Source organism: Bradyrhizobium nanningense (assembly GCF_004114535.1).
Classification (GTDB): Bacteria; Pseudomonadota; Alphaproteobacteria; order Rhizobiales; family Xanthobacteraceae; genus Bradyrhizobium; species Bradyrhizobium nanningense.
In genome coordinates this window covers 1-56,779 of the sequence record NZ_LBJC01000028.1, presented here as the reverse complement: position 1 = coordinate 56,779, position 56,779 = coordinate 1, and the positions used below count along the sequence as shown (strand labels likewise).

At 61.6% G+C, this 56,779-nt stretch carries 55 protein-coding genes (1 of these 55 cut by a window edge); 26 read left to right on the top strand and 29 right to left on the bottom strand.

Features of this window, described 5'->3' with window-relative positions:
* From XH84_RS23300 to XH84_RS23290, 3 genes are all read left to right on the top strand, one after another.
* Positions 1–56: the final stretch of a DUF7482 domain-containing protein gene (locus XH84_RS23300; RefSeq protein ID WP_128921396.1), read on the top strand. Its footprint begins 1,039 nt before the window's first position; only the last 56 of its 1,095 coding nucleotides appear in the window; its start codon lies beyond the left edge, outside the window; it ends in the stop codon at positions 54–56.
* A gap of 1,043 nt (positions 57–1,099) precedes the next feature.
* Positions 1,100–2,698, top strand: a complete 1,599-nt coding sequence (locus XH84_RS23295) for an MASE4 domain-containing protein (protein WP_245471820.1) — start codon at positions 1,100–1,102, stop codon at positions 2,696–2,698.
* An 835-nt stretch (positions 2,699–3,533) separates the two neighbouring features.
* Positions 3,534–6,368: an ATP-binding protein gene (locus XH84_RS23290; protein WP_164936496.1), complete on the top strand. Its 2,835-nt coding sequence runs from the start codon at positions 3,534–3,536 to the stop codon at positions 6,366–6,368.
* A gap of 116 nt (positions 6,369–6,484) precedes the next feature.
* On the opposite strand, the gene msrA is transcribed toward XH84_RS23290, so the two are convergent.
* Genes msrA through XH84_RS23275 form a run of 3 tightly spaced genes read right to left on the bottom strand, consistent with a single transcriptional unit; the run spans position 6,485 to position 7,769 of the window.
* Entirely contained in the window at positions 6,485–6,997 is a 513-nt protein-coding gene (msrA, locus tag XH84_RS23285) for a peptide-methionine (S)-S-oxide reductase MsrA (RefSeq protein ID WP_128921398.1), read from the bottom strand.
* A 2-nt stretch (positions 6,998–6,999) separates the two neighbouring features.
* The gene (locus XH84_RS23280) at positions 7,000–7,281 is read right to left on the bottom strand and encodes a hypothetical protein (RefSeq protein ID WP_128921399.1); all 282 of its coding nucleotides are present in this window, start codon (positions 7,279–7,281) and stop codon (positions 7,000–7,002) included.
* The gene (locus XH84_RS23275; RefSeq protein ID WP_245471819.1) at positions 7,278–7,769 is read right to left on the bottom strand and encodes a hypothetical protein; all 492 of its coding nucleotides are present in this window, start codon (positions 7,767–7,769) and stop codon (positions 7,278–7,280) included. Before XH84_RS23275 ends, XH84_RS23280 begins: the two co-directional genes overlap by 4 nt.
* A gap of 1,190 nt (positions 7,770–8,959) precedes the next feature.
* Between XH84_RS23275 and XH84_RS23270 the strand changes: the two genes are divergently transcribed.
* The 4 genes from XH84_RS23270 (at position 8,960) to bfr (ending at position 11,315) form a co-directional block, all read left to right on the top strand.
* Positions 8,960–9,319: a hypothetical protein gene (locus tag XH84_RS23270; RefSeq protein ID WP_128921400.1), complete on the top strand. Its 360-nt coding sequence runs from the start codon at positions 8,960–8,962 to the stop codon at positions 9,317–9,319.
* A gap of 252 nt (positions 9,320–9,571) precedes the next feature.
* Entirely contained in the window at positions 9,572–10,285 is a 714-nt protein-coding gene (locus tag XH84_RS23265; RefSeq protein ID WP_164936497.1) for a caspase family protein, read from the top strand.
* Between the two features lie 157 nt (positions 10,286–10,442).
* Complete coding sequence (locus tag XH84_RS23260) at positions 10,443–10,670, top strand: (2Fe-2S)-binding protein (RefSeq protein WP_128921402.1); 228 nt, start codon at positions 10,443–10,445, stop codon at positions 10,668–10,670.
* A 156-nt stretch (positions 10,671–10,826) separates the two neighbouring features.
* On the top strand, positions 10,827–11,315 hold the full coding sequence (gene bfr / locus XH84_RS23255; RefSeq protein ID WP_128921403.1) for a bacterioferritin: 489 nt from the start codon (positions 10,827–10,829) through the stop codon (positions 11,313–11,315).
* A gap of 12 nt (positions 11,316–11,327) precedes the next feature.
* On the opposite strand, the gene XH84_RS39950 is transcribed toward bfr, so the two are convergent.
* Positions 11,328–11,672: a hypothetical protein gene (locus XH84_RS39950; protein WP_164936498.1), complete on the bottom strand. Its 345-nt coding sequence runs from the start codon at positions 11,670–11,672 to the stop codon at positions 11,328–11,330.
* Positions 11,673–11,757: 85 nt separating this feature from the next.
* Between XH84_RS39950 and XH84_RS23245 the strand changes: the two genes are divergently transcribed.
* From XH84_RS23245 to XH84_RS23220, 6 genes are all read left to right on the top strand, one after another.
* A complete protein-coding gene (locus tag XH84_RS23245) occupies positions 11,758–12,735 on the top strand; it encodes an AraC family transcriptional regulator (protein WP_128921404.1) in 978 nt (325 codons plus the stop codon).
* Between the two features lie 92 nt (positions 12,736–12,827).
* Positions 12,828–13,514 carry a nitroreductase family protein gene (locus XH84_RS23240; RefSeq protein ID WP_128921405.1) on the top strand — a complete coding sequence of 229 codons (687 nt, stop codon included), beginning with the start codon at positions 12,828–12,830 and terminating at the stop codon, positions 13,512–13,514.
* A gap of 35 nt (positions 13,515–13,549) precedes the next feature.
* Entirely contained in the window at positions 13,550–14,095 is a 546-nt protein-coding gene (locus tag XH84_RS23235) for a carboxymuconolactone decarboxylase family protein (RefSeq protein ID WP_128921406.1), read from the top strand.
* A gap of 81 nt (positions 14,096–14,176) precedes the next feature.
* Positions 14,177–14,806 carry an FMN-dependent NADH-azoreductase gene (locus tag XH84_RS23230; RefSeq protein ID WP_128921407.1) on the top strand — a complete coding sequence of 210 codons (630 nt, stop codon included), beginning with the start codon at positions 14,177–14,179 and terminating at the stop codon, positions 14,804–14,806.
* 155 nt (positions 14,807–14,961) lie between these two features.
* Positions 14,962–15,420, top strand: a complete 459-nt coding sequence (locus XH84_RS23225) for a DUF3788 domain-containing protein (RefSeq protein WP_128921408.1) — start codon at positions 14,962–14,964, stop codon at positions 15,418–15,420.
* 277 nt (positions 15,421–15,697) lie between these two features.
* Entirely contained in the window at positions 15,698–15,943 is a 246-nt protein-coding gene (locus tag XH84_RS23220) for a helix-turn-helix domain-containing protein (RefSeq protein WP_128921409.1), read from the top strand.
* A 1,127-nt stretch (positions 15,944–17,070) separates the two neighbouring features.
* On the opposite strand, the gene XH84_RS23215 is transcribed toward XH84_RS23220, so the two are convergent.
* From XH84_RS23215 to XH84_RS23205, 3 genes are all read right to left on the bottom strand, one after another.
* Positions 17,071–17,838, bottom strand: coding sequence for a hypothetical protein (locus tag XH84_RS23215; protein ID WP_128921410.1), 768 nt, complete (start codon positions 17,836–17,838; stop codon positions 17,071–17,073).
* A gap of 399 nt (positions 17,839–18,237) precedes the next feature.
* Positions 18,238–20,415, bottom strand: a complete 2,178-nt coding sequence (locus XH84_RS23210) for a recombinase family protein (protein WP_128921411.1) — start codon at positions 20,413–20,415, stop codon at positions 18,238–18,240.
* A gap of 217 nt (positions 20,416–20,632) precedes the next feature.
* Entirely contained in the window at positions 20,633–21,127 is a 495-nt protein-coding gene (locus tag XH84_RS23205) for a recombinase family protein (protein WP_164936499.1), read from the bottom strand.
* 461 nt (positions 21,128–21,588) lie between these two features.
* On the opposite strand from XH84_RS23205, the gene XH84_RS23200 reads away from it, so the two are divergent.
* The gene (locus XH84_RS23200; RefSeq protein WP_128921413.1) at positions 21,589–22,446 is read left to right on the top strand and encodes a hypothetical protein; all 858 of its coding nucleotides are present in this window, start codon (positions 21,589–21,591) and stop codon (positions 22,444–22,446) included.
* A gap of 31 nt (positions 22,447–22,477) precedes the next feature.
* On the opposite strand, the gene XH84_RS23195 is transcribed toward XH84_RS23200, so the two are convergent.
* The 17 genes from XH84_RS23195 to XH84_RS23110 all read right to left on the bottom strand — a co-directional run bounded on the left by XH84_RS23195 (position 22,478) and on the right by XH84_RS23110 (position 34,623).
* On the bottom strand, positions 22,478–22,690 hold the full coding sequence (locus tag XH84_RS23195) for a hypothetical protein (RefSeq protein ID WP_128921414.1): 213 nt from the start codon (positions 22,688–22,690) through the stop codon (positions 22,478–22,480).
* Between the two features lie 120 nt (positions 22,691–22,810).
* Positions 22,811–23,458 carry a DUF7693 family protein gene (locus XH84_RS23190; RefSeq protein ID WP_128921415.1) on the bottom strand — a complete coding sequence of 216 codons (648 nt, stop codon included), beginning with the start codon at positions 23,456–23,458 and terminating at the stop codon, positions 22,811–22,813.
* A 367-nt stretch (positions 23,459–23,825) separates the two neighbouring features.
* Entirely contained in the window at positions 23,826–24,224 is a 399-nt protein-coding gene (locus XH84_RS23185) for a hypothetical protein (protein WP_128921416.1), read from the bottom strand.
* Positions 24,224–24,562 carry a DUF6634 family protein gene (locus tag XH84_RS23180; protein WP_128921417.1) on the bottom strand — a complete coding sequence of 113 codons (339 nt, stop codon included), beginning with the start codon at positions 24,560–24,562 and terminating at the stop codon, positions 24,224–24,226. Before XH84_RS23180 ends, XH84_RS23185 begins: the two co-directional genes overlap by 1 nt.
* Before the next feature lie 369 nt (positions 24,563–24,931).
* Entirely contained in the window at positions 24,932–26,401 is a 1,470-nt protein-coding gene (locus XH84_RS40930) for an AAA family ATPase (protein ID WP_245471818.1), read from the bottom strand.
* A 12-nt stretch (positions 26,402–26,413) separates the two neighbouring features.
* Positions 26,414–27,238 carry a metallophosphoesterase gene (locus XH84_RS23170; RefSeq protein ID WP_128921418.1) on the bottom strand — a complete coding sequence of 275 codons (825 nt, stop codon included), beginning with the start codon at positions 27,236–27,238 and terminating at the stop codon, positions 26,414–26,416.
* Positions 27,239–27,241: 3 nt separating this feature from the next.
* A complete protein-coding gene (locus tag XH84_RS23165; protein WP_128921419.1) occupies positions 27,242–27,445 on the bottom strand; it encodes a hypothetical protein in 204 nt (67 codons plus the stop codon).
* A gap of 99 nt (positions 27,446–27,544) precedes the next feature.
* Positions 27,545–27,973, bottom strand: a complete 429-nt coding sequence (locus XH84_RS23160) for a hypothetical protein (RefSeq protein ID WP_128948502.1) — start codon at positions 27,971–27,973, stop codon at positions 27,545–27,547.
* 66 nt (positions 27,974–28,039) lie between these two features.
* Positions 28,040–28,237 (bottom strand): hypothetical protein, encoded by a 198-nt coding sequence (locus XH84_RS23155; protein WP_128921421.1) that lies wholly within the window; start codon positions 28,235–28,237, stop codon positions 28,040–28,042.
* Between the two features lie 13 nt (positions 28,238–28,250).
* The gene (locus XH84_RS23150; RefSeq protein WP_128921422.1) at positions 28,251–28,811 is read right to left on the bottom strand and encodes a hypothetical protein; all 561 of its coding nucleotides are present in this window, start codon (positions 28,809–28,811) and stop codon (positions 28,251–28,253) included.
* A gap of 1 nt (position 28,812) precedes the next feature.
* Entirely contained in the window at positions 28,813–29,343 is a 531-nt protein-coding gene (locus XH84_RS23145; protein ID WP_128921423.1) for a hypothetical protein, read from the bottom strand.
* Position 29,344: 1 nt separating this feature from the next.
* Positions 29,345–29,884, bottom strand: a complete 540-nt coding sequence (locus XH84_RS23140; protein ID WP_128921424.1) for a TraR/DksA C4-type zinc finger protein — start codon at positions 29,882–29,884, stop codon at positions 29,345–29,347.
* A 118-nt stretch (positions 29,885–30,002) separates the two neighbouring features.
* Entirely contained in the window at positions 30,003–30,593 is a 591-nt protein-coding gene (locus XH84_RS23135; protein ID WP_128921425.1) for a hypothetical protein, read from the bottom strand.
* 502 nt (positions 30,594–31,095) lie between these two features.
* The gene (locus XH84_RS23130; protein ID WP_128921426.1) at positions 31,096–31,581 is read right to left on the bottom strand and encodes a type II toxin-antitoxin system PemK/MazF family toxin; all 486 of its coding nucleotides are present in this window, start codon (positions 31,579–31,581) and stop codon (positions 31,096–31,098) included.
* Positions 31,568–31,783, bottom strand: coding sequence for an AbrB/MazE/SpoVT family DNA-binding domain-containing protein (locus tag XH84_RS23125; protein ID WP_128921427.1), 216 nt, complete (start codon positions 31,781–31,783; stop codon positions 31,568–31,570). Before XH84_RS23125 ends, XH84_RS23130 begins: the two co-directional genes overlap by 14 nt.
* Positions 31,784–31,820: 37 nt before the next feature.
* A complete protein-coding gene (locus XH84_RS23120) occupies positions 31,821–32,096 on the bottom strand; it encodes a helix-turn-helix domain-containing protein (RefSeq protein WP_245471817.1) in 276 nt (91 codons plus the stop codon).
* A gap of 745 nt (positions 32,097–32,841) precedes the next feature.
* The gene (locus XH84_RS23110) at positions 32,842–34,623 is read right to left on the bottom strand and encodes a site-specific integrase (protein WP_128921429.1); all 1,782 of its coding nucleotides are present in this window, start codon (positions 34,621–34,623) and stop codon (positions 32,842–32,844) included.
* A gap of 433 nt (positions 34,624–35,056) precedes the next feature.
* On the opposite strand from XH84_RS23110, the gene XH84_RS23105 reads away from it, so the two are divergent.
* Positions 35,057–35,218, top strand: coding sequence for a DUF2934 domain-containing protein (locus tag XH84_RS23105; RefSeq protein ID WP_080672312.1), 162 nt, complete (start codon positions 35,057–35,059; stop codon positions 35,216–35,218).
* A gap of 389 nt (positions 35,219–35,607) precedes the next feature.
* The gene (locus XH84_RS23095; RefSeq protein WP_128921430.1) at positions 35,608–35,886 is read left to right on the top strand and encodes a DUF2934 domain-containing protein; all 279 of its coding nucleotides are present in this window, start codon (positions 35,608–35,610) and stop codon (positions 35,884–35,886) included.
* A 1,603-nt stretch (positions 35,887–37,489) separates the two neighbouring features.
* Here XH84_RS23095 and XH84_RS23080 read toward each other — a convergent pair.
* Complete coding sequence (locus XH84_RS23080; protein ID WP_128921432.1) at positions 37,490–39,277, bottom strand: peptide ABC transporter substrate-binding protein; 1,788 nt, start codon at positions 39,275–39,277, stop codon at positions 37,490–37,492.
* 583 nt (positions 39,278–39,860) lie between these two features.
* Here XH84_RS23080 and XH84_RS23075 point away from each other — a divergent pair.
* The 8 genes from XH84_RS23075 (at position 39,861) to XH84_RS23040 (ending at position 47,752) form a co-directional block, all read left to right on the top strand.
* The gene (locus XH84_RS23075; RefSeq protein ID WP_128921473.1) at positions 39,861–40,655 is read left to right on the top strand and encodes a MetQ/NlpA family ABC transporter substrate-binding protein; all 795 of its coding nucleotides are present in this window, start codon (positions 39,861–39,863) and stop codon (positions 40,653–40,655) included.
* Positions 40,656–40,796: 141 nt separating this feature from the next.
* Positions 40,797–41,831 carry a putative FMN-dependent luciferase-like monooxygenase gene (locus tag XH84_RS23070; RefSeq protein ID WP_128921433.1) on the top strand — a complete coding sequence of 345 codons (1,035 nt, stop codon included), beginning with the start codon at positions 40,797–40,799 and terminating at the stop codon, positions 41,829–41,831.
* A 37-nt stretch (positions 41,832–41,868) separates the two neighbouring features.
* Positions 41,869–42,468 (top strand): CMD domain protein, encoded by a 600-nt coding sequence (locus XH84_RS23065; RefSeq protein WP_164936504.1) that lies wholly within the window; start codon positions 41,869–41,871, stop codon positions 42,466–42,468.
* A 15-nt stretch (positions 42,469–42,483) separates the two neighbouring features.
* Positions 42,484–43,062: an alkylhydroperoxidase domain protein gene (locus XH84_RS23060; RefSeq protein WP_128921435.1), complete on the top strand. Its 579-nt coding sequence runs from the start codon at positions 42,484–42,486 to the stop codon at positions 43,060–43,062.
* Between the two features lie 72 nt (positions 43,063–43,134).
* The gene (locus XH84_RS23055; RefSeq protein WP_128921436.1) at positions 43,135–44,292 is read left to right on the top strand and encodes an ABC transporter substrate-binding protein; all 1,158 of its coding nucleotides are present in this window, start codon (positions 43,135–43,137) and stop codon (positions 44,290–44,292) included.
* 54 nt (positions 44,293–44,346) lie between these two features.
* Positions 44,347–46,170 (top strand): ABC transporter permease, encoded by a 1,824-nt coding sequence (locus XH84_RS23050; RefSeq protein ID WP_128921437.1) that lies wholly within the window; start codon positions 44,347–44,349, stop codon positions 46,168–46,170.
* Positions 46,170–47,015: an ABC transporter ATP-binding protein gene (locus tag XH84_RS23045; protein WP_164936501.1), complete on the top strand. Its 846-nt coding sequence runs from the start codon at positions 46,170–46,172 to the stop codon at positions 47,013–47,015. The genes XH84_RS23050 and XH84_RS23045 overlap by 1 nt, the downstream gene beginning before the upstream one ends.
* Positions 47,012–47,752, top strand: coding sequence for an ABC transporter ATP-binding protein (locus XH84_RS23040; protein WP_128921439.1), 741 nt, complete (start codon positions 47,012–47,014; stop codon positions 47,750–47,752). The genes XH84_RS23045 and XH84_RS23040 overlap by 4 nt, the downstream gene beginning before the upstream one ends.
* 215 nt (positions 47,753–47,967) lie before the next feature.
* On the opposite strand, the gene XH84_RS23035 is transcribed toward XH84_RS23040, so the two are convergent.
* The 3 genes from XH84_RS23035 to XH84_RS23025 all read right to left on the bottom strand — a co-directional run bounded on the left by XH84_RS23035 (position 47,968) and on the right by XH84_RS23025 (position 51,687).
* Positions 47,968–49,479 (bottom strand): helicase HerA domain-containing protein, encoded by a 1,512-nt coding sequence (locus tag XH84_RS23035; protein WP_128921440.1) that lies wholly within the window; start codon positions 49,477–49,479, stop codon positions 47,968–47,970.
* A gap of 103 nt (positions 49,480–49,582) precedes the next feature.
* A complete protein-coding gene (locus XH84_RS23030; protein WP_128921441.1) occupies positions 49,583–50,401 on the bottom strand; it encodes a YkgJ family cysteine cluster protein in 819 nt (272 codons plus the stop codon).
* A 221-nt stretch (positions 50,402–50,622) separates the two neighbouring features.
* Complete coding sequence (locus tag XH84_RS23025) at positions 50,623–51,687, bottom strand: ketopantoate reductase family protein (RefSeq protein WP_128921442.1); 1,065 nt, start codon at positions 51,685–51,687, stop codon at positions 50,623–50,625.
* An 830-nt stretch (positions 51,688–52,517) separates the two neighbouring features.
* On the opposite strand from XH84_RS23025, the gene XH84_RS23020 reads away from it, so the two are divergent.
* Positions 52,518–53,600 (top strand): alpha/beta hydrolase family protein, encoded by a 1,083-nt coding sequence (locus XH84_RS23020; RefSeq protein ID WP_128921443.1) that lies wholly within the window; start codon positions 52,518–52,520, stop codon positions 53,598–53,600.
* A 92-nt stretch (positions 53,601–53,692) separates the two neighbouring features.
* Here the strand turns inward: XH84_RS23020 and XH84_RS23015 are convergent, their stop codons facing one another.
* Positions 53,693–54,172 carry a MarR family winged helix-turn-helix transcriptional regulator gene (locus XH84_RS23015; protein WP_128921444.1) on the bottom strand — a complete coding sequence of 160 codons (480 nt, stop codon included), beginning with the start codon at positions 54,170–54,172 and terminating at the stop codon, positions 53,693–53,695.
* A gap of 517 nt (positions 54,173–54,689) precedes the next feature.
* On the opposite strand from XH84_RS23015, the gene XH84_RS23010 reads away from it, so the two are divergent.
* On the top strand, positions 54,690–56,261 hold the full coding sequence (locus XH84_RS23010; RefSeq protein WP_128921445.1) for a porin: 1,572 nt from the start codon (positions 54,690–54,692) through the stop codon (positions 56,259–56,261).
* Positions 56,262–56,779: the final 518 nt, after the last annotated feature.

Here is a 56,779-nt window from a genome sequence, read left to right as displayed (position 1 = left end):
TAAAGACGACGGGGAATCTGGTGAATTGCCCGGTCGTTGGCTTCACGAACGAATAATCTCCTGGCGCACATAACTGCGCTTTTCTATTCATACAGGGGAGCGCAATCGAAATTGATCGACCAAGCGGTTGGAGTCTCCTTAAGTGAGCCACCGGTCGCTGTTTTCCAACGTTGTCGAATTCTGAGGCTTGGGAAGGTGGCCCATGTTGGTGAGAGGCGGACATTTGGCCCCGCGCAAGCCGTAGATGAGCCACTTGCGGCCTTATAGTAATTTGCGTCCTATTCGATCACCTCGCTGGCTTCGGCGAGCGGCGACAGTGGCACCGTCAGTCCGAGCGCCTTGCTGTCCTGAGATTGATCAGGAAATCGAATTTGGTCGGCTGCATGACAGGCAGGTCAGCGGGCTTTTCGCCCTTGAGGATCCGGCCGCCGTAGGCTCCGGCGTTCTGGTAGCTCTCTGAAGTTGGGCCCGTAGCTGATCAACCCTGCGGCGACCGCGCACTCGCGGGAATTGATACATCGCCGGCAGGCGCTTCTGCGCTGCAAAGCCGACGATGCGATTGCAGGGGCGGGTGGTTCCTGGCGCAGTATTCCACTGGACCTCCGCTCGGCCAACGGCGGCAGGGACCCCGCCAATTCCCGGACCAGAATAGACGCTCCTGGGCGCAGTAATCGGCCGGAGTGTGTCGGGCATCACACTCTGAACCGATATCCGCATTTGCGGTTGGGCTAGCTAACGACCGCCTAGTCAGCCCGGCTCCGGCGCGAGCGGACCCCGAGTGAAGCTCTCGTCTCCTTTCCCCCGATGGCATCCGGGGCCTCTTCCACTCATAGCCGGGCTGCGCAACTTCCGGCGGTGTTGTATCAGACAGACGTCAATATCGCTCAATTGCACTCGCGTCGCGCCGGCATTGGCGAAGGTGATCGCTGGCGTTAGACTGTGGTCGAGGCGCCCTGCGACTTTGGTCTAGTGAGGGCGGATAACTTTGTCGGGCAAGTGGTGGATAGGAAAGGCACCGCATTCTGGAAGTCTGATTTCGACTTTCAGGCCAGCGAACTCGAAAGTGCCGCCCATCGCGAACTTTCGACGTGAGGCGAACATGTTCATGGAAAGGTCAGTGGCAGGATTACACGGGCAAGAGCTTGTACTCTCGAATCTTTCGCCCAGCGTCGCTCAAAGGCGGTTCGCGCTTGGGGTTGTACTAGTGCTGCTCGTTGTATTTGTCATCGTGGCAGGCCCGCTATCGGGCCTGCCGCTGAGGCGGGTTGACGCCTTCATACCCGCTTACGGCACCGCGATTTTCGTCATCGACTCTATCACCGCAGCCCTGCTCTTCGCGCAGTTTTCCGTCGTACGTTCGTATGCGCTCCTCGCACTGGCGAATGGCTATTTCCTGACGGCGCTCATCGCAATTCCTTGGACGCTCACTTTTCCAGGCGTATTGGCGCCGGAGGGCGGCCTTGGCGGCGGCCTTCAGAGTACGGTGTGGCTCTACGTCCTGTCGCACCTCGGCTTCGCGCTGTTCGCAATCGTCTATACCCTGCTGAAGGATGCCGATCCGATGGAGTGGGTATCGCCACGCTCCATTCGTGCGTGGGTTCTTACGACAGTCGGATTAGTTACTGCGCTCGTCTGTTGCGCGACAGTTTTCGTTACAGCAGGCCATGCGCTCCTCCCGCGCATCATGCTCGACACGGCGGAGGTTTCCTATCTCTGGTACTACGTGATCGGACCGATGGCGGCATTATTCGTCGTCGCACTCGTCTTGCTATGGCTGCGGCACCGCTCGGTGCTCGATCTCTGGCTGATGTTGGTCTTGTTTGCATACATTGTCGAGATCGCCCTCACCGCCTTTCCAATTCCGTACCGCTTTAGCATCGGCTGGTATGCCGGGCGAATTTACGGTGTGCTTTCCGGCAGCTTTGTGCTGCTCATACTGATGAAAGAAGTGACGATGCTTTACGGTGAACTGTTGCGCGCAGTCCTCGCCCAACGCCGCGAGCGCGAGGTGCGTCTGCTGACGGGGGACGCGGTTGCCGCCACCGTTGCGCATGAGATCAAGCAGCCACTGTCAGCGATGATTATGAACGCCAGTACGGGCCTCCGCTGGCTTGATCGCGCGACGCCCAACATCGATGAGGCCAAAGCCGCATTACAGGGAATCGTTAGCAGCGGGCACCGTGCGGACGCGGTGATCGAGAATATTCGGACGCTATTCAAGAGGGATGCGCGAACCCGGACCTCGCTCGACGTCAACAACCTGATCCGCGAAGCTCTGGATCTCGTGCGTGACGACCTGCAGAAGTATCGGGTAGCGGTTCAAACCGACTACAACCCATCGCTCCCACCGATAGAGGGCAACCAGGTTCAGCTGCAGCAGGTGCTCGTGAATTTGATCACAAACGCGATCGATTCAATGGCCACTGAAGATGGGGACCGGATACTTTCCTTAAGGTCTAAAGTATACGACCCCGTCAATCTTTTGGTATCGGTGGAAGACGTGGGGAAGGGCGTCGAGCCGAGCGCTGTCGATCTGATATTCAAACCGCAGTTTACGACCAAGGTGCACGGGATGGGGATGGGGCTGTCAATTTGCCGATCGATCATCGAGGCCCATGGGGGCCGATTGTGGGTGACCGCCAATCTGCCCCAAGGTGCCATTTTTCAATTCACGCTGCCTGTCCACCGGGAGCACTAGCTTGCGCAGTGCTTCTCAGCCGCGTCTGTTTCCGTTCGGCCACAGTCAGCGGCGAAATCGCCGGATTGGGGTTCGCGTGACCTCATGTTCGAGTCACTTCAATGTCTGGCTCAGCGTGCGTCGCGATATCCCACCTCTCAGATTGAACATTTTTTGCCATCGCGCATCGATCGCCCAGAAAGACACTCACTACCATCGCGGCCACTTAGCGCGCCTCGGCCTTTCACACTTTGCGCGAGATCATCGCAGCGCGGTTATGAAGGAGATGGTGGTTTTGACGGGAGAGGGCATCCTTTTTGCTTATATATCTTTGCGCCTCATCGTGGTTCACCTCGCTGGTGCGGCGTGGTACTCACTAGATCAAGTGCGACGAGGTGACATTCAAGGGAGCGCCGAGCTGCTCAAAGCGCGGTAAGCGCCGATGGCGAGCTCTTTCGCCGAGGGCATTCGCGCACACAGATCCGCGTTTGGAGGAGCACGTCGCAAAGGCGAGGGGATTGAGGGTGGAACCGATCAACCCGCTTGGCGTTGCGCTGTACGGTTTGTAGGCGTCCTCGCGGCCGGTCGCGATGGAACATCTCGACGTCACCGCTACCGCCTCGATGAGCGCGGCCAAAAAATTGGAGGAAGCGCGGTGATACGGGACGAGGGGGGCAGCCGCCCCCCAGAGTTTCTTTCTGGTGGCGGCGAAATGGGCGCACTCATGCGTGCCCATGACTGGACGCAGTCCCCGTTGGGGCCACCGGCGCAATGGCCCGATTCGCTCAAGATGGCCCTAAGCATCTTGCTCAACTCGCGGTTCCCAATGGTTATTTTCTGGGGGCCGGAGTTTACAGTGCTCTACAACGATGCCTGGCGGCCTATACTCGGTGCGGGGGGCAAGCATCCGAAGGCGCTAGGCAGTCCGGGCATCGAGGTTTGGCCGGAGGTTTGGGACATCCTTGGTGCGCAGCTTGACGGTGTATTGAAGGGGGGTGAAGCAACCTGGTCCGAAGACCTGCTGCTTCCGCTGGAGCGCTACGGCTATCTCGAAGAGGCGTACTTCACCTACTCATATAGTCCCATCAAGGCCGCCGATGGTCGCGTCGGCGGCGCGTTCACCGCGGTCTTCGAAACGACAGAGCGGGTTCTCAGTGAGCGTCGGATGCAGATTTTGCGCGAACTGGCCGCAAGGACCGCAGAATCGAAAAGCGTCAAGGAAGCATGCCGTACCTTCGCCGAGGTCCTTGGGGAAAATAACCCGGAAATCCCTTTCGCTCTCTTGTACTTGGTCGATGACGATGGGCAGGGCGTCTCACTCGCGGCTTCGGCCGGCCTCCAAAGGTCGAACTATCATCCGGCTGGCCATCTCGCGCTGGATGGGAATGACGGGTGGTCCATCGCGCGGGCCGTGCGCAACGGTGAGCCGATTGTGCTCGATGATCTACATTTGCGTGTTGCGGCGCTGCCTGCGGGCATTTGGCCTGAGCCGACGCGGCAGGCGATTGTCTTGCCGGTGGCGAAATCGGGCCAGCATGCCGGCGTGACCGGTGTGCTTATTGGCGGAATCAATCCCCGCCGGGAGCTCGACGTCCGGTATCGACGGTTCTTCGATCTGGTGGCTGCGCAAATGGCCACGGCGGTCGCCAACAGCCGCGCCTATGAAGAAGAGCGCCGCCGGTCCGAGGCCCTCGCCGAAATCGATCGCGCTAAGACCGCCTTCTTTTCCAACGCAAGCCACGAGTTCCGCACGCCTTTGACCCTGATGCTCGGGCCGCTCGAAGATGCCCTGGTGCGCCATCCGACGGCGGCCACGATTGTCTCCGAGCGGCGCGATCTTGAGATCATGCACCGCAACGGCCTGCGGCTGCTCAAATTGGTCAACACGCTGCTTGACTTCTCCCGCATTGAGGCGGGCCGTGTCCGGGCGCTCTATGAGCCCATCGACTTGGCTGTCTATACGGCGGAAGTCGCCAGTAATTTCAGGTCAGCGATGAGCCGGGCGGGCCTACGTTTCACCATCGACTGCCCACCTCTCTCCGGCCCCGTCTACGTCGACCGGGACATGTGGGAGAAGATCGTCCTCAACCTCGTGTCGAACGCCTTCAAGTACACGTTCAACGGAGAAGTCGCGGTGGTGCTTCGGCCCGCAGGACCCTCGGTACAGCTAGTCGTCCGTGACACCGGGGTGGGTATCCCAGAGTCCGAGCTTCCGCGGCTTTTCGAGCGCTTCTATCGCGTCGAGGGCCAGGAGGGCCGCACGATGGAGGGGACCGGGATCGGACTAGCGCTCGTACAGGAACTCGTCAGGTTGCACGGCGGCACGGTGTGGGCGCAAAGCGTTCTCGGGAGCGGCACAACCTTCACGGTGATGATTCCGATGGGCACCGCCCACCTGCCGAGAGAGCGAATTGGCGGCGAGCCGACGATGGCTCAAACGGGGGGCCAGGCGGAAGCCTTCGTCGAGGAGGCGTTGCGCTCGCTCCCCGGCGGTGTGGCACACGAGGGTGCGATCGAAAAGGAACTGATCAGTCCACATCGGGTCGCTGCTGCAGTCGAACGTGCAACGGTGTTGGTTGCCGACGACAACGCCGATATGCTCGAGTACGTACGGCGCCTGCTGGCCGCGCGCTATGACGTGCAGGCTGTTGCGGATGGCCAGGCAGCGCTCGACGCCGCCCGCGCGAGGCGTCCGGACCTCATCCTCACAGATGTGATGATGCCGCGGCTTGACGGGTTCGGCCTCCTTCAGGCGATCCGTAGAGATGGTGCTCTTCGTGACGTGCCGGTAGTCCTGCTTTCGGCACGTGCTGGCGAGGAAGCGAAGGTTGAGGGACTAGAAGCAGGCGCCGATGACTATCTTCTGAAGCCGTTCAGCGCCCGCGAGCTGATCGCCCGCGTCGAAGCAAACCTGCAATTGGCGCGGCTTCGGCGCGAGACCAGTGAAAGCGAGCGGCGATACCGCCAAACGCAGGCTGAGCTTGCTCACATTAGTCGGGTGATCTCCCTTGGAGAGTTGACGGCCTCGATCGCGCACGAGGTGCAACAGCCACTCGCGGCCGTCGACAACGGCGCCTTGGCCTGTCGGAAATGGCTCGACCGCGCAACTCCGGACTTGGACGAAGCGCGCGGTTGCCTGGAATTGATCGTCAAAGCTAACAATCGAGCGAGTGAGGTGATCCGGCGCATCCGGACGCTCGCGAAAAAGGCTGAGATTGAGAAAGTAACGCTCGACGTCAATGACGTCATCAATGAGGTCATCGCGCTGCTGGAGGGTGAGTTAACCAGCCACCTGGTGTCGTTGCATTTGGAGTTGGCCCCAACCCTGCCCACGATCATGGCCGATCGGGTCCATTTGCAGCAGGTGGTTATGAACCTGGTGATGAATGGTATTGAAGCCATGCAATCGGTCACGGATCGCCCGCGGCAACTGATGATCCAATCTGGCCAACAAGAGACACAACAAGTGCACGTAAGTGTGACGGATTGCGGTGTCGGGATCTCCACCGAGAATGCGGGGCGGCTGTTCGAGCCCTTCTTCACTACAAAATCCAGCGGCATGGGTATGGGACTCTCAATCTGCCGTTCGATCATCGAAGCCCACGGTGGCCGGCTGTGGGTCACTCCAAACGCGCCCTTCGGCGCAACGTTTGAGTTCACGCTGCCGGTGAATGCTGATCAGGCGGCATGAGGCTGCCGGCACGCGCCATCCAAAAAACAGGAAGTCGCGGCTTCCACTTGGCAATGACTTATGGCGCGCACCCCGTGAAGCTGCCGCGCCGCACGCCACAGTCACCGCGATCGCCGTCAGGCGGCGTTTCTCCGCGGCAGCCTCCAATGCGAACGGATGAAATGGCAGGTGTAGCCGTTCGGATAGCGTTCCAGATAATCCTGGTGCTCGGGCTCCGCTTCCCAGAAATCGCCAGCGGGCGAGAGCTCGGTCATAACCTTTCCGGGCCAAAGTCCTGAGGTCTCGACATCGGCAATGGTATCTTCGGCGACACGACGCTGTTCCTCACTCGTGTAGAAAATCGCCGACCTGTAGCTTGCACCTCGGTCGTTTCCCTGCCGGTTGGGCGTCGTCGGGTCGTGGATTTGGAAGAAAAACTCTAGCAGGTCGCGGAAGCTCGTCTGGCTCGGTTCGAAATTGATCTCAATTGCTTCGGCGTGTGTGCCGTGGTTGCGGTACGTGGCGTTCTTGATGTCGCCGCCAGAATAGCCGACCCGTGTCGAGACCACGCCGGGCAAGCGTCGCACCAACTGCTGCATTCCCCAGAAGCATCCTCCTGCCAAGATCGCGCGCTCTGTAGTCGCTACCATTGTCAAGCCTCCTGCTTTGCAAAGAGCTTCACGTATCCGCCGTACCCGTCGCTGTCAAAATCGCTGCGGCGGACGAACGTCGACGAAGCCGAGTTCATGCAGCAGCTCAGCCCGCCCTTGACGCGCGGCCTATCCGGAAAAAAACTGACCAAGCTGGCTGCTGGAGCGAATCTCGGTCCGTGTGTCATGCCGTGCGAACTGTCAACGGTCTCGACGAAGTTCTCAACCTCGATGGGCCGTATTTTTCTTTTTAAAGCGGCGTATTCGCGGACCGCGCTGATCATGTCAGCGCTCCCGGCATGAAACAGCGAATGTGCGGTTCGTCAGTCATCTGAAAACCGGAGCTATACCACACCCATACCAAGGTGCTGTGGTCCAGGTTCGGGTCGGTAACGAGTGCATCGTCCGGAACATCGACCCACTCGGTATCGCCCTTCTTCATGTCCCGACCGTCGGAGGCGGCTCTGTAGAGTTCGGCGGTCTTTGGCACCAGAACCCTAAAATGGCTTTCCTTCTTGTTTTGAGTCGTCCACTCGACATCCCGTAGATGTAGGGCGTCGGAGCCGTCACAGCAGGGACCAGATTTACTGCGGAGCTTGGCAAACCACGGGTTTAGCTCCGGGTGTGTCGCATCATGACCGTAGGAAGCTGGCAACGTCATCGTCCACATTAGCGGTATAATCAGCATGCACATGACGATCAGACAACAAGTCAACATGAGAGAGCCGTAGTTCTTCGCGGCGGGAACTCTCGACACTATGGTACCCTTCATCCGGCACTGCCGAAACCGGCTCCTTCGAATTGGGGATAAGGTGAAGTCTGTGTTTGGTACCTCAATCATCCAATCACTCGGTTAAACGAGAATAAGTTTCTCGATAGTGCAGAAGCGAGCGGAAGAAGGCAGCGTCTCTGTAGACTGATGTCATCGGATCGTGCTCGCAATCAGCTTTCCGTCGATCATGAAGCGGAGCACGAACGTCGACGCAGAGGGCAGGCTCCTTTGTCTTGTTAGCGAAGGACGCTCGGTCCCGTCGGTCTGCGTGAACGGCGGTGCTCAGGAGTCAACTGCGAGACCTCTTCGAGTTTTTCCTGTAGCTTCGCGTTAGCGATAGTCCTGCCTGATCTGCATTGAAGATAGGGGCCGGGTCGCCGTCGGTCCAATCACCTCCGGCTATAGAAACGATGCCATGAGCGATCGACACTGGTTCTTCAATCTGCCGGAGCGGATTCACTTGGTCCGGTAGACAGGTCTGATATTGCCAGAAAAGACTTGATCGACGCCCTCGATCGCGAACGGAGCAGTCCCGGAAGGCTGCGATTCCGCGTCGTTGACCTGTTCCAGAATGCGCTTGCGCGCTGATCTCTCGATCAGCGACAGTTTCCGCATCGAGCGGACCAGCAGCTGAGGGCTAAGGTAAGTGACGTTCGACTGATGGTCGGTAGGGGGAAGCCGAGCCGCCGGCCTGCCGCGGAGAGACAGCCGGCCAACGTCGACATTCGCTCGAGCCGGTCAGATAGCGCATCTCGGATCTGAGTTGAGGGCGCTCCGCCGCCAGCTGCTCCCCGGTCAGCGCGGCGAGTTGGGCGCGACCAAGGACGAGGTCCGGGTTCGTGACATTCGTGCGCGGTCGCTGCTCAGCCGATGACCGGCCGTTATAGATTGCATGAACAAGAAACATAATCGTCGCGGCGCGACGCGCCCTAGGCTGGCCACGACGGTCGGCGCGGTGACGACCCGCATCGTCACCGGCCCAATAAGCGGATGCGGTCTACAGTAGGAAAATCGAATGCCCATATCACCATTCTGAAATGCGAGAAGTCCACCGCGGTGTCCAAGCCGATCCTCGATAAAGTCGACAAGAAGCTGGGCTGCGTGCCCAACCCGCGCCGCCTCGTGTCGATCAGTACGACTAGTGGCTGTTACGGAACAGCTCGAATGCATAGTCTGCTAGGAGAATTATCATGAAAAAGCGTTCCCTTCTGATCGCGGCAGCAAGCTGTTTCATTGTCTTTGCACCGGCAGCATATGGTCGCTCGGCGTACGACGGCTCCTGGGAGCTTGTCTTCGTGACGCAAAGAGGAGCTTGCGATTCCAGTTACAGCTTTACTGTCGATGTGACCAACGGAATTGTCACGCATCCCAATCTCGTGAAATTCCGAGGTTACGTCGCAAAATCCGGCGCGGTTCGCGCTTCGGTGACGGTCCAAGATAAATATGCCACGGGCGCGGGCAAGCTGTCTGCAACGTCCGGTCAAGGGACCTGGAGAGGCCACTCAGGGACGGGGCGATGCTCGGGCTACTGGACGGCGCGACGCAATTGAAAGGATGCGAAGACAAGGCGCGAATGCCGGCGGTTCAAGCCATCCTGAGGAGAACCGGCTCTTCAGTGAAGCGGAGGAGACCATAATGGAATGACACTTCCCAGAATACTAGGCGAGGTTGCGGTCCTACTCGGCTTACTTTCAACTGGCCTTGGTGGGACAATTCGGTTGGAGAAGCCCCATAACCCGCCCATGAGCGCGTCCGTCTGTTCGGGTAAATCCGCATCCCTCGATGCTGACCGGATAGCTCTCGTGATTGGAAACGCAACCTATCCCGATGCCGACTCGCCTCTTCCCCAAATGACACGCGATGCACAAGGCTTGACGAATGTTCTTCGTAAAGACGGCTTTCTGGTCGACGCCGTTGACAATGCGACGCGTATCGACATGACCTGCGCAATTGATCATCTAAGTGCAAGAGTACATTTGAACTCAATTGTGTTGGTCTATTTCGGAGGATTCGGCGTCCAATCTGACGGACATAATTATCTAATCCCCGTCGATGCGAAGATCTGGAGTGAAAGGGATGTCCGACGCCAAGGCGTAAGCATTGACCGTCTCCTTTCGCAACTTGAGACTTCCGGAGCACGCGTCAGGCTCGTAGTCATTGAGGCCTCACGCCGCAATCCTTACGAGCGACGCTTCAGGACTTACTCACACGGACTTGCGCCCATTCAAACGAGTGAGGACGCGCTCATCCTGAGCTCAGCAGCGCCTGGCCAGGTCGTCGAAGATCTGGCTGAACCACATAGTCAGCTGATGACGGCTCTTCTTTCGCAGATAGAGTCAGCGAAGGGGATCGAGGAGGCCTTCAACAATACCCGAAACGCGGTTGCGGCTGCTACTCAGGGCCAACAGATTCCGGCTGTGTCATCTACTTTAACCGAAAGCGTTAATCTTCGACCGGCGTGGAGCGGCGCTCCCGTGTTCTCCGTCCGATCTGCAGCTACCGGTCGCCCCGATTGATCAAACAGAGTTCTGCTGACCTCCAAAGATCAAAGGTCAAGGCTGGCTTCCCAAGGCGGTCGACACTCAACCATCTCCTCGCTTGGAGCCTCCGACACGTACTGGCTCGGTCTCCTATCGATGACGCCGTATCACTGAGGGTATTTCTTCGCGTTTCATGATCATCTGCTCCTGTAATGTCCTCAGCGATCGGGATGTTCGCCACGCGGTGAACACGGCTGACGACGCGCTACGCAATGCCAAGCAGATCTATGGGCAGCTCGGTTGCAGCGCCGAATGCGGCCGCTGCGCGCACACCATGAGGACGATTATCGACGAGGCGTACAGGGAGCGTGCACTAGCCTGTCAGGCCGGCTGCCCGCGTGGTGGGACCAAGGATGAATGAGCCAAAACTCGCGTCCACGGTAACCCAGGCTCCCTTGATTTGCTGGACAGGCGCTGCTCGGTTTCATGCCCAGAGTATGCCTGCCTCCTTGTTCTTCGTTAGAATCGTTCTAAACTTGCGAGGGTCGAGAACGGGCCTCAAGTCTTGGAGTTCATCATGCAGGGCGACCCGAAAGTCATCGAGTATCTCAACAAGGCGCTGCGTCACGAACTCACGGCAATCAATCAGTACTGGCTGCACTACCGCTTCCTGAACAATTGGGGTCTCCTCGAGATGGCCAAGGTCTGGCGCAAGGAGTCCATCGAGGAGATGGAGCACGCTGACAAGCTCACCGACCGCATTATCTTCTTCGATGGTTTTCCAAACATGCAGGTGCTCGATCCCCTGCGCATCGGCCAGAACGTCAAGGAGATTATCGAGTGCGATCTCGCCGCGGAGATGAGCGCGCGTGCCCTCTATGAGGAAGCGGCGACCTATTGCCACAGCGTAAAGGACTACGTCACGCGCGACCTGTTCGAGAAGCTGATGAGCGATGAGGAACATCACATCGACTTCCTTGAAACCCAGCTCGATCTAATCGGCCGCATCGGCCTCGAGCTCTACACCCAGAAGCATGTCGGCGGGCTTAAGACCGAAGAGCACTGAATTGTTGCGCCGTCACGGCAATCGAAGAGGTGTGGCGACGAGCAGCTGTAGTGACTTGTGCCGCTCACGCTTCAGTTGTGCTAGATTGTGGGCAACCGTACCTTGCGCTTTGCGACCACGACGTTCCAGCGCCGCGGATGCCGGTTCATGGAGGGCCGTGGTTTCGCCACCGGCTAATGACGAGTTTCCCATGATTGCCGACTGGGTTCGTGCGACGAACGGCCCTGGGTATTCTGTCCGTCCTTTCGTCAGCATTGACCACTTCAATTTCACGGTTTCTTTCTCCCGCTCATTTCTTCTTTGCTGATCCGCCTCGGGAGCCGGGAAGAGATCAGGGTCACATATCGTTGGAAACACGAGCTGATCTCCGGACCGTAGTAATCAGAGGCGCGCTCGGCGCAATACGATATGGTGCGCGGGCAATTCAGGTTCTCGAGGTCTTATGTCTCAAGTCGACTGGTTGAGTCATCTCCTGCAAATCATCACCGTTACCGGCCAGCTTGAGGTCCGCTGCGCCTACGGCGCGCCATGGCGTGTTATCTGGCCTAGGGCGGCGGCGAACGAGATCCCCTACCATGTCATAGTCAAGGGCCGGGCGATTTTCGAGGACCCTGAATCGAGAACGGTGCAGGAGCTTGGGAGCGGGGATATCGTGCTGCTCCCTCACGGTTCGGCGCATGTGCTGCACGACGGCAGCGGCAAAACGCCAATCAACACGCACGAAAGCAGGGGCTCCGCAGGATGGATGTTGAGCGAGAACAATGGACGGGGTGAGCAACTAGATCTGCTGTGCGGACGATTTTTCGTCGTGCCACCCCATGATCGATTAGTCCGCAACTACCTGCCAGCAAATCTGGTCGTGCGGGCTCTGAAAGACCACGGGGAAGAGGACATCGCGTCGGCATCGAGTCAACTTTCCGGACTGGTGAGCCTAATGCGAATGGAGTCCGTTGAGGATAGAGCGGGAGGACGCGCCATTCTGAACGCGCTTTCTTCGGTCTTGTTCACTCTCGTTCTCCGCGCCGCGAGCGAAGCCGGCAAATCCACCGAAGGCTTATTGGCCCTTGCTGGCAATCCGAGATTGGCAGCGGCCATTGCTGCGATGTTCGCTGATCCGGCGCGATCCTGGAAGCTTCCCGACCTCGCCGATCTATGCGGCATGTCACGCGCAACATTCATGCGCCAATTTCAGGACAAGTTAGGCCGCTCCGCCCTCGACCTGTTGACCGATCTTCGCATGAGCATGGCGGCGAACGAGCTCAAGAAGCCAAGGATCAGCACGGAAGCTGTGGCTGAGATGGTCGGGTATCAATCGGTTTCGGCATTCCGGCGTGTGTTTGCGGAGAGGATGGGGATGACACCGGGGGAATGGCGCCGACTGGCGCACAATGGAGATGAGTCCGAACCGTCGCCAGAATGATCCTTTTGAGCGCCAATTTGAGCCAATAGAGGCTCGAAACGATCATGCCCAACGGTAAATTGGGCTCCGTCACTTGATAACGGAGCAACCCAATGAACCAAGCCGCTACAACTGTTGCCGTTGCCGATCCGGAGCCCTGCCGTTCGCTTGGGCAGCCGCTGCCGACAAACGCCGTGATCGAAACCATTCTGAGCCGCAGTGCTGCCAAGTACTATGACTCGAACGCCACCCTAAGCGATGATCAGATCCGCCACCTGGTGGGGATCGGTACTTCAGCGCCGACATCCTTCCATCTGCAGAACTGGCGCTTCATCGCCGTGCGCTCACCCCAAGCGAAGGCGCGGCTGCGTCCGATCGCCTGGAATCAGCCCGCAATCACCGAAGCAGCCGTCACCTTCATCATAGTCGGCCAGTTGGCCGATGCCAGCACTGTCCCAGACCGCCTGGCACCAGTTGTGGAAGCCGGAATCATGCCGGCACAAATGGTCCCGGAATGGGAGGCGCCCGCCCGCGGTCTTTACGACAATCATCCCCAGCGCCAGCGCGACGAGGCTGTACGCTCCGCTACCTTCGGAGCCGCAGCCATCATCTATGCAGCCCGCTCGCTAGGCTTGGGTTCGACACCGATGATCGGCTTCGATGCAGAGGCCGTGCACACAGAGTTCGGCCTGGCCGAAGACGAAGTTCCGGTCATGCTGCTGAGCGTCGGGCCGGAGCGGCCCGGCAACTGGCCGCAGAAGCCGCGTATGCCCGTGGGCGACGTGCTGCACTTCGCCTAACCAACCCTGAAATCAATCATTTAAGGAGAAATATCATGACCAGAGCCAACGCTCTGAAGCCGGAACACGTGCCGGCTGAATCGAAACAGACACTCGATGCGTTCACCAAGAACATCGGGTTCACGCCGAATATGATGGCGGCCTTCGCGCAGAGCCCTATCGCGTTCAACGCGTGGGCCACACTGCTCGGCTCCTTGAGCAAGTCGCTCGACGTGAAGACTCGTGACAGTATCGGCCTCGCCGTCTCCGAAGTGAATGGCTGCAATTATTGTCTGACGGTGCATAGCTTCACGGCCGAACATATGGCCAAGCTGCCCGCCGAGGACATTATTCTCGCCCGAAAGGGGCACGCCAGGGATCCGAAGCGGGATGCCGCCATCCAGTTTGCACGCAAAATCATCGAGACCCGCGGCCATGTCACAGACGCCGATCTGCAAGCCGTCCGCGATGCTGGCTACACGGATGCGAACATCATGGAGATCGTCGCGCTTGTGGCCATGTACTCGCTGACGAACTTCTTCAACAACGTGTTCAATCCCGACAAGGACTTCCCCGCAGTCGCACCGGCCGGCTCGATCTGAGCTGCCAGTGGGTATCAACCGCCTCCAAGGAGCTATGGAGGCGGTTGATGCAAGAGCTTCCTAGCCACTTGGATCGGTCAAATGAATATCCTCCACATTGATAGCAGTCCTCGCCCGAAATCGCATAGCCGTGAGCTTTCGGCCGCGATCGTCAAAAAGCTTCTTCAAGTTGCGCCGGATGCGAGCATCAGGCGGCGTGATCTTGGAGCTGATCCTCTGCCTCACGCCACGGCTGACTACGCGGATACGCTGTCATCGCCGGCCACACTGGCGGCACCGCTGAAGGGCGCTTTGGACCTTGCCGAAACGCTCATTCGGGAAGTCGAGGCGGCCGATGTGATTGTCATTGGAACGCCGATGCACAACTTCACTATCCCTTCGGTTCTCAAAGCGTGGATCGACCAGGTCCTACGCGTCGGCCGCACGATGGAGTCAACGCCCGCCGGGAAGGTGGGAATGCTTCCGGATCGTCCGGTTTTTATCGGCGTCGCTTCCGGCGGCGTCTTTACCGGGCAGCGAGGAAATCAGCCTGATTTTCTCACACCCTATCTGACGCTGGCACTGAACTCTATTGGGCTGAAGGCGCTGCAATTCCTTCCGCTGCAGGCCACCGCATTTATTGAAGAGGGCCAAGCTGCGCTAGCGAGCGAGAAGGTAATTGACGCTATCGATTTGACAGTCGTGCGAGAGCTTCGAGACGTAGCTGCTTGATCAGCCGTGCGCGCGAGGATCGCCAGACCGTATCGCAATGCTCTCCGTGCTCTGGACAAGGTCGCACCGGCGGCATTCTGAGGGCCCATGGCAAGCCTTGACAAGCGCCCGTTTAACCTCCGGCCCCCGCGGGATTATCAACATGAGGTCTTCCGATGATTAGTACGCTTCCGCAAATCGGCGACAGGATCACCGACAAATCAGCATCGCCCGATGAAAGCACCGTTCGCGAATGGATCGGAGCAGATGGCTTCGAATACTGGGCCAAGCTGCGGACCTGGATCGATGAATCCTACCCAGAAGTTTTCGCGCCGGATTGGCTCTACGGTGGAAAGAGCCGCGGTTGGTCCCTGCGTTACAAGAAGACCAAGGCGTTCTGCCACCTGGTGCCGGAATTCCGACGAGTTTCAGCTGTGGTGGTCATGGGTAGAGCAGAGCGAGAAAAGTTTGAGGAGCGGCGCTATGTTTGGCACCCGCAATTGATCAAACTCTACGATGACGCGAAAACATACATCGACGGAAAATGGCTAACGATTGCCGTCGCATCGGCAGATGATCTGCATGATGTGACGAACCTTCTGACCATGAAGCGCCCGCAAAAGTCGCGCGGTTGAAGGTCACAAGAACGCTGGTTTGCCATATCGACCGTCGGTCCGAGGAGGCGTTTCCACGCGCCACTGACTTTTCGGCCAGAATCGTCGTAACTGCTGCGTCGATTCTTTCGGCCGTCATCGAGACTCTGCTCGTGCACGGCCCAGTACTCTCGTGCGGGCCCGAGGGGGTTCGCGAACCGGCCGTCGGCTGCGCTTCTTGTGATCAGGACACGTTTTAAGGTGTTTAACACGTTAAAGCGTGTTTTGTTCAAGCCGAGACAATGCATCATCCTGCTGGATGAGGCGTCGTAATCCGGCACATACCAGGCGGTTCCTTGCGCGCAATCTTCGACGACTTCGTCTGGAGCGATCGTGGTCCCAGTACGATCTCGCCGACGAGACCGGTTTGCGTCAGGGGCTGATCAGCGCTCTCGAGCTCGCGACCGCGAACCCGACATTGGAATCGCTGGACAAGATCGCGTTCGCGCTCGGCGTGGATGTCGCCGCGCTGTTCGCTGCACCGCCGTTGGCGAAATCGCGCTAGTGGAGAACGCTCCGGCTCTGGTCCCGACATCTGTTGTTGATGTGGATGCCTTCACCTTATCCGCCATTTGTTGTGACACGATCGTTCCTGCTGAATCCTTGATGTACTAACGCTCCGCTCGACCTCGCGATTTCCCGGCCGTTCGCGCCTTGGTAGAAAGGCACGTTTCGCGCGACGGCGAAGCGCCTCTAGGGCCGACCGTCGAATCCTTTCCTTGCGGAAAATTTGCGACGCCGAGGTTAGTCCCTGCTCGGCGCGCCTGCCGGCGGGTCGGCCGCGAGATCGGCACCCCGCCGATCCGCCTACGAATCCTTGTTTTTGAGCGGCTCTGACCTGGCGGGTGGCGAAGCCCACGATGTCGATACGGCCAAGGATTCGCAGGATCCCGCGCGGTGTGGGGGGCACGCGTGGTTGGCGACGACGCGCGGCCGCGATTTGACCAATTGCTGGCACGAACGCCTTGCCTATCCAAACTGCTGTGATGTGCGCAAAAGCCGCATTGAAGGGAGAGACTTGTGCGAAAATGTGCTGCCTGCTTACGCCGATCCCGGGGGAACGCAGATCGGAACTGTCAGCTCCACTTCCTTGCATGGCGGCAAGAATCGATCACAAGCGCGTGTGTCGGCCCACAAAGGAACGGTGCAGGTCCTTCCGAGTTCGTCCTGCTCGCGGAAGGCGCGGACAGAAATCCTAGCGAGTTGCTAGGAGACCATCGCTGCCACGCGCCGCCAACTTCACCGTTCACGCCGAGGCGACGTCGGCCCGCTCCAAGTCGGCCGCGGTGACGGGGCCGCGGGAGCGGAACGATGCCTTACGGAGCACCACTCCAATCGAAGTGCCTGACTAGAGCCGTCTTGAGCTTGCGATGGCTGGCCGCCCTCGCCCTGTCTTCATGCTGGAAGCGGGGGGCGCAGCGGCCTTTGCCCGATGACGCGAGCCGCGAGCCGGCGCGTCATCGACCTGGGCGTTGCCGGTTTACCCGCCCCGCGCGTCTGATGAGACGTCTGGCGGCGGCCGAGGGCGCGGACAATTCAGCGTCCGTGCAGGCATTGGCTGAGCTGAGGGGGCTTCGAGCGCGCCTCCCTGCAGCTAATCTGCAACGATGTAAGAGCGATAAGCTGAAGAGCTTAGTTGATCCCGATCACGTGAACACTTGGTCGACGCATTCGAGCGGTATTCTCTTCTTCGGCTGTACGCGCGGGCGAGGCAAAGGCATACTCCGCGAGCCATCGTTGATATTCGATCAGACTACGTCGTTCGGGCAGGACAACTACGACATGGTCAAACGCCCAAGCCAGTCCCATGGCTCGCCAGAGTTCCTCTTGGCGCCGCTTGGAGTATTGTCCGACGTATCGATAGGGGCCGACCACTAAGACTGCTACGCACTTGTCAGCGGTTCCTGGCTGGGTCAGCTGGTAGAAAAAGTCGATGGGAGCCCTTCCCAATGCTTTTTCCGATCTCTTCAGCGGCGCTAGGTTGCCACCCAAAATCCGGCAGATCTGGCTTCTCACCGACGGTTCGATGCCCTGCAGAAACCCGAGTCGCGTGGGAACGGAATGTCGTTCCATTGCAGACTGCAGCGCGGACTTGAGTGACTTCAGCGAGTGTTCTTTCGAGGCGACCTTTCTTGCCTCTTCTGCGGCTCCTCGCGGATCAAATGACGACCATCGAGCCAAAAGTTCGATCGTCCCGAAGGAGGAAACTCGTAGACGTCGACTGATTGCGGGATCTGATTTCCTCAGGTCGTCCAGGAATGCGAGGGCTTGAACCTCGCGCCGCACTGTATTCGGATTGATGCCCTGTCCCACTGCCGACAAGATACTTTCCGTTTCCCCTCGCTTGGCATTGCGCAGTTTCAGCATCGCGGAACGTGCCCGCTTCTTCCAGGTGCTCATCCCAGCACCGCGGTCGGCAGTGTTGTGCCGACTGTGCGTGGGGAGCCATCGCGTGAGATTGTCTGGGTGAATTCTTCGAAGTAAAGTTGGGAAGTGCGGGTGCCGTCGTCCGAAGATGTTTACACTTCGCAAAATCGCGGCAAGGTTTCCTGATGGATCGGCATCTTACCGGACTCGCATCGCCATCGTGGTCCAACGTGGAGATTGGATACGACTCGTTCAGCCGCACGGGAACTGTGCCGAGCGGCAATTGCTGAGCATCAATATAGAATCCGTCGCGTCCAAAACCCACTCTTTCCGCTAAACAAATCGCCATGGTGGCTTCGGTGGCGAACTGAGATCGCGGCCACTGCCCAAGCCTAAAAGCTCCGTCGATGCCTTGGGATCGTCCCCAGCACTCTATTCAGCACCCACGAAGCTCAGCGGCCGGCTGCTCAGCGCGGCTCGTTCATTGGCGCGGTTCAAAATTCGTGCTTTTCGAGCGCGGTTGAGCTGAAGATACCTCTCCCAGGTTCGCGGCCCGGGTGTTCTGAGATTGTCGAAGCTAATGTCGATTTCCTTCGCTATCGCAATATGCTCCTCTCGCATGATGGGCTGGATGATATCAACGATCCCACCACGCGAGAGCTTTTGAGCGGCCGCCCATACCTGCTTAGTTGGGCCGAATATTTCAGGCAGGCTAAGCCGACCTATTCCGACACGCTTTTGGAAGATCATCGCGTTCAGGACGGAGCGCAACTCGATCGGCTGAACAAACCCTTCGACCCAAATTGGCTCATCGTGCAGTCTGGGCTTGAGTTTATTCCAATCAGCGTCAGTCAGAATGTTGGTCCTTACCTGAGTAGCTGCAGCAGCGGTCTTTTCTTTCATCCTTTGCCTCCATCGAGTGGGCAAGCTGAGCCTGGCTTCTCCGGATTCCTCGACAAAGGCGATTGGCCCTTCGATCTGCACATGGACGGTCCTGTGGTCCCAATCCGTTCTCACGATGATCTTCTCAATGAGGGACTGAAAGATGGCCAGTACCTTTGCGTGCGCTGCGCCGCAATTGCGATAGTTCCGATTGAGGCGCAGATCGTCGATAAAGACCTCAATGTCAGCCGGGACAGGCAGGGCCGGGCTTGCTGCCACTCTGACAATCGGAATCTTAGCGAGCTCATCATCGATCTTGTCCATTCTCATGCAGAGAGATTGGCGTCGCTCCAGAACTGCCTTTGTCGTCATCCCGGCATTCATCGCATCATCGTAAGTCTGATCGAGGTAAGCAAGAATGCGAGCACGATCCTTCTGTAAATTCACTCTGTCTCGTTCAAACGATCGAGATTTCTGGGATGCTTTTCCTTCATATCCCGATTGCATCAACTTGAGAGCGTTGGGGGTTCTCAGGGTTCTTGCTACTAAATTGACAACTCCTTCCTGAAGAAGATCGGCCCGCACGCACCGGGCGTTGCAGGAGCTTGTCTGTTTCCTGACTCTAGCAACTCGTTGGGCGGTGCACTGCAAATATTGAGCACCGCCATAACCCAGATTCCCGAATGCCATTTTCTTCCCACACTCACCGCAATAGACTAGTCTTGAAAGAAGATACGCCGGCCCGGGGCCCTTGGCCTGTTGGAGTGTTAGAGCTTGGACGGCCTGCCATGTTTTAAGATCCAAGATGGCCCAATCCGGACGCTCCGCGTACATCCATTCGGCCGCCGGACGTTCGGTGATCTTCGTGACGATCTCGTGCTCGCCTTCTTGAATCTTGGTTCTCTTGGTCCTGAAAAAAATTACCGCCCCGACATAGATCGGATTGCGCAGGATATAAAGCACGGTCGTGGCATGCCACAACTCGCCGTGGGGAGCCGGAACACCCCCCCTCTGCAAAATCCCGGCAATCCGGTCTGGACCAACTCCAGCGAGCGCCATCGCACACATCCTACGCACGACTTCCGCCTTTTCCGGGACGACGCGCATGTCACCCTTCTTTCCCGGAATCTTTTCAAAAGCGTAGGGAGCCGTGCCCGGCCACAGCCCGCGGGCCAAGATCTTGACGCGTCCCGAGCGTAAGAGTTCGAAGATGCGGTTTTTCTGATCCTCGCTCATGAGGCCCGCGAATGCGCAGTGCATCAGTGACCATCGTCCGTATTTGGTCGAGTGAAGCTCGATTCCAAGGTCAGCGAGCTTGCTGTAAGCGTTTGCCATTATGCTGAGTTTTCGCGAGAGTCGGTCGCCCTCTTCGACTATGAGCACCTCGAACTCGTGCTTTTCTGCGTCCTCTAACATCTCCTGAAATGCTGGCCGGTTCGCGGTAAACGCACCGCTCTTACCAGCATCGGCATATATCTTGACGATATCGGCCTCCACCTGCTGGGCATATGGCTCCGCTACCATTCGCTGGCGCTCGAAAGAGTATGGGTCTTGCTCGTCTGTGGAATATCTCATGTAAACCGCGGCCCTGCGACGGCGGGGTCTACTTAGCGAAGCAGGGCTAGTCGAAGTTTGCAGCTGCTTCCAATCCGGCGCCAGCACGCCCATGACACTATCTTGCTTGGTGCCAACAGTAGGCGCGACAGTCAGTTCAGAATTCGACGTCATTTCAGGGCCTCCTCGGTTTTCGCCAAGTTCGCAAACACGTGAATTGACCTAGATTCCATCTCGTCGCCCTGGGTCGGTCCGCCGTTTGCTCGTGTGGAGCACGTATCTCTGCGCCTCTAGCAGCGAACAGATCTCCTCGATGGTCGCCCTCGCCAGGAAGAAGAGAAACCCGCTGGAGAGAAGCGGCCGTCACTAACGGCAGAGCGATGAGGGATTGCTACGACGACGGGCGCCGGTAGCCGTAGGGTACCCTGAAGTAGGGTACCCTGCCGTAGGGTGCCCTGGACGGACTATAAAAGGCTAACGGGCATGCTCCGCGCGCACTCGAGAGATCGCCGCCTTCGACGGAATGGACGTGAACGAACTCCGTCAGAAGGACAAGCCTTCCCAACTTTCGTGTGAGGCGATCCGTGTTCTCGACGATCAGCACATCGAAATCTGCACGTCTTGCGGCGGCTTCGATTTCCGATAACGGGGTTCGGAACGTGTCGGTGTCCACGTAAACGCGCGTGACCACGGCGCCCAGCGCTTCAGCATACTCTTTGACTGTCTGCAGTTGTCGCAGAAACTCCTCGACAGGGGTTCCGCGCGAATGGCGAACATACAAACCCGCTCGCAAACGGAATCCCAATTTCAGCCGCAATTTGCCGGCGGCCGCACGCGAGCCTTCGGAAGAGAAATGGCGAAAGAGACGAGAGAAGCTCAGTGTCATGGGCATGTCCTCGCTGTGAGTTGGGATTGCTACGACAAAAACGTCTTCTGTCAGGGTGATGAGCTATCCAACCTGGTTCTTTCGGTAACGTACCTTCATAGTCGACCTGCCTCAGACGGGAGTCAACTGAGTACTCCCAATCTTCTGTTCCCTCATCCCTCGGTTCCCCACCGGAGGACTACGCCGCTTGAGCACCTCATGAAACGGCAAGTCGTTCAGGGCCGGCGCGTCGCGGGCAGAGATTGAGGTGGCAAATGTTCAAGCACAACCGGGCCTCGTGTCGTCTTGGCGATTCAAAATGCGATCGCCGAAGTAGGGCGCTGTTGTTTCCCGCTTTCCGTCTGTGAAGGACACGCGAAATCCTTGCCGAATCCTTGAGTCAGTCCGCCCTCTGCCCCCCCATTGCTCTTCAAGGATTCAGATTCTATCTCTTATGCGCGGCAAAGCACAGGATCGGCACGATGCAAGATTGGAAGATGCAAGCTTCCAAGGCCAGGCTGCTCCTCTCAAGTTCGAGGTACGGGGACCGGGAGAATGCGCTCGCCAAGGTTGCAGCCGGCAAAGACGTCAATACGCTGCGCCGTGCCATATTCGCTCTCAATTTCCTTGAAGGATTCGTGGAATCCCACCCCAATTGGGCGCCGACACTGAACCGGGCGCCCCTTTCAGTGGTAGAGATATTCGCACGCTGGTATTCCTTCGACGTTGAAGGGACGATCCGGGCGATGAAGGAGTTCGCCGGAGGTAAGCACACCGTGAGGTCGCTCACTGCCGCGATGAGTGAAGCACGTGAGCAGATGATCGGTGAGAAGAGAAGCGAATCCCTTGAGGCGAGCTATCGGTCGAGAATAGAGCGGGTTGCACAACGAGCCGTCAGCCGGCTGTTTGCCGAACCAATTTCCACGTCGGGTGTCCGAGTCAAGAATGCGAACGACCCCCCAGTTGACTTCCATTATTATCGGATGGTGGAGGATGGGCGTCCACCCAAGACAGTCGTTGCTCTGATCGTCGGCCCGTATCAAAATAGGAAGCTGTACCGCAAGCGACGGTTCGATTGGTGCTTCCGAGCGCTCGCGCTGGCTTGGATCTATGATGACGTTGTACTTATTTTGCCGGACGCGCGGGAGGTGCAGACATATCGAGACTGGATTGCGAGCGTTCGCCTGCGTTCAGAAACGCGTACAGGCTCGGACCGTCGGCGCACAGCGCTTAAGCGGCTGCCAGAAGTGCATGTGATCCATCCAGGCGAAGGAGCTGATTCCCCGTCGCGGACGAAAGCGAAGGCCAGGATGAGCAGGAAGGATGAGGCGGTCGTCTGACCTGCCAATCGCGACTAAGATCTCTCCGCTGTTACTCCACACCATTGACCAGACTTGCACGGTATTTTTCGAGGTCGATTTCCGCGCGGAGTTCGCCGAGAGCTATCGCGAGCTCGGCCAGAAGGTCAGCCGCCTCCTTTTTGCGTCGGAGTGCAATCCGTACGCTCGAGGCGAGATGATCACCAAAATCCAGCGATAGTTGATTGCTCTTGTCCTGAGTGTAGGAATCGTAAGGCGCGTTCATGCTACGCTCCCAAGTCTAGAATCGCCCTCATAGGCGGGGACAAAAGTCGATCCCCTCTCAAAAGCGATGCGAATCTCACAGGTTTACCATCCGTGAACGCGGCGAGGGATCGAGGCATCCTCATGCGTCGATGCCTTCGATTAGCTCGTCCAGGCGATCCTGCTCTTCATCAAGCAGCAGGTGCACGGGGTTGCCCTCCCGGGCCTGCCACGAATCGTACGTGCCGGTGCGTCCGTCCGGCGATAGCGCCGCGTCGAGATACTTGATGCCATAATTGCGTTTGAAAGCTGTCAATTTCCAACCCTCGATCGCGAATTGACCATAGGAGTGGAAGACCTCCGCCCATGGGTACTTAAGCTCAATATGACTCTCTCCGACTATCGCGCGGCGCAACAGTGCCATCGCTTCATGAACGCCCACCTCGTCCGCTCGTAACGGCGCGATTTCGCGCGGCGGCGGAGGATGCCGGAGAGCTTCCGAGCGAATCGCGAGCAGGCGCGTGATCGCTTCTTCGCAGTCAATCTTGCCGGCAATGCTCGCGCGGAGGACCGCGGTCGCCCGGTCGAAGGCAGCATCGAATGCGTCTGGGTCGATCAGCCGACGGTACATATCGCGGTAGAGCTTGCTGACGACGTCGGTAGGCCAGGTCGGCCTCGCCGAAGGCGCTGGCGCGGGGAGCCGTGGCGCGCCGATGATGCGCGACCACACCGATGTGAGCATCGTCGTCAAGCTTCCGAGAAGGATGCCTCGCCTGGCGAACTTCATCATGGTCCCCGTTCTTAGCCGCGTTTCGATCACTCGAACGATTTCTGCATTGCCGGCGAGCTATCGGAATGCGATAGCCCCTCATCACGCCGCGTCGCCTGACGATGACCGGTTCCTCGATCGTTGCTCTGGTGCCGTGATCCTGTCCACGCGGCAGATACGCCTCGATGCAGGCGGCCTCGAGAGCGACCCGAGCAATCAGGACGAGTGGCGACTCGTCGCTCATTGGCGGCGGTTCGAGCGAGAACTTTAGGTGCTGTCCGCTAGCAAATGCGGTGGTTCGCCCATCGGGATCGACAAACACCCAGACGAGATGCCTTGAGCCAAGGCCAATATCCTCAGACGCCCTGATGAAGATCGTTCCCATCGCTCAAACTCGGTGATTGACCGCGTAACCGTTGGCCGCGACGTGCAGGGCATCGCTGCGGTGACGGCGCTCGGCCTTGTCGACAACACTGGAGACATCGACGGCGCAGGCGCGGGCGAACTGCTCCCGGAGCGGGAAAGGGACTAGTTGAATATTGCCGAACAGCAATGCGTAAACAGGCAATGACTCGCCGGTTGCCGAGCCAATGCACGCAGCCAGTCGTCCGGTCAGGAATTCCCCCTTATGGAGCAGGAAGATCGGATGACGCCAGCGCGACCGTCCACAGTGGTCGGCTAGCGCGAGATAGGCAAACAAGCATTGAGGCTGGTCCGCCGGGACCGCAGTTAGTAACGGGGCAGCTGCGCCAAGAATTGTCTCGCGACGGGTGATCAGAACTGTCATCAGAGCCCCACGACTCCATCTTCGGTGTTGCTGCCGACCGGCTCGCCGAGTCGGTAGACCCGATTCCAGGTGCGGGCCCATTTCCGGTTGCGGTCAAGCCAGATCAGTTGCGACGTGTGGATGCTCTTGTCGTGGCCGAGCAGAGGATGGTTGACAACGCTTCCGCTCAGAACCATGCACAACGAATGGCTTGCCTCGCTGAATTGCCTGACGACCGCCTGCCAGTTCTCGAGCAGCGGCGCGCAGGCGAGCTGTTCCGGCGAAGGTTGCACGCCGGTCAGATAGGACTCGAAGTCGCGCCTCAACATCGCCTCGTTATCCTTCTCTCCGATCGCCATGTTCCCGATTTCCCAATCGAGTTGCCGAAGCTTCACTTCCACAGGACAGCACCGCACGACGGCCCAGCCGATCGAGGCGATCCTTCGCTCCAGCCCACTGGCCGTTGCGATCGAGCCACGCGAATATCGCCATCTCAATCTGCTCATGATCGGCAAGCTCCGGGTGGCCGATGACATGGATGGCGGCGACATGCCGTTCTTGAGAATATGTACGAGGGACCTTCGACCCGTTTGCACATGAGGTTCGCTCGCCAGTTTTCAAGCAGCGGCGCATGCGCCAGTTCAATCGGACCAGGTGCCTCGTCTTTAAAATAGTCCTTGGTGTCGGACTTAGGCCAGCGGCACAAGCTGGTCCTGTGCAGGCGGCATCTAGTGCCTCACCGCGGTGGCATTGCGCGCCTCGACCGTCGCCGCCACGATCTTCTGCAGCTTGCGGACACTGAACCCGGCCCTTTCCCATGCACGCCCGATCACCTCAAGTTCGTCCTCGGCGAGCGGCCAAACGAACCCGGGCTCGCCGGACTCAATGGCAAGCTCCCGCAGAACGTTAGCCGCAAGAAGCGGCAGATCGGCAAGCCGGGGCGCCAGCACCTTGACGATACGGAAGCGGTCCTGCAGATGCGCCGGCAGGTTCACGATGGCATTGGCGGTCGCGATGTACGAGATCCATGAGAGGTCAAGCTCGGCGTCCAGCGAGACGTCCCTGTATCTGGCCGCGGTCTCGCGCTCCAAAAACGGCAGCAGCGCGTCCCACAAACGTCCATTGCGCGACGATGTGCCGGCCTTCTCGATCTCGTCGATCATCACGATCGGGTTCGCGATGCGCATTTGGTTGACCGCGCGCGCCGGTGCCGACGGGATCGTGTTGCCCCAGCCTTTTGGCGATCCGCCGAACATGTTGTCCGATGCGCCGGATCCGTCGTAGCGGTACACGCCGACCCCGAGGAGATCACCGATTCTGCGGACAAGCCGCGACTTGCCGGCGCCGGCAGGGCCTGTCAGCAGGATGGGCGCTGGACGAATGGGCGCGCCCTCGCGCAGGTCGCGTAGTACGAGGTCGATGGCGTTGGTGGCGTGCGGGTACTCCGCCATCAACTTTGCTCGCATCGCGGCGATATCGCGGGCGAGCCGCAAAGGCAACCTTGCATCCACCAGATCCTTGAACTCGGAGTGGTAGTTGTTGAGCTTTGTAGCCTTGTCTTTGGGCATGACGACGATCTCGAGCGCTGCTGTCGCGTCTTGTTGCTCGCCTCGGTTCTGCTCGCGCGGTGCCGGCAACCCTTCTGAGTTGTCGTCCTGGTAAAACAGTTCGAGGCAAGTAGTCCAGAAGACGCTGCTGTCGCTATCCTTGAAATCGCCTCTTGCGGCGCGCCACCAGACGGCTAGGCGCTGCAAAGCGTGATTCCTCGTGATGCTGGCAACTGGCCAATCCCAGAGGTGCTCAACGGCGTAGCCAAGCTGCGGCAGTACGATCTCGAACGTTTGCGGCTTGACAGGATCAGCCGCCAACATCAGCGCCGCGAGCGCCTCCTCGCCGTGGCCCGCCGCGAACAAGAGGTCGGCGAACCTCTGGCAGGCCGCTTTGCAGCGGTCCTTTTCTCCCGACCAGAAATCGGCAGCAACCTGATCGCGCGATAGGTTTTTGACCTCGCCAATGCGCGACCAGAAGAGCTGGGCCGCGGGCGGCCAGCCGCTCTGCCACAGCAGTTCGACCGGCAAGGGCACCGAGGAGCTGCTGGTTATCTCCTGGGTCATCCTTAGTCCTCCCCGCGTGGATGTCGCGCTCGGATAAGATCGCTTCTGCAATCCGGCGCGCACAGTCGCTTCGATGTCGACCATTGCCAGCCTTCCTTAGATTTCGATGACAAAGTTCGGATCGAAGCGCGGGTTGTCCCAGTCGCGCTGCTGCGGTGGCCAAGGTCCATAACCTTTGGCGTTCGAGACCACGCGCGTCATACCGATCATGATGTCCTCGGACTCGTGGGTATGCCCGTAGATCCAGAGATCAGCGGGCTTGAGCGCGCCGCATCCCTCGTCGGACGCTGGTCGCATCAGCGCGGTCAGGTCGCTGCGGTATGCCGCATTCAGGATCTCGTCCGGCGTTGGCGGATCGGACAGCGTCACAGTGGGTCCGGGATGCGGGGCGTGGTGGGAGACCACGACCAGCTTGCCGGACCGCTCCTTGCGCATCTGGCCCTCGAAGAACAGGCGCGCGGCAAGATGGCGGGCATAGGCATGGTGCGGCTGAAAGCGCCGCTCGTAACGCGCCGTCCTGATCTTCCTGAAATCGTTCATCCTTTCAGCCGCCACGCTCATCGCGCGATGCTGATCGCCGAGCAGATCGAAGTCGGTCCATGTCGTTGCGCCGGCGAACGTCACGTGCTCGATCCGGACGGTCTCGTACTGCAGCACATGAATGTTCGTGCCGGCTGCCGCAGCCTTCGCCTTGTCAACTGTCCTGAACTCGTCGGCTCCATAGAATTCGTGGTTGCCGACGACGTAGATCACCGGCCGATCCGTTACGCGTTCGCGCAGCCACTTCACCCCGCGCTCCGCACGCGGAATAAGGTCGCCGGCGACCACCAGCACATCGAACCGCGGCCGCGCATCGCCGGACGGCAGGTCCCAGCCGCGGGTCAGCTCGACATGCAGATCTGACAGGATCCACAACAACACGGTTCAGTCCTCGTCGGTTGGATGATCGTCCAGCGGCTCGGCCTGGCGCAGCCCCTGGACGATCCGGTCGATGAGCTCGTCCGGCATCTCGTCGATGCCAAGAGCGAACTGCACGTTGGGCGAGCCGCAGCGCGGGCATTCGTGCCGCCTCGGATCGTAGGTGAACTCGCCTTCCCGGGCGCAGGCGCGGCAGGGAAATCTGGCCATCTCTAATCCTCCGCTGGCGTCCACCAGAAGCAATCCCTCGCAGACCGCCCACTCGCGTGCGGCATCGATCCAGAGGATCTCTCCGGTGACGCATACCGTTCAGTGGCTCTTCCCGACCAGGCTCGTCGATGGTCCCGTGCCCGTCTCGATGCCCATCAAGATCGTGGCCGGGCTGTAGAACTCTTGCTCATCCGGATAGCGGATCAGATCGATGCCGAACCGCGCGCGCCGCAGCGTCCGTTGGGAGATATCCCAGTCGATCTCGTCCGGATATCCCGGGCGCCAGCCGGTGCGGCACCGATCAGCGAGGGCTTCGATCTTGAGACTGGCGGTCTCAGCATGAACGATGGCCGGCACCACCCGTTCAAGGATCTGCCACGTCGTCTCGGCGCCCGCGACGTCGGTCCGGAACCGGAATTTGCGATCCCGCTCGAACACCGTCACGTCGCCGTCGGCGCGTTCGTAGACAGACCGCGCGCGCTCGCCGTCCTCCACGATGGTAATGACCTTCATATTCACAGCCTTCATGACGCTTCGCGTCATAAGCGAACGTCCCTTAGTTACCGCAGGTGCGGCGGTGAAACCGGGCCACCGCTATTCCTGCGCTTTTTTCGATGGCGTTAAGTTCTCGTTCTCCTTCGGCGCATTGAGCAATGGATCGCCCTCAGGCACTTCGTCCCGCGGAATGATGAACTGCACGTCGATTGAATCGCAGAGCGAGCACGTGTAGCGCTCTGGGTCGTAGACCCATGCGCCTTCCTGGTGGCAGGTGCGGCAGCGAAACCGGGCCATCGCTATTCCTTATCTATCTTTGTGTTGCGGCGCGATGGAGTGGTGTGTCGACATCCACCGGCGGCCCGACGAAGCTGTCGGTCTTTCGGTCATAGTGGCGCAGTATGCAAACGGGCGGCTCGGTTGGCGCCACCACGCGCACGATGTGGAGGCGCTTATTGGCGCGCGTCTCCAAGATAGGCCGGCCCTCGGCGTGCTTCTCGCAGCGGACTATCACTTCCTCGGAAGCGTGATACTTCTCACCTTCCGCGCCGCAGAGTTCGCACGTGCAGCTGCTGCGGGCCGCGGCGAGCGCGAGCGCCTCTTCGATGCTGGCCCTGGTCTCCTCCGAGACATTGTCTTCCCAGCCGATGCGCAGGATCCCGAACTTCTGCTTGATGCGGACGAACTCGAAGGTCTCGTTGTCCCGCAGGGCCTCTTCGAGGCGGCCGCACAGCCGCTCCAGCACGTCCTGCCAACCCTCCTGACACAGCGGGTAGCCGAAAGTGTCCTTCGGTTCGTCCTGCATGAAGTCGAACAGCCGCGGGTGCGGCTGCATGAATTCGATCCGCCAGCTCTGAGCGATCTGCGCCATCTCACTCCTCCTCGTCCGGCGGCGGGTCGACGAAGTTGTCGTTCTCGCGGTCGTAACGACGCGGCTCATAACCGGAGCCATCGCACCTCGGCATGCGAACGATATGCATTCTATTGCCCTCGGATTCGTCCGCGAGAGGCGTGCCTCTGGCGTGAGCGGCACAACGCGCCATGCAGACGCCATCATCCAGATAGAGCCGCCCCGGTTCCCCGCAGAGCTCGCACGTGCAGGCGCTCCGTGCTTCGGCGAGTGCGATAGCCTCGTGAATTCTGCATATGGTCGCGGGCATCACCTGGCCGCGCCAGGATACTCTTAGGCGGCCGACTGCTTCCCTGATTCGATCGAGGTGGATCCGCTCGTCGTCTCCGAGCGCCGCCTCGAGCCTGACGCACAAGCGCTGAATCAGATCACGCCAGCCGCCCTCGCAGCGAGGATACCCGAGTGCAGCCCCGGGATTCCCAGCCGGCGGACAGAATAGGCCGCGGTGCGCCTCGATGAGCTCGATCTGCCAGTCCTTGACGATGCCCGCCATCTCACTCCTCCTCGATTCCAAGCGAGGCGGGGTCGACGTCGATAAAGACGTCGTTCTCGCGATCGTAGCGACGGCAGCGCACCACGCGCCGGTCGCCAACGTACCGTTCCTCGATGAGGACGTTCTCGAATCCGGGGCGGATCTCTTCGGGGCGGCGCCCCTCGGCGTGCGCGGTGCAGCGCGTCGTCAGCCAGCCTGGGCCGTACAGCCGGCCAGGCTCGCCGCAGACCTCGCAGGAGCAGGCGCTGCGGGCTTCCGCCAGGTCGATGGCTTCCTGGACCTTGGCGTCGGCGTCCGGAGACAGGGCGCCATGCCAATAGAATCGCAGCGTGCCGAACTTTTCCTTGATTTGCGTGGCTTGAAACGTCCCGCCCTCGGCCTGGACCGCCGTCCGGATCCGGCCGCCGCACCGCTCCAGGAGGTCGCGCCAGCCGTTGCCGACCTCGGGCCAGCCCTGCGCCAAGGGCGGATCGCCGACCGGGTGGAAGATATCGGGATAAGCGTCAACCAGCTTGGCCCGCCAATCGTTGGAATTGACCATCGAAGTGTCTCGTGACGAAAAGAGTTGTGCCTGTCGACGAGCCGGCGAACGACATCGATCCGGTGATCGCTACCGGAGTGCGGACCCGGCTCTTTCGTGCAGCCGTCGAGGTGTCTCTCTAACGCTCACGCACCACGCTGCGCGGCCCTAAGGGTCCGTCGTGGATCTCGATTTCCACCAGCCCTTCGCACGCCAACGCACACACGGCGGCGAAGATGTCGCAGCACGGGCGGGCGCGCTCCTCGATTTCAAGTATCGTTTGCGGGCCGTCTTCGGCGAGCGCCGCTGCGATCTTCAGTCGGTCCCTGATAGATACGTGGAAGCGCGCGTTGGACCAGACTTCTCGCACGTTGGAGTAGATCGGCTCGCGTCTGATGTCCTCGGCATCGCGTTCCAGAAGGCGCAGCCCTTCCGACGTCAGCACCTCGCTGAGTCGCTGGTAGTCGGCTGCGGAACGCTGCGGTCGCCTTTCACAGACGGCGAGCAGGAAATCTCCGTCGATCCTTTGCAGCACCACGCTCATCAGCGTGGGCGGCGTACCATATGGGTTCGGAGCCTTCCGATACTGAAGCGCGCGTACCTGCGCATCAAGGCTCGCCTCCTGGAGCGCGTCACGGAGGAGGAGGCTTTCAACGGGAATGGCGACCTTGCATTTCGGACCGTTGAAGGTGGTCGCTGCTGCCTTACGAAGGGGGGTGTTGCCATGCATGACACGATGTCCTGAACGCGTTGCGGGCGTAGATGGCGACGTTCCGGACGGTGATGATCGATGAACATGAGCGCATTCCTTCCATAGGTGAATTCGCAGAGGCCGATTTCGGCGGGCCCGGGCTGGACAAGCGAAGCCGAGCACGAGCGCGGTCTGGTTGCCCAGGACGAGCGCTTCCGATGCGTTGAATGCGAGGCGAGACCTGTGAGTGCGTCAGTTCAACAACAGTATCGGCATTCTGCCGGTTCGCATGCTGCAGGCTGCAAATGTCGGCAAGCCAAACTCGAAAGTTGGTGCCTACTTGTTGACACGTTAAAGCGTGTCACAAGATTGTGCCGAAGATATGGCAATCAGCTGCCCAGCGGCAAATTGTGGAGGCGCTATGTTAGGCGACGCCGACGCATCAAGCAGCCTGCCATCTCGATAGTGAATGTCCCCTTCGGGGGCAAAATAGGTCGCCTCGCCTGAAAACATAAAACCCCGCCGGCGACGGCGGGGTTTGTCAATTCGGGGCCGATAAGCGGTGCGCCGGGTCAGGCCGGCTCTGCGGGCCGGGTCTTGGACCTGATGTTGAAGTACGCGCCGGCAGCGACCGACCAGCGCGGAGGTCAGCGCGCGGCACATCGGGTAGTGGCCTACTGTCCGCGTATCGGCTACCCAGATTGCTGCGTATCTCTGATACGACTTCGATCGTCAAACGAGGCTTGATACGACCGAGCCGTTCCGCGTGGTGCGCCTCGATCGTCGCGATCTTACAAGGTCGAATGACGGAGGGAGCAGGGAAACCGGCCTCTTCGTAACGACCGATAGCAAGATCCCCGGGCCAGGTTCTGTTCTCCGCACTCGTGATCATCACCACCCAGATGAGGTTGCCGTTTTCCCCGATGCCTCCTGTGGCCACAACGAGTGCCGGGCGGTGCTGACGAGTCGATCGATCTGTGTACGGGAACGGAACCCTAACGACATCCCCCTGCCTAAAGGGTGGCATAGGCTTTCCGATCTGCCTCGCTGTCCCATTCGCTAAAGGTGGCGAAGGGATCATCAACCAGAGTAAGCTCGGCCTTTGTCATGACGACCTTATCACCAGTGATCGTATAAGCGATCTCGTCCCCCTCCTTCAGATGCAGAGCGGACCGGACTGCCTGGGGGATCGTGGTTTGAGCTTTGCTTGTAAGTTTACTGGTAATCATGCACGGACTTCTCGAAAGGGCCGCCGGTGGCTCCGGCTCATGAGTGCTTGGAACCAGCCCGTGGATCGTCGCCCTTCGCTGCGAACAAGCCGGCAAGATCAACGTCCAGCGCGATTGCAATTCTAAGAAGGGAGTCCAGCGTTACGTTGGCCTCGCCGAGCTCGATCTGGCTAACCAGCGCCTGGCGGATCCCGGCTCGTTCGGCCAGGTCCCGTTGGCTCATCTTCGATGAATGCCGCCGCTCCTTAACCCTGCGGGCCAGCGTCGCCCGCAGCTGCGATTGAGTCTGAAGGAAGGATTCAGATATCGCCAAACGCCCACTCCCGGAATCCTTGGCTTGGTGGAGGCCGCAGTTTGCCATGTTAGGCGAGACGACGCCACGTTTCCGAACGATCATTCGCCGTCCCGACTTCCATAGCAGAATGGATCGACGGCCACTGGTCTCCGCGACATCAATCCAGCTCGATCCGAACTGCAACGGTGGCTCTTGGATAGTTTCAATGATGAGAGGCCAAATCTTTCGGAATGGCATCCCCGGATGATCTGATCGACTTTGCAGAGGGCAGACGAATCCTTGCGGCAGGCTAAGTCGGTTGAAACTGGTGCAAACGGACGTCGAACAGCTGCGGAAGGCCGATGCTGCCGTGCTTGCCCGCGGCGGTAGACTCACTCTAACCAAGAACAGCTACCAATTTCGTACATGAGCCGAAGATGTCAAAGTCGAGCCGAAATCTGCCCACTAGCGGTTACGCAATCATGATCGATGGCCTTGTGAAGACCGAGTTCGCGACGAGAGATGGGGTGGAGATCGCGGCGCGGGATCTGAAGCGGAGATTTCCCATGCTGCAGGTCAAAATCTACGATGCGGTCGCTGGGCAGGTGAGTGCGTCTTGACCGTCCGTCACCGTTTGTACGCATCCTAGTCCTTTTCCGTTCCGCAGTGAACAAATGCAGTCGCTGGGGCTCGGCTAAGCGTGCGGACAAGCTCGACGATGGCATCGCTTGCGAGTGCGCGGTGCGCACCGAAGCGTCGGCAGGAATCGCAAACGCCAATGCCCTCAGCCAATGGCCAAGCGCTGGGCTCGGGTCAGGAGGGCCGGCGGTGTTTCCGACAGCGGCGGTCCGGCACGCGCCAATCTCACGCGCTGCGAAGCCGTCTCTGGCGTTGCTGCCGTTTGCCGCGGTTTGCCGCCGGTCGTGAACCGCGGTCGCGGCGAGGCTGCGAGCCGCCCCCGGTGCTGCTGCGGTCCTGGGACCTGCGGCAGCTTCGGCAGCGGCCAGCCGAGCTTCGCCGGGCTGTTCGGGTCGAGTTCGTGCGGCATGGGCAAGGTGCCGCCGGCCTTGACATAGGCCAGCAGCACCGCGTCGCTCCACAATTTCATCGCCTCGGTCTTCAATGGCATCTCTTGGCTCGTGAGGTAGAACTCCCGCGTGACCTCCGACATCTTGTCGTCCGGATCGCTGCGGTCGTGCGGCAGGACATGGCCGAGCAGGGCCGAGACGGCCGCCCCCGAGACCTTGTCGGGATGCTCCTTCAGGAAATCCGTTGCTATAGTCCGCACCAGGTGCGGCCAGAACTGCGGTAGATCTCCCAAATAGTTTTCCGTGTACTCTCCTTTGCCGTTCTTCTTCCTGCCGCCCATGGCGCGCAAATGCGCATTCAGGCTGCTCGGATAGAGCCCGGGATCCGGGTTTTGGGGGTGATTGCGGCGGCTCCTTCTTCGGGAGGAGGCGAACATCCAATCGCTCCGGATGCGCAGGCCGCGCCTTTTTTCGATGAGCGCTTCAAAATCTCGCTCGCAACAGCGCGCGATGTGGAGCAGGAATGGCGGGATCGGGAGCATGAAGCGCCGCTTGTTCTTGACGCCCTCCGCCGGCCATTCCGCCGTGCCCCAGGGTTGGGCCGTCGTGGAATACGGGTTCAGCGGATCGACATATTGCAGCTTGCTCCGCCTGAGCTGGGTGCAGGTGTATTTCCGGTTGAGGGTGAACACCACCCACCACAGGCTGGCGCGGACCGCAGGCGAGACTTTCCGGTTTCCGCTGCGACCGGCGCAATAGCGTTCGTGGATGGCAAGCAGCTGACCCAGCGCCTCGACCTTGAACGCCGCCCGTGCGGCGTTGAATTCGCGATCGCGCTCCTCCATCTGCTCGATTTCATCGGCCGTCGGCTGCGGCGGCTTGATCTCCTCCCACCAGGGCACGACGCCGACGAGTCCGCTCTCGATGGTTCGTTCGGAACGGGCCCAGGTCAGCGCGGCCCGAACCCAGGCGAGCGTCTTGCAGCAGGCGCCGTGCCCTCGCTCGCGGTGGACGGCATCGAGCAGTTCGATCAGGTCGACGTCGGTCAGGTTGGACAGCCTTTTGGTCTGCCAGGCGGCGAACTGGGGCTTGTCGAAGCAACCCGCGATGTCGCTCAGGGTGCTGGGCGCCGGCAGTTTGACGCGCTTGCCTTTCTTGCGCTTGACTTGCCGCGAGGCCTGGAATTCGCGGTCGAGGTCGGCCCAGCTCCACCCCTTTGTGTGCGGGCGTCGGCCCGACCGCATCCCATAGTAGCGCGCGCCGGCGATGTCGCGCGCCTTTTTCACCGCAAGATAGCTGTCGTCGCCGGGCTCGCGCTTGGCGTTGCCGATCCGCTTCATCTGTCCGTTGGCGCGGACGAACCAGCCGACGCGGGGCCCGCGCTGGCGCAGGACCAGGTAGCGTTGCTCCGTGTCGCAGTAGTCGTAGCACTCATTCGAGTCCTTGGCGCGCGCCGCACGGGCCAGCGCGCCGGTCACCACCTCGTCGGTGATCAAAACCCGCTTCGACTTCTCAGCTGGTCTGCGTGAGCGTGACATGGCCACCTCCGTGACTCCTGCCGTAGCAAGATCGTAGCACGGGGTGGCGGGAAGGGGAGGGAAAATCGCCCTTGCAAGTGCCTGACCCGGTGGGTTTTTCCTGGCATTTCGGGTCGGATCCGCGCGAAATGCGCGCCGCAAGGACTCATCAAGGACTCATACCGTTAGAGCACGGGAATCATAATCCTGGGGTCGGGGGTTCGAGTCCCTCTCCCGCTACCAATAATTTCAACTCCCGATTTTTTTGCGCATGGCTTGAGCCTAGGCTGCGTTGGTGCGCTGCTTGGCCACGAGCACGTGCGACTAGGAACTCCCACGCACGCTCGACGCTTGAATCGGCGGGCCAGAGTCGCCGCCGATTGCTGGCCTGCACGGCCCGCCTCCAAGCCTCCTGCCCCCCAGGGTGGGCCGTGCGTCACGCGAGGAGACACCATTGTCCGACCCGACCGAGCAAGAGATCAGAGAACGCGCGCATCGCCTGTGGGAGCAGGCCGGCAAGCCCGAAGGCCGCGAGGACGAGTTCTGGCAGGCCGCCGAGCAGGAGCTGCGCAACGAGGACAAGTCCAACACGTTGCGGACGCCGGATACGCTGTGATGAACAAGACCTGCCCATTCTGCCGGGTCTGGGATGGGTCTGCGAAAACCATCCGCTCCGGGCCTGGAGCGAGAAGCTCGGCGGCTGCCGCTGCGGCGAGGGCATGCCCTGCACCTGCAACACGACCGAAGATCCCGAGATACGCGTGGTGATCGTCGAAGCCGATACGACGTGGCACTAGCGATGTGATGGTGCGTAGGATGGGGTGAGCCCTCGCGAAACCCATCACGCCTCGACGTCGACTAGACCCGATTGGTTTCGCTTCGTTCGATCGATCCTATACGCTCCTCATCCCACGCTGTTGCCGAGGGAACAGACCATCCCGGAAGGAATTCAGTGTCTGACAGCACGGGCTCTGAAAACAGTCCTTTCCCACGGCAGTGTCGGCGGTGGACGAGCAGAAGAAGATAGAGCACCAGATCGAACTCGCAACGCGAGCGGCCGCGCTCGTCAAGGACGAGACCACCGGCCATCGCTTCCGAAGCTTTGCCGACGAGCTGAAGCGAAAGCTCCGCCGCATGATGGGCCGCGGTCAGGTGCGCGCGCGTGCCTATGAGCTCTGGGAGCAGGCCGGGCGGCCAGCCGGTCAGGATCTGGAGTTCTGGTTCGAAGCGGAACGGCAGATCGAGGAAGAACGCGAGGCGCGGAGAGGCTCGGGCGCTTCATAGGTGTAAGCTGCGCGATCGATTGAAGGGCCGCATTTGGACTGTTGAAAGGTCGTCATGCCCGGGCTTGTCCCGCCTGCGGGGCCGAAGCCCCTTCGGCGCGGCGAAGGCCCGGGCATCCACGTTCTAAGTGCCGCGGTGCAATGAAGAAAAAAGCCGCCGGGCTCTTCACCCTAGCGGCCTCGAAAAGTCCCTAGCTGTTGATTGCCTCCGCAGCCTTACGCGTACCGCCGTTACCTTGTTTGCGGCCATGCGGCCCGTTTGTAGGCGAGGGCGGGTGATTCTGCTGTGACTTGAAGCACACAGTGGAAAAGAGGATGGCAGCGCTGGGGAGAGGTGCCGCGTGAAGCTCGGACTGTTGGGTGGGTAGAGCACTTGCGAAAACCCATCATGCTTCAATGGTCGCTGCACGATGATGGGTTTCGCATCGCTCTACCCATCCTACGGACTCTCACCCTCAGAGTTAGCGCGTCGGGCAAAACACCCGCCACCCCGTCAACCCCTCCCCGCAAAAATATTCCACTTTACCGAAATTCGGATTTGTCGTATGTGTTGACCATCCCGGCTCACCAAGAGGGGCGATCTTGTGGTCGTCATGTTCGCGAGCCGGGCTTGCGGTGGACGCGGCAGCGTCGGCACGAGATGGGGCGGGCAGGGCGGGTAGTCCCTGTGAGCTCGAACCCCGCGTGCGGACGAGCGGCGCTGCTAGGCTTCGTCTCGTCTTGCAAGTTTCCGGCTTCGTCGACAGGGCTGGAAAAACTGCGGCGATATGGCGGGCCGTGCGTACGGCAAAACCGTGTGGTCCTGGCCGTCGTTGCTACGGTCAAGCCTTTCGAAGATGCGCGCGAACCCAACCGGGTGGACGGCATCGCCAATTCGAACGGCGAGGGAGGCCAGAAGGAAAGTTCGGCTCCCGGGAGATCACGGCATAAGCCGTCCGACCACCGCGCAGGGAAGGCCGAGTGATCGGCACCACCTGTATGCTGCTGTGCGGTTCCTTCTGCGTGTGCATTTTCGCGCAGCGGACCGCGGGTGCGAGGTCAGCACCCGGCCTTCCCTGCGCCCTCTTGGCTTTGAGAGGGTGGAGACCCAATCAAAGCTCGGGCGAAACGCGCCGCGAGGTTGCGAAGGCGCGTCTGCCACCACGCACACAGTGTCATCGCCCGCGAAGGCGGGCGATCCAGCACTCCGAGACGGCAGTGATCGAACCGAGAGGCCGCGGCGTACTGGATTCCCCGCTTTCGCGGCGAAGGCGGGGAATGACCGCGTCATTTGGAGAAGCAAGCTGCCGCCTCAAACGCCGTCATTGCGAGGAGCTCGCGACAAAATTGCGAAGCAATTTGCGCTGGCGACGAAGCAATCCAGAGTATTCCCGCGGAGGGATTCTGGATTGCTTCGCTACGCTCGCAATGACGGTGTGGACAGAGCAGTGCGTCCCACTCCGCTCTCATGCCCCGGACGCAGCGCAACGCTTCTTCGGCGGTGCGCTGCAGAGCCGGGGCCCATGTCGCGGCATCGCAACATGCCTCCTCCTGGGTCCCGGCTCTGCACCGCAACGCTCAATGCGTTGCGGCTGGTCCGGGACACGCGCGTCCATCCGGCCCGCTCAGACCCGATACCACGCCGCCAGATTCCACGTGGTGACGTCCCAGCCCGACATGTCGACCATGAGGTTGTTGACGTGGGCGTTGACGACGTTGCGGGAGAGCAGCGGCAGGAAGATGTTGGCCTCGCAAAAGGTCTCGTCGACCTTGATCAGCAGCGCGGCGCGCTTGGCGGGGTCGAGCTCGTTCTGCGCGGCCTTGTAGGCCTTGTCGGCTTCGGGATCGGACCAGCGCGAGATGTTGCGGCCGAGCCATTTGTTCTCCTTGGTGGCGATCTCCCAGGAGACGCACTGGTTCAGGAAGCGCTCCGGGTCGGGCTGCGGCTGCGTGGTGTTGTACATCTCCATGTCGGCATAGAATTTCGAATAGGTGTCGGGGTTGCCGACGTCGGAGGAGAAGAACACCGAGGCGGTGACCGCCTTGATCTCGATCTCGATGCCGGCCTTCTCGCAGGCCTGCTTGATGATGGCCTGCGTCTTCTGGCGCGGCGCGTTGGTCGAGGTCTGGAACACGTATTTGAGCTTCTTGCCGTCCTTCTCGCGGATGCCGTCCGCGCCTTTCTTCCAGCCGGCCTCGTCGAGGAGCTTGTTGGCCTTGTCGATGCTGAACTCGTATTTCAGCTTGGGCGACTTGAACTGCTTCGGCGCGTTGACGAAGCTCGCGGTGGCGATGCCGCCGCGGCCGTAGATGAATTTCTGGATCGCATCGCGATCGATCAACAGATTGATCGCCCGGCGCACGGCCGGATCGGACAGCGTCGGATGCTTGGTCTTGGCGTTCGAACGCTCGCCGTCGACCTCGGTCCACGGATCGGTGGTGTTGAGGATGATGAACTCGACATTGCCGGAGGGCGTGATGTCGAGCTTGCCCTTGCCGCCCGCCTCCATGCGCTTGAGCACCTCCTCCTCCACCTGCATGTTCCAGGCGAAATCATACTCGCCGGTCTGCAGCACGGCGCGCGCCGCCGACACCGCATCGCCGCCGCCCTTGATCTCGAGCGTGTCGAAATGCGGCTGGTTCTTGATGTGATAGTCGGCATTGCGTTCGGCGCGGATCAGGTCTCCCGGCTTGAACTCGACGAATTTGTACGGGCCGGTGCCGACCGGCTTCAGGTTGGCCGGTGCCTCGCGCGACTTGGCGCCGGCATAGTCGCCAAAATGATGTTTTGGCAGGATCTGGCCGACCGAGCCGACGAACGGGTCGGCCCAGAACGGCGTCGGCGCCTTGAAGATCACCTTGACCGTATGGTCGTCGATCTTCTCGACCTTGATGTCCTTGTAGGACCCGGTGCTGTAGGCGGCCGTCGCGAGATCCGCGGCGTAAACCCAGGTGAAGACGACGTCGTCGGCGGTGAAGGGCTTGCCGTCATGCCATTTGACGCCCTGCTTCAGCTTCCAGATCACGCTCATGCCGTCGGCCGAGAGGCCGCCGTTCTGCTTGGTCGGGACCTCGGCGGCGAGGCAGGGGATCAGATTGCCCTCCTTGTCCCAGCCGGCGAGCGGCTCGAAGAACACGCGCGAGGCCATCTGGTCCTTGGTGCCGATCGCGAAATGCGGATTGAGCAGGGTCGGGGCCTGCCAGAACAGCAGCTTCAGCGGACCGCCGCCGCCGGCCTTGGTCGGCTTGTAAGGGAGCGTGGCATCCGCCATCGCGACGTCGTGCCAGACCAGGATCTGGCTCGCGATCGGGGCCGCGATCCCGACCGCGGCCACCTTGTGGATGAACGAGCGTCGCGACAGCGTGCCTTGCTTCACCTGTCCGACCAGACCCCGGATTTCGTTCTCGTTCATCAGATGACCCTCCACCTCGAAGACAATCGTCCCTGGCGGTCATCATGTTGCATCATGCGCGAGGCGGCAATGCCGGCAAGGCTGCCCTGCGACGAAATGACGACGTGGAGAGCCCGTGCGGGCCAAGAACCGGGATCGCCGCCTGAGAAACCCAGGCGGCGATCCGGCGCGAACTTAAGTGAACTTGGGGAAGTTCTAAGGCCGCGCCGGAACGCTAACGCGATCACTCCTGGCGCATCAAGTTTCGTGATGTTGCAGCGCCCGGAGATTCATTGCAACCGCCACGCCATCGCCACACATGAGCCCTTGGGGAGCCGGCATCGACCGGACGCTGGCCACGCCGATCGCCGCGGCCGACAGCAGCAGTGCCTTTACTCAACAGCTGGTGGTCGCGCCGCCAGTCTCGCGCGCCGCGCGTCGAGTCGCCATGATCGCCTCACGCTTCGCGGCCGCCGTCCATTCGTTTCGCGTTTGCCGCCGAATGGAGAACGCGGGCCCGCCACAAGCACTCAATATGGATTTCCATTTCATTGATTTCGGCCTACGGAGAAGCGAATACGGTTCCGATTATTCTCGCCGCGCCATGGAGACCAAGATGTCGTTTCGCCTCCCCCTGATCCTCGCAACCGTGCTCGCCGTCTGGTCGGCCTCGGCCTCCGCCGAGACCATCAGGATCGGCGTGACGCCGGGGCCGCATGCGCAGATCCTCGAGGCGGTGAAGCCGATCGCGGCCAAGCAGGGCCTCGACATCCAGCTCATCGAATTCTCCGATTACGTCGTGCCGAACGCCGCGCTCGATGCCGGCGAGATACAGGCCAATTCGTTCCAGAACCAGCCGTACCTGGACAACCAGAAGGCCGATCGCGGCTACAAGATCGAGGCCGTCGGCCTGACGGTGAACTTCCCGATCGGCGTCTACTCGAAGAAGCACAAGGCCTTCGCCGACATTCCCGAGGGCGGCAAGGTCTCGATCCCGAACGATCCGACCAATGGCGGCCGCGTGCTGCTGTTGCTGCGCGACAAGGGCGTGATCAAGCTCAAGGACGGTGTCGGCTTCAAGCCGACGGTGCTCGACATCGCCGAGAATCCCAAGAAGCTGAAATTCATCGAAGTCGACGCGGCGCAGGCGCCGCGCGCGCTCGACGACGTCGATGCCGCCGCGATCAACACCAATTACGCAACCCAGGCCGGGCTCGATCCGGTCAAGGATCCGATCCTGCGCGAAGACCCCAAGGGCCCCTATGTCAACCTGATCGCGGTGCGCACGGCGGACAAGGACAAGCCCTGGGTCAAGATCCTCGTCGACAGCTACCACACGCCTGAGGTGAAGGAGTTCGTCCTCACCAAGTTCAAGGGCGCGGTGCTGCCGAGCTGGTAGGCAGTCTGCCCATTCAAAGCCCAGCGCAGGGCGATCCCGGCGGGCAGCCCCGCGCATGAGCCTTGCGCAATGCCCGCTTGTCTGGAGCAGCAGTAACCGACATCATCGGGGGCCTCGCCATCCTCGTCCGACAGGGGTCGTATGAAACGCTTTGCAAACCTGAAACGCCTGGGGTTCTTCACGCGGCTGCTCGACGAGGCCCCTCCGGCGGACCGCTACCGCTTCGCGGTCGAGCAGATCGTGCGCGCCGAAAAAGCGGGCCTCGATTCCGCGTGGATCGCGCAGCATCATTTCCACGAACGTGAGGGTGGCCTGCCGTCGCCCTTCATCTTGCTCGGCTACGTCGCAGCCCAGACCTCGCGCATCCGTCTCGGCACCGGCATCGTTACGCTGCCGCTCGAGAATGCGGTACGGGTGGCAGAGGACGCCGCGGTGCTGGATCTGCTCTGCAACGGCCGCTTCGAGCTCGGCGTCGGCACCGGCGGCAATCCGTCGGCCTTCGCCGCCTTCGGCCTCGACAGCGCCCAGCGCAACGAGATCTTTGCCCGCAACCTCGAGGTCGTCCGCACCGCCTTGGTCGGCAAGCCGCTCGATGGCGGCGACACGATCTATCCGCAGCGGCCGCAACTGGACAAGCGCATCTGGCAGGCCACGTTCTCGGTGGCCGGCGGCGCCCGTGCCGGCAAGGCGGGCGATGGCCTGTTGCTGTCGCGCACCCAGCCGCGGACCAGGGAGGCGCCGACAGCCACCCTTGCCGAGATCCAGAATCCGGTGATCGACGCATATCTGGAGGCGCTGCCCAAGGGAGCCGAGCCCCGCATCATGGCCTCACGCAGCGTCTTCGTCGCCGACGATCATCATGAGGCGATGCGCTTTGCCGATATCGGGCTGCGGCGCGCGCTGCCGCAATTCCTCAAGGGTGGCCACGCCAAGCCGGGCGAGACGCTGGAGGAGATGATCACGGCATTCGACACCCATGTCGGCGATGCCGACCACGTCATCGCCTCGCTACGTGCCGACGCCACGCTGGAGCGGGTAACCGATCTCGTGTTCCAGGTGCATTCAATCGATGCGCCGCATCCCCATGTCCTGCGGTCGATCGAGCTGGTCGCGGAGAAGGTCGCGCCGGCGTTCGGCTGGACCCGGACGGCACCCGAAGTGGCGCTGGCAGGTTAACCGCTATGAACGCGATCGCGTCGCACGAGGCTGAATGATGGCGACAACAGATATCATCGACACGCTCGCAGGGATCAAGCCGAGCTCGGCGCTCGACGTCATCCGCGCCCACCGCCTGCAAGCGCGCGAGAATGCGCAAGCGAGCTATCTCTCGCTGTTCGAGCCGATCGACGCGAGCGATTTCTCGCTGGTCGAACGCGCCGCGGTCGCAGCCTTCGTGACCGGGCTCCATGGCGAATCCCCCGTCGCTGCCTTCTATCGCGAGAAGCTTGCAGCGAACGCGGAAGCCGCAGCGCTCGTCGAGGCGATCGAGGTCGAGATCGAGCGGGGCAAGACTTCAGGACCCTATGGCGCGTATCCGGCCGGCCCGTTGTCGATCGAGAACAAGGCCGGCCTGATTTTTCGCGTGGGTGCGGAGCGCAAGGCCACGCTCGGTCCGCGGCTTGTCGCGGCCCTCGAGCATGCCCATCTCCTGGTGTTTCGGCCCCGCGACGCCGCGTCCGCCGACATGAAGGCGCTGCTGGACGCCGGCTGGTCGACCACCGGCATCGTCACCCTCTCCCAGCTCATCGCGTTCCTGTCGTTTCAGCTGCGCGTCGTCAGCGGCCTGCGCACGCTCGCAGCCGTGAACGCATAAGAGGAGGCCGCAATCATGAGCGCCGCCGTCAATCCCCCTGTCGTCTTCACCCAGGACGAGCTCGGTTGGGTCTCCTGGATCGATCCGCTGCCCGAGGCCGAGCTGACCGAGCGACACTACGCCGGCCTGGTCGATCGCGCCCGCGCCAAGTCGGACTATTTCCGTCTCCTGGTGCGCGATCCCGAAGTGCTGGAGGCCCGCACCAAGACCGACAAGGACATCTTCTACAACGTCGCCGACGGCCTGCCGCGTGCCGAGCGTGAGCTCTCCGCTGCCGCGACCTCGCGCTACAACGGCTGCATCTATTGCGCCTCCGTGCATGCGCGCTTCGCCAGCACCTATTCCAAGCGCCGCAAGGACGTGCAGCGTCTGCTCGACGAGGGCGTCGGGGCCGATCTCGGCGAGCGCTGGAACGCCATCGTGAAAGCCTCGGTCGCGCTGGCGGCGACGCCGATCGCGTTCGGTCCGGACAATATCGCCGAGCTGCGCCGCGCCGGTCTCGACGATGCCGAGATCGTCGACGTCATCAACGGCGCCTCGTTCTTCAACTGGGCCAACCGGCTGATGCTGTCGTTCGGAGAGCCCTCGAAATAGCCAATCTCGCCGGCACAAGAATTGCTGCCTTATTAAACTGGCGTTTCAACACCTGAGTGGATGGAGCCGTGCATGAGCAACATCGATCGTCGTACCCTGGTGAAGGGCTCGCTTGCCGCCATGATGGCGGGCGCCGCCTTCTCGCGCGGTGCCTTCGCACAATCGTCCGAACCGATCCTGCTCGGCGTCAGCGGTCCTCTGACGGGACCGAACGCGCAATATGGCACGCAATGGAAGCAGGGCTTTGATCTCGCGCTCGACGAGATCATGGCGGCGGGCGGCATCAACGGGCGCAAGCTCGTCTACCAGTTCGAGGACAGCCAGAGCGATCCACGCCAATCGGTGGCGATCGCCCAGAAATTCGTGTCCGATCCCCGCATCGTCATGGAGCTTGGCGATTTCTCCAGCCCCGCCTCGATGGCGGCCTCGCCGATCTACCAGCGCGGCGGCCTCGTGCAATTCGGCTTCACCAACTCGCACCCCGATTTTACCAAAGGCGGCGACTTCATGTGGAGCACGTCCGTCAGCCAGGCCGACGAGCAGCCGCTGCTGGCGGCCTATGCGGTGAGGCGTCTCGGCCTCAAGAAGCTCGCAGTGCTGCACCTCAACACCGATTGGGGCCGCACCAGCCGCGACTATTTCGTCAAGGCGGCGAAGGAATACGGCGCCGAGGTCGCGGTGACCGAGGGCTATATCGCGGAGGAGCGCGATTTCCGCTCCACGCTGGTGCGCGTGCGCGATGCCAATCCGGACGGGCTGATCCTGATCTCCTATTATTCCGACGGTGCGCTGATCGCGCGTCAGGCGCGGCAAGTCGGCCTCAAGCAGGTGATCTGCGCCGCGAGCTCGGTCTACTCGCCGAAATTCATCGAGCTCGGCGGCGAGGCGGTCGAGGATGTTCATCTCGGCACGCGCTATTTCCCCCAGGATCCCAGACCCGAGGTGAAGAAGTTCATCGCGGGCTTCAAGGCCAAGTATGGCGGGCAGGAGCCCGATGCCTTCAACGCCTATTCCTATGATGCGATGAACATGGCCGCCGCGGTCGTCAAGATCGGCGGCACCGACCGCCGCGCGATCCGCGATGCCTTCGCGAAAGTGAAGGACGTCTCCAGCGTTATCTTCGGCCAAGCTACGTTCGACGTCGAGAGCCGCCGCGTCAAGGGCGCCATGAATGCCGAGCTCGTCGTCCGCAAGGGCCAGTTCGAGCTCTGGGACGGCAAGCCGACCTGACCTGATGGCCTGAGCATCCGCTTCGGCCCGTTCTCCCTTCAGTAGGAACGCTGCGTGTCTTCCTGGCTCGACTACACCATCAACGGGCTGATCGTCGGCAATGTCTACGCCCTGGTTGCGGTCGGGCTGGCGCTGATCTTCGGCGTCAGCCGGCTGATCAACTTCGCGCAAGGCTCGATCTATCTGGTCGGCGCCTATATCGGCTGGGTCGCGGTGGTGCAGCTGCATACACCGCTGCCGCTCACCATCATCGTGGTGGCTGCGGCTGCCGCACTCGTCGGGCTGATCATCGAGCGGTTCGGCCTGCGGCCGCTGCAGAACTCGGTGCGGATCGCACCACTGCTCGCGACCATCGGCATCAGCTTCGTGCTCGATCAACTGGTGATGCTGACCTTCTCGCCCAATCCGCGGGCGCTGCCGAGCCAGTTGCCGGACGTGCGCTTCCAGGTCGGTGGTGGCACGATCGGCCCGCTCGACCTCTTGATCGCCGGCGTCGGCATCACCAGCGCGCTGCTGCTGTTCGTGTTCCTGCGCTACTCCAAGCTCGGCTGGGCTGTGCGCGCGGCCTCGCAGGACCGCGACGCCGCGATGCAGATGGGCGTCGACGTCAACCGCGTCAATCAGGCGGTGTTCGGCATCGCTGCCGCGCTCGGCGGCGTCTCCGGCATGCTGGTCGGCATGTACTACAACCAGATCGACACCGCGATGAGCCTGCAGGCGACGCTCAAGGGCGTCGTCGCCGAAGTCGTCGGCGGCGCCGGCAATGTGCCCGGTGCTGTCGTCGGCAGCCTGCTGCTGGGACTGGTGGAAAGCTATGGCGTCGCCGTGTTCGGCACCAGCTACCGCAATCTGTTCGCGTTCCTGCTGCTCGTCGTCGTGCTCGTGCTGCGGCCGAACGGCCTGTTCGCCAGCGCGCGGCAGGCCCCGCCCGAGCCGCTCACCGGCACCTTCATCGCGCCGAGCCGTCCCGTGCGCATTCCGCGCTGGGCCTTGGCTGTTGCGGCGGCGATCTTTGCCATCCTGCCCTTGTTCCCGGTGTCGTTCTACGTGCTCCAGACCCTGATCAACGCCTGGCTGCTCGGCATGCTCGCGCTCAGCCTGACGCTGGTCGCGGGCACGATCGGCCAGGTCTCGCTCGGACACGCCGCGCTGCTCGCGATCGGCGCCTATACGTCAGCGCTGCTCTCGCTGACCTTCGCCGTCCCAGTCGGCCTCGCCATCATCGGCGGCGGGCTGATGAGTGCTGCACTCGGCACCACATTGATTTCACCCTCGTTCCGCCTGCGCGGGCATTATGTGTCGATCGCGACGCTTGCCATCGGCGAGATCGTCTCGCTGGTGATCCTGAACTGGGAAAGCGTCACGCGCGGCCCGATCGGCATCTCCGGCATCCCGCCGCTGTCGTTGTTCGGCTATGATTTGATCAGCCCGACCTCGATCTACTGGTTCAGTCTCTCGGTGATGGTCGTGCTGGCGCTGCTGCAGGGGCGGCTGCTCACCTCGCATCTCGGCCGCAGCTTCCGCGCCATCCGTGACGACGACATCGCCGCGCGCGCCTACGGCCTCAGCCTGAATCGCTACAAATCGCTGGCCTTCATCTTCGGCGGCTTTGCCGCCGGCATCAGCGGCGGCATCGCGGCGCATCTGTATTCCTACATCAACCATGAGACCTTCAACACGCAGCAATCCATCCTGGCGCTGACCGTCGTCATCCTCGGCGGTCTCGGCAATGTCGTCGGCGCTATTCTCGGATCGGTGGCGCTGGTCGGACTGCCCGAGATGTTCCGGATCGCGGCGGAGTATCGCATCCTGATCTACGGCATCGTGCTGCTGCTGCTGGTGCGGTTCAGGCCGCAGGGCCTGCTGGGGACGATCTGATGGTGGAGCAGTCTCCCATGCTGTCCCTGCGCGGGCTGACGCGCCGCTTCGGCGGCCTCACCGCCGTCGACGCCATCAATCTCGATCTCGCCAAAGGCGAGCTCGTCAGCATCATCGGCCCGAACGGCGCCGGCAAGACGACGCTGTTCAATCTGGTCACAGGGCTCGATCGGCCCGACGCGGGTGCGGTTCAGTTCGAAGGCCAGGGCATCACCGGCCTATCACCGGAGCGGCTCGCGGCCGAAGGCATCGCGCGCACGTTCCAGCTCGGCCGCGTCTTCGGCAATCTCAGCGTGATGGACAACGTCCTGATCGGTGCGCATACGCGGCTGCGTGCTGTGAAGCCGGCGTTCCCGGTGATCGGCCCGCTGCTTGAACTGGGATTGGCGCTGCTGCGGCCAGCGAGCGTCAAGGCGGAGGAAGAGCGGCTGCGCGAAGAGGTCAAGGCCATCCTCGCCCGCTTCGGCGAGCGGCTGCTGCCCCGGGTCGACCAGCCCGCCTATAGCCTGTCCTACGCCAACCGCCGCCGCGTCGAGATCGCGCGCGCGCTCGCGCTGAAGCCTCGCCTGTTGCTGCTCGACGAGCCGACCGCCGGCATGAACCCGACCGAGACCGCGGAGATGCAAGCGCTCGTCGCCGAGCTGAAGGCCGAAGGGCTGACCATCCTGCTGATCGAGCACAAGCTGGAGATGGTGATGCGCCTCTCCGACCGCGTCATCGTCATGGACGAAGGCAAGAAGATCGCAGAAGGACTGGGCGAACAGGTGCGGAGCGATCCCAAGGTGATCGAGGCCTATCTCGGCCACGGGCTGTCAGGGACGGCGGAGCAGGAGAGCGCGGCATGACGAACGCGTCGCCCGAGGCGCTGCTGGCGCTCTCCAACGTCAACACGTTCTACGGCCAGGCCCAGGTGCATTTCGACCTGTCGATATCGGTCGCGCGCGGCCACATCGTCTGCCTACTCGGCGGCAACGCCAGCGGCAAGTCGACGACGATGAAGATCATCCTTGGCCTCGTGAAACCGCGCTCGGGCGAGGTGACGTTCGACGGCGCCTCGCTCGTCGGACTGACGACGCCGCAGATCGTCCGCCGCGGCATCGCCTCGGTGCCGGAGGCGCGGCGGCTGTTTGCGGAGATGAGCGTGCGCGAGAACATCCTGATGGGTGCCTTCGTGCGTAACGATCGTGAGGCGATCGCGCAGGATCTCGACAGGATGCTCACCCTGTTTCCGAAGCTCGGCCAGCGGCTGTCGCAGCGCGCCGGCTCCTTGTCGGGCGGCGAGCAGCAGATGGTTGCGATGGCGCGCGCGCTGATGAGCCGTCCCAGGATGATCGTGATGGACGAGCCGACCATGGGCCTGTCGCCGCTCTATGTCGATCGCGTGCTGGAGCTGATCCGGACCATCAACCAGGAGGGCGTCTCGGTATTCATGGTCGAGCAGAACGCCAGCCTCGCGCTGGAGATCGCGCACGAAGCCTATGTGCTGCAGACCGGAAAGATCGTGCTGTCAGGCCCGGCGCGCGCGTTGAAGGACGATCCGCGCGTGCGCGATGCCTATCTCGGCGGCTCCGAGGCGGCGTAGAGGTCTGAACCTCTTCCGCTTGCGTCAGGGCGATCGCATTTGGAGATTGTTCGCCTGTGGCCATCCTTCGAGACGGCCCGCCGTTGGCGGGCCCTCAGGATGAGGGCCGGGGGCGCGGCACTGGTTTCAACGGGCAGCAATGCTACTTAGCCTCATCCTGAGGAGACCGAGAAGCGGTCGTCTCGAAGGACGAGGCGTGCGCTCAGGTCCCGCACTCAGGCCGACGCCGCGCTCGCGATTTGCTCGGCCGGCAGGTCATCGCCATTGGGATCACCGGGGGCCGTGGCCCAGGCCAGCTCGACCAGCGTCACGATCCTGCGTCCACCACCATCGAGCTGGACCACGACCAGGCCCTGCTCCTCCATATAGCCGAGCAGCCGCTGCGCCCGGCGCAACGAATGCGAGCCGTAGGCGCGGGCGATTGCGGCGTCGCCGGGGCAGGGCCAGCCTTCCTTGGCCGCGCGCGCGATCATCATGAATACGCCTTGCATGTCGTCCGGCAAAATGGACGCTCGCAGCGAGACATCCTGCCAGGCGTCATCTTCAGTGAGATCAGCGCCGAGCCCGGCGCGCGCATGGGTCAGCATGCGGCGGAATTCGTTGAGATCGGGCACCGCCGTGCCGAGGCCCTCGATGCGGCAGCGAACCACGAACTCCTGATAGAGCACGCCGATGGCGCGGAAGCCGGCGTCGGGCGCGGCGAGCACGGCACGCAGCGTACGGTCCACGCGCTCGCGCCGCTCGGCGAGCTCCTCGGCACTGACCGGCACCTCGACCGCTGCCGGTTGGATCACCGGGGCGGCGGCCTTCGCGGCGCGAAGCTGCTCCAGCAGATCCGGCGCCGGCCGGCGCTGCGGCCGGCTGGCATCGGGCGGCGGCGCGGCCAGGATCACGGCGCGCATATCTTCAGTGGTCGCCTCCGGCAGCGGCATCAGCCGCGGCGTCGAATTGCGCGGAGAGGTGTCGGTCGGGCCGATGTTCAGGCGTAGCGGACGGCGCGACAGCGCAGGCCCCAGCGCCATGAATTGTCCGCGCTCGAGGTCGCGAAAGGCTTCGGCCTGCCGCCGTTCCATGCCGAGCAGATCGGCGGCGCGCGCCATGTCGATGTCGAGGAAGGTCCGGCCCATCAGGAAGTTGGAGGCTTCTGCCGCGACGTTCTTGGCGAGCTTCGCCAGCCGCTGGGTCGCGATGATGCCGGCGAGGCCACGCTTGCGGCCGCGGCACATCAAATTGGTCATCGCACTGAGCGAGAGCTTTCGCGCTTCGTCCGAGACCTCGCCCGCGACCGCCGGCGCGAACAGCTGCGCCTCGTCGACGACCACGAGCATCGGATACCAATGGTCGCGGTCGACGTCGAACATCCCGCCGAGAAACGCGGCGGCGCGTCGCATCTGGTTCTCGGCGTCGAGGCCCTCGAGATTGAGCACGGTGGAGACGCGATGCAGCCGCGCGCGCTCGCCGGCGACCTGAAGACCGCGCTCGGTGTGATCCTCGGCTGCGATCACCAGATGGCCGAAGCGCTCGGCCAGTGTGACGAAATCGCCTTCGGGGTCGATGATGGCCTGCTGCACCCAGGGCGCGCTCTGTTCCAGCAGCCGCCGCAACAAATGCGATTTGCCGGAGCCCGAATTGCCCTGCACCAGGAGGCGGGTCGCCAGCAGTTCCTCGAGGTCCATGGCGGCCGCGGCGCCTGCCGTGGTCTGCCCCATCTCGATTGCAACCGTCATGTCCCCGACTCAAGTCCCGTCATTCGCGGACAGCGGCTTATCAATCCCGCCGCCGCGCGTCGAGCGGCACGGGTCGATCATGCCGCGTTGCCCACGGCGGCGTTCAGGCGTGGTTCGATTGCCGTAGAAGTGCGGGCCGATAGGGCGGTTGCGGATCGTCGTCCTCGTTTGCGGGGATGAGGCAGGAGCCGAATTCCTGCCTGATCCGCTCCATCTCGGCGATGCGTTCGTGCAGTCGCTGCAAATGCTCCGGCGATGTTGCCCGCCAGAACCGGAACGTGTCGGCCGTGAGCGGCACGAAAGCCGTGCCGAACAGCGTCGGCTCGGGAACGATGGTGCGTCCGAGCAGCAGGAAGCGGTCGGCGCCGGAGACGACGAGGGTCGCATAGCCCCGGTTTCCGATCCGCCTGATCCCGTTCAGCGACCATTCGGCGAGCTTGCCGAAATAAGGCTCCTCGCGCCAGCGATCGGGGCAATGGTCGTCGACCGTGACGTTCACGGCATCCTGGCTGAAATGCACGATGATGCCCGACTTCGCCGGGAACCAGTCATCGTCGAGATGCCCTTGCAGCCAGGCGCAGACGAAGGAGCGGCACATCTGGGGGCGGCGGTCGTAGATGGTGCAGCCGGTGCCGGTCTGCCAGTGCTTGCAGAGCTGGTTCACCGGCTTGTCGACGGCGGCCACTTCGAGGATATCGCAGCAGGCGTTGCACGATCCGCATTGCCGGGCCAGCGGCGTCGTCTTCGGCACGCCGGCCGCCTTGAAGCCCTGGCCGTCGCGCACGAGCAGTTTCTGCTTCTCCAGCGCGTTCAACGCGCGCTCGATCTTGAGACGGGACAGCCCGGTGGCGTCGATCACGCCCTTCATGGTCGTCGCGCCTGCCTCGACCGCGCGGACGACGCTCAGCATCGTCTGATCCATTACTTCTGCTTCTCTGTCTGTCCTGGATCCCGATGCAGGCACGGCCCATCCGCCAAATTTGCGTCACACAGGGAACGGTCCCAGCTCAATCGTCGGATTGAGCGCGTCGTTGCCGATGAATGCAATCCGCGGCGTCATTGCCGGATGACGGAAGTGGGGTCCCTCGCCGGAACCCAGCACATTGCCCGCGCATCCCGATCCGGTCACACGTACCGGCGCGCCTACTGCGCGCCGGATCCGCCCTGCACGATCTTCTCGTTCAGCTTCTGGTCCACAGTGTCGACCGTGCGGTCGATCTCGGAATTGGGCACGCCGAGCTGATGCGAGATCAGCTTCACCAGGAGGTCGACGCGCTCGATGAAGGGCGCGCCACTTGCGACGGCACGCGCGGCCGATGACGGCTTGAGCAGGCTCTCGGCGGCCTTGGCGTATTTCGCGAAGGGCACCTGGTCCTGCGGATCGGCGCCGAGGCGGCGCGCGATCGCATCGACATGGTCGTAGATCGTCTGCGAGCGCTTGAGATCGCCGTGCACGGCATCGCGGATCGATTGCGGCTCGTGCGGCGTGATGCAGCGGTAATTGCCGGTCAGCAGCATCGACCATTTCGCCAGCGGCACGAACAGGGAATCGAAAACTTTCAGCTTCACCGGCACATCGTGGCCGTCGAGCGTCACAGCATCGATGTCGGCCTCCAACTCGCGCAGCACCTTGTTGTGCTTCTCATCGGCGAACACCGACGCCTTGAAGTTGGTGGGCAGGCCGACATGCAGCACGTTCGCGGCTTCTTCCCGCGGACGGAACGCCTGCGGGTCGGGCGAGCACAGCGTCACCAGCCCGGGCTCGAACCGCTCCCACACCTGCGCATTGGTGTAGGCCTCTTCCAGATCCATGTCGGCGAGCGCCGGAATCCGCTTCAGATAGGGCAGCGGCGGCATGTTCATGATCGACAGGCACGGCAGCTTCGCCGCGGCGATCTTCACCATGAGAACGCGCACCGTGTGGTTGGTGTATTGCGGCTCCTGCATCGCAAGGCCAACCATATCGTAGCGGGAGAGATCGACATTGGCCGGGGTCACGGCGTCGAGCTTGCCGGGCAGATCGCGCGAGAAGATCGCCCGGTGCACCGCCTCGTCCCGCAGCTTGATGCGTACCTCGGTACCTTCGCGGTTAATCAGCTCCGCGGTCTTGGCGCGGCAGACCAGGGTCACGTTGTGCCCGGCCATCAGCAGCTTCGTGCCCAGCAGGGAGCCGTAAGAAGCCCCGAGAATCAATATGTTGCGCGCCATGCTCCGTCCCTTTGACAATTTGTGCGATTTTTGAGCCCCGGCCGTCATCCGGCGGGCGAGTTGCCGGCATGTAAAGCGAAGTCCGCGAGGATGGCAACTGGGATAATGCATACAAGGCGGCGCCGAAATCGGCCTCGCCTGGATGGAGCGAAGAAAGATTCGACGATCATTACGTCCGCCGGCAGGGACTCCCGCCTTGCGCGGCACTCGATCCGGCCATGGGCGCTCGTTTCTCGCCCGACCGATAAGCCTCGGTACCTGCCGCCGTCAGTCCGCTCGCCAATGCTGTACGGCTTTACCGAATTCCGATCTGTCTGATGTCGCGCTCGTCCCGGCTCACCGTGAGGTGCGATCACACGTCGTCACGCTTCGCGTGCCAATGATCGGCACGTTGGCCGGTATCGCCGTCATCGTCTTGTCACGTCCGCAGCGCGCATTGACGAAGCGACAATCCGCCGCATCGCTCACCATATCGTGGTTTCACAATGACGGCCTAGGCAGGCATGTCTCTTCGGTCGGCGAAGTGAAGTCATTTCTATTCGCCGATCGCAACAAGAAACGACCGGGCCCGAATCGCAAGCGTGGCGGTCTACGCGGGCAAACAACTATGTGTCAGCGATGGAGCTGGGACGTGACGATTGAGTTGAGCCAGCCTCGGGTCGGCTCGTTTGGAATACCGGCGGTCCCGCGCAGAGCCTCCGCCGCGCGAAGCGAGGATGCAGCGATTGTCGGGGTGGGTCTCGTCGCCTCGAGGCGCTGCGCAGAACGTGAGGCCGGCGGATCTGGACGCAAGTCCGGGCAATCGTTGACGGCGCCGTTCGGGGGCTGACATGGAAGGTGATCATTGGCCTTACGGCTCGTGCGACGGCGCCGGGCAAAGCCTGGCTCGCTTGCGGGATCGCGCGTCACAATTTTTCGCAAGCCTGTCCGTCGCGGAGCTCGGGCGTGAGACGGACCGGCAATTGTGGATTTCGGACTGGCTGAGGGTCGCAGACGACTACCGGGCATTGGCCGAATCCGCGCGCGACACCGGCTCCGCTCAGATTGCGCGGGAAGCGTGGCTATGTTCGCTGACGGCCCTCGAAGTCGTCAGACGTCTGTCCTGCCCGGGTGATGTCGCAAGTGCCGACCTCGCTGACGAGGTCGGCATCAGCCTGAGGGGCTTCGAGGCAGAGGCTGGTCTGGCGATCGAGCGCGTCAAGATCGACTGCTTCGATCAAGGGGTGCTGGCTGGCTTCTTTCTGCCGGCGCTCCGTCATGGGCCTTCCGCGCCGGCGGTGATCTGCGTCAGTGACGAGGACATCAGTTTGGGCTCGATGATGAGCCGGCTGTTGCCGGCCTCGCTCTGCGGGACCATGTCGCTGCTGCTCGTCGATGCCGGCAATTCGACGGTTCATCGTGCCTTCAAGCCGGTGCACAGGCTTCAGTGCTGGTTGGACTATCTGCAGGGGCGCCCCGATGTCGACCCGCGGCGGATCGCGATCTACGGCGAAGGGACGGGCGCCTGTCATGCGTCCCGCCTTGCCCTCTCGGATCGCAGGATCGCGGCCGCGGTGTGCGACGGCGGCCTGTTGACGCCGCGCATGCGTCGCGCCTCGCTACGCTGGATCAGCGGCTTCGGACAGGCCGCCCCTGACGGCGCCTCGACGGGTTCGTTGCTGCCGTCGCGTCGGCTGCCGTGCCCGCTGCTCATGATCGTCGGGAGTCGCTCCATGATATGGGAGCAGGACGCTCTCGAGCTGCAGGCCGATTATCGGCAGACCGGAGCGGATTGCTCGGTCGTCGTCCCCAACAACGTGTCGCACCCACTCGGCGAGGTCGAGAATTTCATCGCCGTCGACGACTTCGTTCTCGAATGGCTCGACAGCAAGCTTGGTGCGGCCCGTCCGCATGAACCCGTGACGTACCTCTAGCCGGTCAGGGCATAAGCGGCGCGCTATCCTGACGCGGCGCGACGACGTCAGCGTTCGGCTCGGGCACTCAGTCTGTCCCGGACATTTGCGGATTACGACGCGTCGATCGCCAGCAATCGAGCCGCCAGCCGGGCGTTCCTGGCGATCGTAGCGAGCGCGCCATTCAGTTCAGCTAAAGTCTTCTCGTCGAGCTCGTTGAACATGGTCGAATTCAAGGCGAGCCTTCTCTTGGATAGTTTCTCGATCTCCGTCTTCGCCTTCGCCGTCAGCGACATCAGAACGAAGCGGGCGTCGTCCGCTGCCGGCCGTCGCGATAGCAAGCCGCTCTTTTCCAGGGTCTTGGTCTGGTTGGTGACGAAAGCCGGATGGACCCGCAACTTGTTCGCGATCTCGATGCCGGCGACGCCGCGCCCCTCGTCCAGCTCGGTGATGGCCATCATGATCAGCCATTGCGGCTGGGTAATGCCCAGCAGTCCGGCCCAACTCGCGTGGATGTCCTCCAGCTGCGCGTGAATTTCGACGACGTTCCAGATGAAGTCCGTGATCGCCCTGTCGAGTTTTTTCTCGATCATGTGGCTTTGCCCCCCGCTTCGGCGTTGATCCCTTCTTATTGCTCTTGAATCAGTCTTTTAACGGCATATTCCGAGGGCGTCTCAGATTTCCGTCGTGATGAGGCCGAAACCGTCCGACCATTTGATGCTTGCAAAAAGCAATTAATTAAATTACGTATCGTCGCACTCAATCTTTGCTGCTCTTGACCCTGTCGATGGACGGCGATGTGAGACCTCCAAGAAAGCCCTCGGGATGCCCCCTGAGGGCTTTTTACTTTTTATTCAGCATGTTAGTTCGCATTCCGACAGGTTCTGTTGCTCTCGGGCAACATCTCTCGCCGAACTTACAATTCACTAAATCAATAAATTGAGGCGATTGTTTTTATAAACTATACGTGAGGAACGACGGAGGGGGGGCACCTCACTGTCGTTTCAGTCCGGACCTTCAGTGCGGATCTGAATTGAACGGAAATTATGAGGGTGAAGCGGTGTCCTCCGAGGAAGCCGAGCCCCCTGAATCGACCTGGAGGTTTACCTAATGAAGTTGACGAAGTCGCTCTTTCTCGGCTCGGCTGCCGGCCTGATGGCCGTCTCCGGGGCGTTCGCAGCCGATCTTCCCGTGAAGGCCAAGGCGGTCGAATACGTGAAGATCTGCTCGCTGTACGGCGCCGGTTTCTACTACATCCCGGGCACCGACACCTGCATCAAGCTGGGTGGTTATCTGCGCGCCGAAGTCGCGTTCAACACCAACAGCAACTACGGCATCTCGAACGGCTCTCCGGCCGGTGCGCACAACCGCCTCAGCAACTACTACCAGATGCGCGCTCGTGAAGATCTCAACATCGACACGCGCACCGCGACCGAGTACGGCGTCGTCCGTACCTTCTTCGACGGCGTGTTCACTTGGACCACCGGCGGCTATCAGGGCTCCGGCTCCGCGACGGGCGGCACGGTCTATACCGGCAACCTCGGCCTCAACACCTCCGGCGCCACGCCGGCGCTCGTTGGTTCGTCGATCAACGGCACCGACGGCAACACCTCGGGCGGTTCGCTCGGCGTGTACTACGCCTTCATCCAGTTCGCTGGCTTCACCATGGGTAAGGCCGTGTCGCAGTTCGACGCGCCCTGGACCAACTATCCCGGCAACAACATCGACAGCCTCGTCGGCGGTTCCGGCACGGTCACTGGTGTCAACCAGTTCACCTACACCGCTGACTTCGGTCAGGGCGTGACGGCGGCCTTCTCGGCTGAAGACGCGACGGCCTACTATCAGGCCGGCAACATGAATCTGACCGGCGCCAGCGCTGGCAGCATGATCGGCGGCACCTACGGCTCCAACGCCATCGGCGGTTCGCGTTCGCCGAACCTCGTCGGTATGGTCCGCGTCGACCAGGCTTGGGGTATGTTCCAGGCGTCGGTCGCTGCGCATGACAACCACGTGGCCTATTACGGCGCCACCGAGACCACCGGTCACCCCGACGACAAGTGGGGCTGGGCGGTTCAGCTCGCTCTGTCGATCAAGAACATCCCGACCGGTGCGGGTGACGTGATCAACATCCAGGGCGTCTACACCGACGGTGCGACCCGCTACAACTTCCAGAACCTGGCGGGCAGCAGCTACTCGATGTTCGGCAGCTCCGGCGTTGCCTACCAGAGCGTCGGCTTCGCCTCCGCTCCGGACACCGTGTTCATCACGGGCGGCCAGCAGGAGACGGTGAAGACCTGGGGCTTCCGCGGTGCTTACACCCACAACTGGGATCCCTACTGGAACACCGCGCTCTACGGTGCCTACGCTCAGGCGCAGTACGGCTCGGTCGCCAAGACTGCGCTTTGCGGCGCTGGCGGTGCAGGCGGCGTGTTCGGCGGTCTCGCCGGTGTCACCGGCTGCAATCCTGACTTCGCGGTCGCCCAGATCGGCCTGATCACCCGCTGGACCCCGGTCAAGAACCTGACCTTCTCGGGTGACGTGAACTGGACCCACCTCGACCAGAAGTACTCGGGCACGGTTGGTTACGCCGGTGCCGGCACGACGGCCAAGCCGGCCGCTCTGTACGAGCTGAAGGACCAGGACAGCATCACCCTGCTGCTCCGCGCTCAGCGCAACTGGTAAGATCTGTCGAAGTCTTTCGACGAGCACCCGGCGGGCAACCGCCGGGTGTTTTTTTGTGCGCGGATGTTGCGAGCGGCCCGGCGGCCCGTGGTTCCGTAGCCCGGGTGAGCGCATAGGGACGTCAGTCGCAAGTGTCCCTCGGGCCGTCAACCCGCAACGGCAAAGTATCCCATTTAACCGAAATTCGGATTTATCGCGTGGGACTCTCACCCCGGTTCGCGAAGGCGCGCCCGTGGCCACACGCGCGGTGTCATCGTCGGGGTTGATGGCGGGCGATCCAGTACTCCGAGACGGCTGTGATCGAGCCGCTACGCCGCGGCGTATAGGATTCCCCGCTTTCGCGGGGAATGACGGCGGCACTTGGAGAGCAAGCTGCCGCCTCATACGCCGTCATTGCGAGCGCAGTGAAGCAATCCAGAGTTGACCTTCCCCCAAAAAAGTGGACAGGGTTCAAGCCGATTTTAGCTCCATCTCGACCGGGCTGATATAGCCGATAGCCGAGTGTCTGCGGTGATGAT

Coding starts and splice junctions, on each gene's coding strand:
- XH84_RS23295 (WP_245471820.1), top strand. CDS start 1,100: ATGTTCATGGAAAGGTCAGTGGCAGGATTACACGGGCAAGAGCTTGTA.
- msrA (WP_128921398.1), bottom strand. CDS start 6,997: ATGGTAGCGACTACAGAGCGCGCGATCTTGGCAGGAGGATGCTTCTGG.
- XH84_RS23280 (WP_128921399.1), bottom strand. CDS start 7,281: ATGATCAGCGCGGTCCGCGAATACGCCGCTTTAAAAAGAAAAATACGG.
- XH84_RS23275 (WP_245471819.1), bottom strand. CDS start 7,769: ATGAAGGGTACCATAGTGTCGAGAGTTCCCGCCGCGAAGAACTACGGC.
- XH84_RS23270 (WP_128921400.1), top strand. CDS start 8,960: ATGAAAAAGCGTTCCCTTCTGATCGCGGCAGCAAGCTGTTTCATTGTC.
- XH84_RS23260 (WP_128921402.1), top strand. CDS start 10,443: ATGATCATCTGCTCCTGTAATGTCCTCAGCGATCGGGATGTTCGCCAC.
- bfr (WP_128921403.1), top strand. CDS start 10,827: ATGCAGGGCGACCCGAAAGTCATCGAGTATCTCAACAAGGCGCTGCGT.
- XH84_RS23245 (WP_128921404.1), top strand. CDS start 11,758: ATGTCTCAAGTCGACTGGTTGAGTCATCTCCTGCAAATCATCACCGTT.
- XH84_RS23240 (WP_128921405.1), top strand. CDS start 12,828: ATGAACCAAGCCGCTACAACTGTTGCCGTTGCCGATCCGGAGCCCTGC.
- XH84_RS23235 (WP_128921406.1), top strand. CDS start 13,550: ATGACCAGAGCCAACGCTCTGAAGCCGGAACACGTGCCGGCTGAATCG.
- XH84_RS23230 (WP_128921407.1), top strand. CDS start 14,177: ATGAATATCCTCCACATTGATAGCAGTCCTCGCCCGAAATCGCATAGC.
- XH84_RS23225 (WP_128921408.1), top strand. CDS start 14,962: ATGATTAGTACGCTTCCGCAAATCGGCGACAGGATCACCGACAAATCA.
- XH84_RS23220 (WP_128921409.1), top strand. CDS start 15,698: ATGAGGCGTCGTAATCCGGCACATACCAGGCGGTTCCTTGCGCGCAAT.
- XH84_RS23215 (WP_128921410.1), bottom strand. CDS start 17,838: ATGAGCACCTGGAAGAAGCGGGCACGTTCCGCGATGCTGAAACTGCGC.
- XH84_RS23210 (WP_128921411.1), bottom strand. CDS start 20,415: ATGACGTCGAATTCTGAACTGACTGTCGCGCCTACTGTTGGCACCAAG.
- XH84_RS23205 (WP_164936499.1), bottom strand. CDS start 21,127: ATGACACTGAGCTTCTCTCGTCTCTTTCGCCATTTCTCTTCCGAAGGC.
- XH84_RS23200 (WP_128921413.1), top strand. CDS start 21,589: ATGCAAGATTGGAAGATGCAAGCTTCCAAGGCCAGGCTGCTCCTCTCA.
- XH84_RS23195 (WP_128921414.1), bottom strand. CDS start 22,690: ATGAACGCGCCTTACGATTCCTACACTCAGGACAAGAGCAATCAACTA.
- XH84_RS23190 (WP_128921415.1), bottom strand. CDS start 23,458: ATGATGAAGTTCGCCAGGCGAGGCATCCTTCTCGGAAGCTTGACGACG.
- XH84_RS23185 (WP_128921416.1), bottom strand. CDS start 24,224: ATGACAGTTCTGATCACCCGTCGCGAGACAATTCTTGGCGCAGCTGCC.
- XH84_RS23180 (WP_128921417.1), bottom strand. CDS start 24,562: ATGGCGATCGGAGAGAAGGATAACGAGGCGATGTTGAGGCGCGACTTC.
- XH84_RS40930 (WP_245471818.1), bottom strand. CDS start 26,401: ATGGTCGACATCGAAGCGACTGTGCGCGCCGGATTGCAGAAGCGATCT.
- XH84_RS23165 (WP_128921419.1), bottom strand. CDS start 27,445: ATGGCCAGATTTCCCTGCCGCGCCTGCGCCCGGGAAGGCGAGTTCACC.
- XH84_RS23160 (WP_128948502.1), bottom strand. CDS start 27,973: ATGAAGGCTGTGAATATGAAGGTCATTACCATCGTGGAGGACGGCGAG.
- XH84_RS23155 (WP_128921421.1), bottom strand. CDS start 28,237: ATGGCCCGGTTTCGCTGCCGCACCTGCCACCAGGAAGGCGCATGGGTC.
- XH84_RS23150 (WP_128921422.1), bottom strand. CDS start 28,811: ATGGCGCAGATCGCTCAGAGCTGGCGGATCGAATTCATGCAGCCGCAC.
- XH84_RS23145 (WP_128921423.1), bottom strand. CDS start 29,343: ATGGCGGGCATCGTCAAGGACTGGCAGATCGAGCTCATCGAGGCGCAC.
- XH84_RS23140 (WP_128921424.1), bottom strand. CDS start 29,884: ATGGTCAATTCCAACGATTGGCGGGCCAAGCTGGTTGACGCTTATCCC.
- XH84_RS23135 (WP_128921425.1), bottom strand. CDS start 30,593: ATGCATGGCAACACCCCCCTTCGTAAGGCAGCAGCGACCACCTTCAAC.
- XH84_RS23130 (WP_128921426.1), bottom strand. CDS start 31,581: ATGCCACCCTTTAGGCAGGGGGATGTCGTTAGGGTTCCGTTCCCGTAC.
- XH84_RS23125 (WP_128921427.1), bottom strand. CDS start 31,783: ATGATTACCAGTAAACTTACAAGCAAAGCTCAAACCACGATCCCCCAG.
- XH84_RS23110 (WP_128921429.1), bottom strand. CDS start 34,623: ATGTCACGCTCACGCAGACCAGCTGAGAAGTCGAAGCGGGTTTTGATC.
- XH84_RS23080 (WP_128921432.1), bottom strand. CDS start 39,277: ATGAACGAGAACGAAATCCGGGGTCTGGTCGGACAGGTGAAGCAAGGC.
- XH84_RS23075 (WP_128921473.1), top strand. CDS start 39,861: ATGGAGACCAAGATGTCGTTTCGCCTCCCCCTGATCCTCGCAACCGTG.
- XH84_RS23070 (WP_128921433.1), top strand. CDS start 40,797: ATGAAACGCTTTGCAAACCTGAAACGCCTGGGGTTCTTCACGCGGCTG.
- XH84_RS23065 (WP_164936504.1), top strand. CDS start 41,869: ATGGCGACAACAGATATCATCGACACGCTCGCAGGGATCAAGCCGAGC.
- XH84_RS23060 (WP_128921435.1), top strand. CDS start 42,484: ATGAGCGCCGCCGTCAATCCCCCTGTCGTCTTCACCCAGGACGAGCTC.
- XH84_RS23055 (WP_128921436.1), top strand. CDS start 43,135: ATGAGCAACATCGATCGTCGTACCCTGGTGAAGGGCTCGCTTGCCGCC.
- XH84_RS23045 (WP_164936501.1), top strand. CDS start 46,170: ATGGTGGAGCAGTCTCCCATGCTGTCCCTGCGCGGGCTGACGCGCCGC.
- XH84_RS23040 (WP_128921439.1), top strand. CDS start 47,012: ATGACGAACGCGTCGCCCGAGGCGCTGCTGGCGCTCTCCAACGTCAAC.
- XH84_RS23035 (WP_128921440.1), bottom strand. CDS start 49,479: ATGACGGTTGCAATCGAGATGGGGCAGACCACGGCAGGCGCCGCGGCC.
- XH84_RS23030 (WP_128921441.1), bottom strand. CDS start 50,401: ATGGATCAGACGATGCTGAGCGTCGTCCGCGCGGTCGAGGCAGGCGCG.
- XH84_RS23025 (WP_128921442.1), bottom strand. CDS start 51,687: ATGGCGCGCAACATATTGATTCTCGGGGCTTCTTACGGCTCCCTGCTG.
- XH84_RS23020 (WP_128921443.1), top strand. CDS start 52,518: ATGGAAGGTGATCATTGGCCTTACGGCTCGTGCGACGGCGCCGGGCAA.
- XH84_RS23015 (WP_128921444.1), bottom strand. CDS start 54,172: ATGATCGAGAAAAAACTCGACAGGGCGATCACGGACTTCATCTGGAAC.
- XH84_RS23010 (WP_128921445.1), top strand. CDS start 54,690: ATGAAGTTGACGAAGTCGCTCTTTCTCGGCTCGGCTGCCGGCCTGATG.